This is a genomic window from Neorhizobium sp. LMR1-1-1.1 (genome assembly GCF_040675795.1).
Classification (GTDB): domain Bacteria; phylum Pseudomonadota; class Alphaproteobacteria; order Rhizobiales; family Rhizobiaceae; genus Neorhizobium; species Neorhizobium cellulosilyticum.
Genome location: NZ_JBEGHE010000025.1, coordinates 734,550 through 790,405 on the forward strand (window position 1 = coordinate 734,550; position 55,856 = coordinate 790,405).

Genomic DNA, 55,856 nt, shown 5'->3' on the forward strand with positions numbered 1-55,856 from the left:
CACCCCAAATCCCCGGCGCTAGAACCTCGGCATGATGACAAACGCCCCAAATGATGCCGCTCGCGTGGCCGATGCCCCTTCCGATAATTTTGTCTATCGCGTGCTGCCGCGATCGCTATGGGGATATTCCCAGCTTGCCCGCTGGGACCGCCCGATCGGCTGGCAGCTTCTGATGTGGCCGTGCTTCTGGTCCATCGCTCTTGCGGCGGACGCGGCACCCGATGGTCTGGAGCCATCGGCAGGCACGATCATATTCTATCTTTTCCTGATGTTCATCGGCTCGGTCGCCATGCGTGGCGCGGGCTGTGCCTATAACGATCTCGTCGACCACGATATCGACATGGAAGTGGCGCGCACCCGCTCGCGCCCGCTGCCATCTGGTCGTGTGTCCCGTTTCGGTGCCAAGGTGTTCATCGTTCTGCAGGCGCTGGTCGGACTGCTTGTCCTCATTCAGTTCAACACCTTCTCGATCGTGCTCGGCATAGCCTCGCTCGCTGTCGTCGCCATCTATCCCTTTGCCAAACGTTTTACCGATTGGCCGCAGTTCTTCCTTGGGCTCGCATTCTCCTGGGGCGCGCTGATGGGCTGGGCGGCAATCTTCGGATCGCTCTCCTGGGCGCCGGTGTTTCTCTATATCGGTGCCGTTGCCTGGACGATCGGTTACGACACGATCTATGCCTATCAGGATATCGAGGATGATGAACTGATCGGTGTTCGCTCTACTGCACGGCTGTTCGGTGACAAGGCAAAACCCTGCCTTGTCGGGCTCTACGGCGTCACCGTCCTGTTTCTTTTCTTGTCCTTTATCGCAGCCGGTGCCGGTTTCTTCGCCTATGTCGGGCTGATTGCTATGGTCATTATGCTCGGCTGGCAGATTCTCATTCTGGATATCCGCAATACCGCCCAGTGCCGGGACCTGTTCCTCTCCAACAATCGTGTCGGCGCAATCCTCTTTGCTGGCCTGCTTCTCTCGCTCATTTTCTGAGACAGCGATGATGCTGAACTGAGAAAGCCCGGCTTGTTGAAGCCGGGCTTTGCGCTGCGCCTTGCAGGTTCAGGGGACGGTCCTACCGGCGCGCGATGATTTCCCGGCCTTCGATCCTCAGCGCGACGCCGAGGCTGCCGGTCGTGCGGCGAACGAGGAAGCGGGGACGCCTTGCGGCGAAATAGGAGTGACGGCGGCGCTGCTTGGTGCCATGGTTGCGCACGTCGCCGATATGGTTTTCGAGCGGACGGGCAACGCCATCGGCTTCAACCATCAGCATCGGAATATGAAAGGCTTCAGACCACGAGCGCCAGTCGGCTGCGATATCGCAGAGATCATGCGCGACGAGAAGCGGGATGCAGAGATCAGGATCGTCGTGATGGAGTTCGAGCGTGACGGTGACTTCACCGTCGCCATGGTCGATCGCACGGGCGGCGACACCCTTGAACGCGCGCGCCGGCAGGGCGAAGGACAGCGGCAGACCGCTACCCGGAAGGATCTTGCGCAGCACGGCGCCGCGCTCGTCGATGGTGATCGTGACATCTCCTGAGGTCTCGCGCAGCGAATAGGTAATCTGCTGCGGAAAACGAGACGGATCGAGCCTCAATGTCGACCCTGCCCAATCGGGCTTCAGAACGGTTTTGCTCATCGCTTTATGCTACCCTTGTTTTACCTGAGAGCCGCTTCCGGTTTCCCGTATTCGTTTCTCTGCGGGACTTTTGTCCTCTGATGGGCTCACATTAGGCGGCGGGGTTGCGAAAACCCCTTAAAAATCGCGGTTAAGGAAAGTTTGCCTTGGTGGATGGTTACCGAATGCCGCAATTATCGCGGTTTCTGAAGGGTGAACGCGTCAGCTTGGATTGAAGGCGTATCGCCGTGAGACACGCCCTTGCGATCGCGTTTTCGGGTCTGTGGAAAACCGTCCGGATCGCCGATTATGCAGGCCGAAAGCCTGGGACAAAAATCAGCTGTCGTCTTTTTTGGAGAAGGGTGTGAAGGCCGCGTCGATATTGGACGACAGCCACGCCAGATCCTCGTCGGCGGCTTTGAGCATGGCGGCTTCCATCCGTCGATAGCGTGAAAGAAGCTCCCGGCCGAACTCGGTAAGGCCGGCCCCACCGCCGCTTTTTCCACCATGGCGGGTAAAGATCGAAGGTTCGCGGAACATCCGGTTAATCTCGTCCGAAAGCAGCCATGCGCGCCGGTAGGACATGCCGATCGAAGCTCCGGCGGCGCGGATGGAACCGTGTTCCTCGATCAGTTCTAGCAGTTGTGCCTTTCCCGGCCCGAGCCTGACGCCGATATCGAAATCGATGCGGATCGTGGTTTTCCGGATATGGCTCATGGGGCGATGATCACCTTGCCCGGGTTCATGATGCCGACCGGATCGAAGGAGTTCTTGATCCGGGCCATCAGTTCCATCTCGATCGGCGAGCGGATATGCGCAAGCTCGTCACGCTTCAACTGGCCGATGCCATGCTCGGCGGAAATCGATCCTCCCGCTTGGAGCACGATCGTATGGACGATCTCGTTGATCTCGCGCCAGCGGTCGAGAAACGCCTGCTTGTCGGCGCCAACGGGCTGGGAGATGTTGTAGTGGATATTGCCGTCGCCCATATGGCCGAAGGCGCAGACGCGGGCGCCAGGCATGGCCGCCAGAACCGCCTTTTCGGCCTCGGCCATGAACTGCGGGATCTTCGACACCGGCACCGACACGTCGTGCTTGATCGATCCGCCTTCCGGCTTCTGAGCGCCCGACATGCTTTCGCGCATCGTCCACAGTGCCTTCTGCTGCGCAACCGAGCTTGCGATCACCGCATCGCGCACCAGGCCGGCCTCGAAACCCTGCTCCAGCAGCGAATGGACCATGACTTCGGCAGTTTCGGCTGAATCCGAGGTCGAGATGTCGATCAGCACATACCACGGATGCGGTTCCGACAGCGGATCGCGCACGCCCTCGATATGGCGCGAGGTGAACTCGATGCCGATCCGCGGCATCAGCTCGAAACCGGTGAGCGCCATGCCGCACAGCGTCGAGGCCTTGTCGAACAGCGCGAGCGCGTCTTCGGTCGAGGCGACACCGGCAAGCGCCACCTGATGGCCGACCGGGCGGGGAAAGAGTTTCAGCACCGCGCCGGTAATGATGCCGAGCGTGCCTTCCGCGCCGATGAAGAGATCGCGCAGGTCGTAGCCGGTATTGTCCTTCTTCAGACGACGCAAGCCATCCCAGATCTCGCCGGTCGGAAGCACGACTTCCAGCCCGAGGCAGAGCTGGCGCATGTTGCCATAGGCAAGCACAGCCGTCCCCCCTGCATTGGTGGAAAGATTGCCGCCGATGCGGCAGGAGCCTTCCGACCCGAGCGAAAGCGGAAACAGCCGGTTCACCTCTTCCGCCGCCTTCTGCACATCGGCAAGGATCGCGCCGCCATCGGCAACCAGCACATTGGCCACCGGATCGACGTCGCGGATGCGGTTCATCCGGGCAAGCGATATGATGACGTCATTGCCGCCGGCGCGTGGTGTCTGTCCGCCGACAAGACCGGTATTGCCGGTCTGCGGCACGATGGCGGTGCCGGTTTCGCTGGCGAGTTTCAGGATCGCCGAGACCTCTTGCGTCGAGGCAGGCTTCAGAAGCAGCGGCGAGGAACCCTTGTAGAGACCACGATCCTCCACCAGATGCGGGGCAAGGCCTGCCGCATCGCGGATCACATTGGCATCTCCGACAATCGCGGCAAAACGGTCGATCAGTCCCGAAGCCATCTCTGAACCGGCCTTTGCGCTCTCGCCTGCTGCATTGTCCATTTTCATTCCTCTCCGTCGCGTGGTGCGGCTGCCCGTCCAAGCCTGTCATTGATCGCTTCGCCCAGTCCCTCGTTCGGGATCGGCGCAACCGCGATGCTTGAGGCACCGCTGGCATCCGCGCGCTTCAGGTATTCGAACAGGTTGGCCGCCGCCTGCGCAAGGTCGGCCGATGGGCTGAGGTCGAGATCGATCGCAGCCTTTTCCGCACCAGCAACCGGCTGGCCACCGAAACGGATCAGCGCTTCGCCCGGTTCGATTGCCGTCGCGTCGAGACGCACGGTAGCGCCCGGCGCATAATGCGAGGCGAGCATGCCCGGCGCCTCGATGATCGCGGCAGGGCCTGAGCGACGCTCAAGGTCACGCCCGGCAACATCGGCGATATGCATGGCCGCAAGACCACCGGGCCTCAGAAGCAGGATCGCGCCGGTTTCGGGATCGACGCGGATGATCGTCGACTCGACGCCGACTGGCGAAGAGCCGCCGTCGATGATCAGTTGAAGCTTGTCGCCGAGGTCGTCCATCACATGGCGTGCCGAGGTCGGGCTGATCTTGCCGGACGTGTTGGCGCTTGGTGCCGCAAGCGGCCGGCCGAAATCGCGGATCAGGTCGTTGGCAAAACCTTCCGGGCAGCGAAGCCCGACCGTTTCCAGCCCCGCGGTTGCCAGCGGATGGATGGTGCTGTCTTTCCTGAGCGGCAGGACAATGGTCAGCGGACCGGGCCAGAAGGTTTCGGCCAACTTTCTCGACGCCGGATCGAACACCGCGTACCGCTCGGCCATCTCGATATCGCAGACATGGCAGATGAGCGGATTGAACTGCGGACGCCCCTTGGTCTCGTAGATGTGCGAGATCGCATCGGCGCGCGTCGCATCCGCGGCAAGGCCGTAGACCGTTTCGGTCGGAATGGCGACGGGAAAACCGTCATTGAGCACGCGGCTTGCCTCGCTGATGGCGCGCTGGGGCTCATGGGTGATGTTTATGATTTCGGCTGTCATGCCGCTGTCAATACAGCGGAGTGCCCGTGCTTTAAAGCCTTTTGATGATTTCGCGCACTGCGGCACTGGGCGCGCCGAGCATCAGAACGTTGCGCATCGCCTCGCGCGGGCTGTTGGTCTGGAACAGAAGCCCGTTCTTGCGCCATGTCCGGTCGATCCGCGCCTGTTCGCCTGCTTCGCCTTCCACCGCGACGGCGAAATACATGCGGGAATTCCGTGGATTGATTCGGGCGAAAAACACCTCGTCGCCGCCGATCTCGGAAGAGAAGTTGGCGATGTAGAATGACCAGCTGACCATCGCATCCTGCGAAAAGAAGGTACGTGCTGCGGTCACATGGCAATAGCCCAGATGCGGGCTACCCTCCAACGTGCGGTGAAAGATGATCTTCGGCAGGTGGATAGACCGGTGAAAGCTGTTCAGCCGCTTATGCGTGGTTTCGCCGGCCGTTTCGAGCTTCTTGCCTGTCTTTTCAGCCACTTCGTCATGGGTGAGATAGCGACGTTCGTCGGGAACCCAGACAGGGCGGGAGCGTGGAATTCTGCCGGTTCGCAGGAATTCCGTATGGGCATTGCCGCTGCTTGGCGGCATCATCAAGGGCCTGGGCCTGTTGACTTCGTAATAACGGAGCTGTCCTGGCATGGTGGCGGCTCTTCCCAATGAATTTTCAAGAACACTATTAGCAAGACCTTAACAGTTGGTTTCTCCCGCAATCGGATGCTATTGCGCGATCGTCGCCAATGCAGTGGCCGATGTCGCAATGTCGTCTATGCGACAGGCCGGCGTCCCGCTTAAATATGACAAAGCTCAAGGTGCCGCCTCGCTAGGGGAAGCGGAAAATTGGGAAGCCGGCGGGTCGACGAGATCTATCCGGCGCTGCCCCCGCAACGGTGGTGGAGTTTAAGGCATGGTAGGGGGCGACCCCGGCCACTGGGACAGAGCCGAACGGCCGACCGGGAAGGTGCCATGCAGTCCTTTTGGGACAACTCCTCAGCCCGGAAACCAGCCTGAGCTTGATGACACCGGTCGCGGAGGGCGCACGGGACGGGAATTGGCTGCATTGATTGTTGCCGGCTTGTCCATGCCCTGAAGCTTGCTTGTATTGCGAGGAAGCATATGGACATTCACAATCAGGTTCTGCGGCAGCTGAAGAACCGCCGCGAAGGTTTCAGCCTGGAACAGCCCTTTTATATCGATCCCGATTATTACAAGCTCGATCTTGAGATGATCTGGTATCGCGACTGGTTGTTTGCCGGCCACGATTGCCAGATCAACAAGGCGGGCATGTATTTTACCCTGCAGGTTGGCGACTATCCGGTTCTCGTCATCCGCACGCGCGAGGGTGATATCCGCGCCTATCACAATACCTGCCGCCATCGTGGCCACCGCGTCTGCACCAAGGAAACGGGTTCTGCGACCCGCCTCGTCTGTCCCTATCACCAGTGGACCTACCAGCATGACGGCTCGCTGATGTCGGCCCGTCATATGGGCGATAATTTCGACAAGAAGCAGTTTGGATTGAAACCCGTCCACTGCCAGGTGGTTGCCGGCTACATCTTTATCTGCCTCGCAAAGGAAGCCCCGGATTTTGCTCCGGTTCGCGCAACGGTCGAGCCTTACATGGCGCCGCATCGCCTGCCCGAAACGAAGGTTGCCGCCCAGAACACGATCATCGAAAAGGGCAACTGGAAGCTCGTCTGGGAAAACAATCGCGAGTGTTATCACTGCGCCGGTAACCATCCGGAACTCTGCCGCACCTACCCGGAAGCGCCGACTGCGACCGGTGTGCAGGGCGCCGGCGACGATCCGTTCATTTCCGAACACTGGAGCCGCTGTGAAGCGGCCGGCCTGCCGAGCACGTTCAACATGTCGCCGGACGGCCAGTTCCGCGTGGCGCGCATGCCGCTGATCGAGGATGCCGAAAGCTACACGATGAACGGCCGGCCCGCAGTTCAACGGTCGCTCTCCGACGACGTGACGATTTCCCATATCGGCACGATGCTTCTGTTCCATTATCCCACCACCTGGAACCATATGCTGGTCGACCACGCGATCTCTTTCCGAGTCATCCCCGTCGGGCCGGAAGAGACGGCGGTCACCACCACATGGCTGGTCCACAAGGATGCGGTGGAAGGCGTCGATTACGATGTCGAGCAGCTGACCCATGTATGGAACATGACCAACCACCAGGACAGGCAGATCGTCGAGGAAAACGCCTTCGGCATCCGCTCTCCCGCCTATGAACCCGGCCCTTATTCCGAGGCGCATGAAGGCGGTGTGATGCAGTTCGTTGAGTGGTATTCGAACTTCATGATCGATCGCCTGCAGGGCAAGGACAGCACGCTTTACGCGGTGGCGTGATACTGAGCGCTCCTCCGCAATGTGCCGTCAGTTTGCGGAGGAGCCTGTTTTTACGCTGAGTGGGACGTACGATCACTCCCGATTAAGGCGTCGAAGGCTTGGTGTCCTTGGGTCGCAAGCCAGGCCCGAAAGGAAATGATCTCGGGGTTGATCTCGCGCATCGCAGCAAGGTCCACGTGATCCGCCAGCGGGCCGTTATCCAGGATCGCCGCAAGCTGACCAAGATCGCTATCGGCGGCCAGGACTTCAGCGGCAAAGCGGGAATAGATGACCGGACGACCGGCGGCCTCGCTGAAGATTTCCCCCAGCTGGCGCCCTGTAACCGTATCGCTCGCGATCTTAATCGTCCGTCCGCTGAACCGTATGCCATCGGCAAAGATCGCGGCGACGAATTTCCCGATGTCTTCCACGGCAATCAGTTGCATCGACTGGTCCGGCCTGAGGAAGAATGTATACCGGCCTTCTGAAAGGCCGAATGCCGGGTTGATCAGCATATCCATGAATATCATCGGTCTGATTATGGTTGCGGTGACCGGCAGCCGGCGGATATGCGCCTCGATCCGCGGCTTGGCGTCGAAACGGGCGATCCCGGTAGGTGTGTCGCCGGAACTGGCGCCCGAGGAATAGACGAGATGCGCGACGCCGCTTTCGGCCGCAAGATCGGCGATCCCGCACCCTATCCGTACCTCTTCGGTCTCTGACAGGTTGGCCGGCAATACGCTGAACACGCCATGGGCACTGTCCATCCCGGCGCGAAATGTATCGAGATCGGCAAATGATCCTTCAACCAGTTCGGCACCCGCCTGACGAAGGGCGACGGATTTGGGGGCCGCAATGTCTCGCACAATCGCGCGAACGGGCCATCTTGCCTTCAAAAGCGCTTCGGCGACCGCTCCGCCCTGCCGGCCGGTGGCGCCGAATACCAGGATTGGACGTTTGTCTTCTTTCATCTCAGAACCCTCGTGGTGAACACGGGGTCTCCATATATACTGTTGAAACACAGCCGGAAGACGGCACTATTTTCAGCCTCGGGCACACGGGTGATACTCTTGGACAATTCAGGTCAGAGCAAAACCGAAAGGCAGGTGACGCGCGATCAGGCTTTCCTGCCGCAACCTGCAAACGGAGTATGCGGGCGTCTGGGTGACAAGTGGACGGTTCAGGTCATCTGGCGCCTCTCGCTTGCAGAGGGTCGAAGGCTCCGTTTTTCGCATCTGAAAAGGGAAATCGACGGCATCACGCAGCGCATGCTGACACTGACGCTACGCGGCCTGGAACGCGACGGTTTCGTCATGCGACACTATTTTCCCGAGGTGCCGCCGCGCGTCGAATACGAGCTGACCGAATTGGGGGCCGGCATACTGGCGTCTCTTCAGGCCCTGAATTTCTGGATCAGGGACAACTTCTCTCGCATCGAGGAAAACCGGCGCGTTTACGACGAAGCCGGCGAATAGGGCATCTGGCATTCCTCTGCCAGGGAATATGGCGTGGAACAAATGGGCATGTCTCGCGTTCTAAATCGCTGATTATATGTCGAGGAAACATTCCCATGAACGCATTCCGCATGCGCATTGCCACCGCCTTAACGGCGGCGGCCGTTCTTGCTACGAGTTTTGTTCCGGTTTCGGCCGCACCTGTGATGCCGGTGGCACCGATGGCGGTGCAGGCCTTCGCCAGCCAGGCGACCGAGGTCCAATACCGTCGCGACGATCGTGATCGCCGCTATTATCGCCATGATCGCGATCGCCGCCACTACCGCCATGATCGACGCGCCTATCGGGAAGGATATTACAACGGCCATCGCGGATATCGCGAGCGCCGCCAAGGCTATCGGTATCACAACGGTTACTGGTTCCCGCTAGCAGCATTCGGTGCCGCTGCGATTATCGGCGGCGCCATCGCCAACCAGCCGCGTGCTTCGGGGGGCAGCCATTATCAGTGGTGCGCCAATCGCTACCGGACCTATCGCGCTTCGGATAATACCTATGTCGCCAGCGCCGGCGTCCGCCGCTCTTGCGTTTCGCCTTACAGGTAAGCGGATATCATGACGAACAAGCCCGGACGCTCACGCGGCCGGGCTTTCACATTTCCGCGCATAGCATGCATTCAGGATAAAAATCCTAGCGTTGGAATGTTTGTTGGCTATCGTGTGAGTTGGTGGCGCGGGAGGCGTCACCTCTTCAACTAAGGGAATGGAGAGTACGAAATGACTCTGTTCAAGAAATTTGCCGTTGCAGCTGTTTCAGCCGTCGTTCTTGCTGGCTCACTCGGAACCGCGCAGGCGCTGCCGCTGCCAGCCGCACCGAATGCGCCGGTCGTATCCGACGTAAGCAACGTGCAATATAATCGCGACCGCGGCTGGCGTGGCGATGGCCCGCGCCGCGGCTGGTACGGAGGTCATCGCGGTTACCGCTATCACCGTGACGGATATCGTCGTCACAATGATGGCTACTGGTATCCGCTTGCAGCCTTCGGCGCCGGCGCGATCATCGGTGGAGCGATCGCCTCGCAGCCGCGTTATGTCGAGCCCGCACCCCGGCCTGCCTATAGCGGCGGAGGCGGCTTGAACCCGCGCCACTATGAATGGTGTGCGGGCCGCTACCGGTCCTATGATAGCTATTCGAACTCGTTCCAGCCGTATAACGGCCCACGCCAGACCTGTTATTCGCCCTACTACTGAGTGGGGTGGGAAATGGCACGATAAATCAGCCCGCGCTTCGGCGCGGGTTTTTCATTTGCGCATTACAGAATGCCGACCCGCCTTAGTAGCCACCACGCGGCGGCAACCGAAAGCCCGATCGCGCCGAAGGCGAACAGCGTGCCATGCTCCAGATGCGCAAATGGCAGGCCTTCCGTATTCATCCCGAAAAAGCCGGTGACCAGCGACGGTGGCAACAGGAAGGCGGTCATCAGCGACAGGATGTAAAGGTGGCGGTTGGTTTCCGACGAAAGCTTGGAATCGATTTCCTCATGCAGCAGCCGTGCCCGTTCCTGCAGCGCATAGACATCATGATCGACCGCTTCCAGACGGCTGATCAGTCGTGATGCCGCATCATCGAAACCATCCGGCATCTCGTCCTCGTCGGAAGCCGCGGCCCGTCGCATCAGGGTCAGCACCGTTCTTAAATGCCGGTGAAGCCGCACGACGGTGCGGCGCACCGGCGCGAGCTTGCGGCGTTCGTCACGCGGTGCGTTGTCGTAGACGAAATCCTCGATCAGGTTCAGCTCTTCCGTCAGTTCCATGACAAGTGAGATCAGCGTCCGCTGGAATTCGGCAACCAGAGTCTCGAACACATCGATCGGCCGTTTGAAGCGTGCCGCATTCTTTTCCATCTGCGCCTTGAGCCGGTCGATGGAGCGCAGCGGTTGCAGGCGCGTGGTGATGATGATGCGGTCGGAGACGAAAAAATGCAGCCAGCCGATATCGCGCGTTTCGCTGTCAAACTCCTTCTGGAAGTCGATCAGCGTGCCGTAGATCAGCTGCTCGTCGAGAATGATCGCCGCATGGGTATCACGCGTGGTGAGAGCCGCAAGCACCGGCGGCGTCACACCCGGCAGGCTTTCCAGAAAGGCCGGCACCCGGCTGTCGGCAAGGTTCAGATGCAGCCACAGAAACCCGTCCCCGCTATCCAGCTCTTTTGCCGTCGTCTCAAGCGGCAGCCGTGCGCAGGACCGCGTCGGCGCATCGAAACGGTAGGCCCAGACGAGGCCGGGAATGGCAGGCGTCATCAGCGGTGGCGTGTCCATCGGCAGAACTCCGGTATCCTGAAGACTGTCTACGACAAACTCGCGAAAGAATCTTTATCGCCGCGGCATCCTGCATTTTATCATTTCTCTTTCCCCTCATGCGCGACTGCTTCATGATGAAACAACCTGCCGATTGACAATCTCCTTTACGTTTACGTAAAAGGAAATACTTGTCCGGAGAGGCAAGGCTGCACGGCTGATGAGGAGGATCATATGTACAGCGCCCCGGTGGAGGAAATTGCCTTCACGTTGAACCATGTTGCCGGTCTTTCCGCGGCCCTGGAGGAGGGTCGCTTCGGCGACCTCAGCGGCGATCTGGTGGCGGCAATCCTTGAGGAAGCCGGACGCTTCGCCTCTAGCGAGATCGCTCCGCTCGGCGAGAGGGGCGACCGCGAAGGCGCGAAACTGGAAGACGGCGAGGTGACGACGCCGAAGGGCTGGCCTGACCTTTATCGTCGCTGGCGCGATGGCGGCTGGAATGGCCTGACCGCGCCGGAAGCCTTTGGCGGCCAGAACCTGCCGCATATGCTCAATGTCGCAGCGCTAGAAATGTGGAACTCAGCCTCAATGGCCTTCGCGCTGGCCCCGACACTGACGATGGGCGCGATCGAGGCGCTTGCTGCGCACGGTTCGGATGAGCTGAAGCAGGTCTTTCTGGAAAAGATGGTGTCCGGCGAATGGACCGGCACGATGAACCTGACGGAACCGCATGCCGGCTCCGATCTCGGCGTGCTGAAGACCCGCGCGGAGCCGCGCGACGACGGCACCTATCGCGTCTTCGGCCAGAAGATTTTCATCACCTGGGGCGAACATGACGCCGCCGACAACATCATCCATCTGGTCCTCGCCCGTTTGGCGGACGCACCGGCCGGAACGCGCGGCATTTCCCTGTTTCTGGTGCCGAAATTCCTGGTCAACGAGGATGGATCGCTCGGCGAGCGCAACGACGTTCTCTGCCACTCGATCGAGCACAAGCTCGGTATTCACGGCTCCCCCACCTGCACGATGATTTTCGGCGATGGCCGGTTCGGCGAGGAATGGGGTGCTGTCGGTTATCTCGTCGGCGAGGAAAACAAGGGGCTCGCCTGCATGTTCACGATGATGAACAACGCACGCCTCGCCGTCGGCATCCAGGGTGTCGCGATTGCCGAAGCCGCGACCCAGAAGGCCATCGCCTTCGCCAAGGAACGCACGCAGGGCAAGGCGCCCAACTGGTCGGGAAACGATAAAAGCGGCGTCCAGAACGGGGGCCAGAACGGGGGCCAGAACGGGGGAATGAGCCCGATCATCGAGCATCCGGATGTCGCCCAGATGCTTTTGACCATGAAGGCGCTGACACAAGGTGCGCGGGCGATTTGTTATGCCTGCGCCCATGCCACCGACATGTCCCATCATCATGAGGGTGAAGAGGCCAAACATTGGGCAGAGCGTGCGGCCCTGCTGACCCCGATCGCCAAATCCTTCTCCACCGATATCGGCGTCGATGTCGCCTCGCTCGGCATCCAGGTCCATGGCGGCATGGGCTTCATCGAGGAAACCGGTGCCGCCCGATACCTGCGTGATGCCCGTATCGCCCCGATCTATGAAGGCACAAACGGCATTCAGGCTATCGATCTTGTCACCCGCAAGCTGCCGCTTTCCGGCGGCGATCAGGTGAAGGGGGTGCTCGCCGAGTTGAAGCAGGTGGCGGATGAGGTCGCCTCTCGCAACGATCCCGACTTCGGCGAAACCGGTGACCGGCTGCGCGCTGCGATTGCTGCTCTCGAGGCAGCAACCGCGTGGTTGCTGTTGGCGCAGGCGGATGGCCGCACGGCCGATGCTCTGGCAGGAGCGACGCCCTATCAGCGCCTCTTCGGCCTCGTCCTGACCGGCGTCTATCTCGCCAGGGGCGGGCTGGTCGCAGCCGATAACGGCGAGGGGAGCGGCCGCGTCAGCCTCTGCCGCTTCATGGCGGAAAACCTGCTTGCAGAAACCTCGGCGCTCAAGGATCGCGTCATCGCCGGCTCCGCCAGCCTTTCCGCCGCCCGCAGCCTGCTGGATTAAAAATGCCCGCTCAACAACGTTGCGAACTATACAAAAGAAAACCCCTCCCAACCCTCCCCACAAGGGGGAGGGCTTAACCCGGCCGGTCCGTCATCGCTCGATTGAGGCGGGTGGGTGCCGCAAATTTTCTCCCCCCTTGTGGGGGAGATGGCCGGCAGGCCAGAGGGGGATCGTCACGGATAGAGGAGTTAACGTGACCGAACATATCATCGTCGAGCGTACCGACGCCTATCCCGGCGTTCTAATCATCCGCTTCAACCGGCCGGAAAAGAAGAACGCCATTACCGCCGCCATGTATCAGCGCATGACGGCGGCGCTCGAAGAGGCCAATACTGATGACGAGGTGAAGGCCGTCGTGTTTCTCGGCACCGAAGGCTGTTTTTCCGCCGGCAACGACATGGGCGATTTCGTCGGTTACGCGATGTCGGGCACCACGGAGCCGCCGGCCGGCGCCCTGTTCATCAAGGCGCTGGCGCTGGCCGAAAAGCCGCTCGTCTCCGGTGTTGATGGTCTGGCAATCGGCATCGGCACGACGCTCAATCTTCATTGCGACCTGACTGTCGCCTCCGGCCGCAGTTTGTTCAGGACGCCCTTCGTCGATTTGGCGCTTGTCCCGGAAGCTGCATCGAGCCTGCTTGCACCGAGGATCATCGGCCATCAACGGGCGTTTGCGCTTCTGGTGGCCGGCGAAGGCTTTTCCGCCGAGGCAGCACTGGAAGCCGGCATGATCTGGAAGGTCGTCGCTCCGAACGCGGTGGAAATGGAGGCGCTCGCCATCGGTTCCGAACTTGCCAAGAAACCGCCCCAGGCGCTGCAGATCGCCCGCGATCTCGTTCGCGGCCCGCGCGATGAGGTGTTGGCGCGGATCGATGACGAACTCGTCCATTTTTCCGCCCGGCTGAAAAGCGCCGAGGCGCGGGCCGCCTTCGAAGCCTTCCTTCGTCGTTAGAATAGGGGGCAGCCTGCCGATGCGACTATGACGTCGGCACCGGCAGGCCTTGCCTGCGGGCGGGAGGGCAGTCTCTGTTGTTTAGGGCTGCGGTTCCAATGCCTGTTCCAGGGCGGTGCCGACCGGGTTGATATCGCCGACGAAGCGGATCAGGTCTGCCATGGTGAAATGCCCGGCCTTGGCGCTCGGCAGTTCCGGCTTCCAGTCGGATTGCTGCCAGAGGAAGGAGTCATGATCGCCATGCACCATGCCGAGAAAGGTTTCGGCGACGATGGTCGATGCCATCGGGCCGAGGCGTTCGCCCTTGTGGTAATGCTCCGCCTCTTTCAGCGCATAATACCAGAGCGGCGTTTCCTCATGCAGCCTGTGTTTCTTGGCCGCCTTACCGTCAGGTCCGGTCGCGATCTGCGCCGGTTTGAGCGGTGTAAGGCCCATCGCCCGACAGACCGCCTGGCCGGATGGAAGCCCGATCTGCACTCCGCGGCGCAGGTTACGGAAGGCGAGGTTGAATTCCCGCACCAGCTGCGGCGGTGCCTCGGGTATCAGCCCCGGCAGCGTATGCAGCGCCGGTGTCAGCAGCGGATCGAGGCGACGGCTGTGGTTGAGCGCGAAATTGCCGCCGGCGGGCGTGCCGAGATCGAAATAACGCCGCCAGTCGATCACCCAGTTGGAGGGCAGCGTGTTCTGCGCCGCAGGAGGCGGAGCAGGCGGCACAGGCGCGAGTTCGCCGGTGATCGATCCTGACTTGCCGGTGAAGAAGAACAGAAGCCCCAGCGTGCCATTGGCGACCGAATCCGCCGTCGGGTTGAATACCTGGTTATGGCTGTAGGTCTGCCGCACCATCGAATGCCCGAGCCGGTAACAGGCAGCGGCAAATTCTGCTGGCATGTAGGGCCGCTGCTTGAACCGGTAGAAACGCCGGCCCTGATGCTTGATCTTCTGGATGAGGCCCGGCTCGGTCAGCCGTTCGACGAAATCGAACAGCACGATCCACTGGTAGTGCCAGGTGACGATCCGCCTTGTTTCCTTGAACAAAGCACCGTCGCTGAGACCGGGATTGGCCGCCACCACCTTATCGAACACCTTGTTGTGGAATTTCAGCATCAGAAGATGCATCTGCGCCACCAAAAGGTTCTCGTCATTGCGCTCGTCGAAGATCAGCGCATGGCCGACCTGATTGCGCGGCAGATCATTGGGCAAGGTGGGGATCGTACGGCCGTTCTGGTCCGGCGATTGCGCCGCATGTCCGATCAGCATCTTGCCGATGATCTTCGGCTTGGCGGGATCGCGCTGGTAGAGATAGGGATGGATGCCCGGCCCGTCGCCATAAAGCGAATCGAGGTCGAGCGCCGGTGTGCGGAAATTCACCGTCGCCAGCGGATCGGCCTTCTGCTGGTCGAGCGGCGTCGTGTCCAGCGTGATGTCGTGGTCGATGAATTGGCCGAGATAGGTATAGCCCGCCGGGATGTTCATGTTGTCGCCCGCGGGATCGGGATTGCCCGCCGCATCGAGCCTGTCCAGCATCGCTGCCGCCAGTTCCGCAAGCGCATCATCGCTGGCCGAAAGCGGCAGAAGATTTGGAAACATCACCCCGAATTTGCCGGGATCGCCTATGCCGTCGAAGGAATGCAGCGTCTCCGGTTTCATCCCGCGCACGCCATGCCCATGCATCGCTACGTCTGTCATGATTTCCCCTCCCGTCGCAGCAAAGCAAGTCATTTGCTTCCACAGGCTGCGAGGCGGCGAAATATGCTCTCGTCCTAATGTTCGGTAAATTGGAGGGAATTCAAAAGTGCCGAAAGCAATACCGGAAGGTGTATCTTCGCGGCACTTCAGAATGAGCCTGCCCCGAACTGGGGCGAGGTTTGCGTCAGATTAACGCGAAAGCAGCGCCACGGCTTCCACATGCGTCGACCAGAGGAACTGGTCGATCGGCGTCACCGACTTGATGCGATAGCCCGCATCGACGAGAATTTTGAGGTCTCGCGCAAGTGTTGCAGGGTTGCAGGAAACGGCCACGACCGTCTTGATCCCGGAGCGGACAAGCTCCTTCACCTGAACTTCGGCGCCGGCGCGCGGTGGGTCGAAGACGGCCGCATCATAGACCTTCAGTTCCTGCGCCATCATCGGACGACGGAAGAGGTCGCGCTTTTCCACCGTGACCGGTTTCAGCCCCTGCGTGTTGCGCGCCGCAAGATCGAGCGCCTTGATCGACTTGTCCTCGCCCTCGACCGCATGCACTTTCGCCTTGCGGGCTATCCTGAGCGAAAACGTACCCGAGCCGGCAAACAGGTCGATCACCCGCTTGGCCTTGCCGAGATGGTTCATCACCAGTTCCGCCATCGCCTCTTCCGCGGGCTTGGTCGCCTGGGTGAAGGCTCCGGGCGGCGGCGACACGTTGACACCGCCGAAATCGATGATCGGCTTCGTCGGTTCGAGAATGATCTCGCCATTCACCGAAACCCGCGCAATGCCTTTCAGCGAAAGCACGGCTTCGGTCACGGCACGACGCTGTTTGTCGTCGAGCTTTTTCAGTCCATCAGCCGCCAGATCAAGCCCGGATAGCGTCTCGAGCACCGTCAGGTGGAAGCTCTCGGACCCTTGAGCAAGCGCTGCTGCCACTGTGCGGATCGCGGGAAGCCTCGCCACGATACCGGGCGAGGTGATGGGACATTCTTCGATTGATACGATGTGGTTGGTCTCGGCGCGATTGAAGCCGAGAAGCAGCTCCTTCTCTGTGCGGCGCACGGAAAATACGGCGCGGCGTCGCTCGCCGGGATGGCACGCAATGGTCTCCCCGACTTCCGGTGTCAGCCCGCGCGCCTTCAGCGCATCAATGACCAATTCACGCTTGAAAGCGTTATAGGCCGGTGCCGCCAGATGCTGCAGCGAACAGCCGCCGCAATTGTCCCGGTCGGGATTGAAATGCCGACAGATCGGCTCGATCCGGTCCGGGGACGGATTGGAGGTCGACATGACGGTGCCGTAATCGCCATTGCGCGCGATTGCCAACGTTTCGCCGGGCAGCGCGTAAGGCACATAGACCGGCCCGTATTCGCTTTCGGCAACGCCATGGCCCTGAGCGCCCAGCCGCTCGATCGTGACGGTAACCGTGCTCATGATGGCTTCCTTCCGCCGAGCAGGAATTCGACATTGCCGTCGCCGCCAGCGATCGGCGAGGGGATCATCCCGAGACTTTCCCACTCCATCTCTTCGACGAGCCAGCGCTCCAGTTCCGCCGCAACATCCGGCGCAGTCTCCGGCTGTTTCAGCATGCCGCCCTTGCCGACATTTTCGCGGCCCGCTTCGAACTGCGGCTTGACCAGAAGCACGCAATGGCTGCCCGGTTCCGCCAGTTCGAGCGTCGGCGGCAGGGCAAGCTTCAGCGAGATGAACGAGACGTCGGAAACGATGAAATCGACCGGCTCGTCATCGATGTCGTCCGCCGTCATCTCGCGGGCATTCAGGCCCTCGATATTGGTGACGCGCTCATCGCTGAGCAGCCGCTCATGCATCTGGTCATGGCCGACATCCACGGCGATGACGTGGGCGGCACCGCGCTCCAGCAGAACCTGGGTAAATCCACCCGTCGACGCGCCGACATCGAGGCAGGTCAGGCCTTCCGGATCGAGGCCGAAATGGTCGAGCGCCGCAATCAGTTTCAGCGCCGCGCGCGAGACATAGGTGCTGGCCGGATCATCGACGACGATCTCGGCCTCCGACGAGACGGACTGCGCGGGCTTGGTCACGACCTTGCCATCGACCTTCACGGTGCCGCGCGCAATCGCGTCGCGCGCCCGCGAGCGGCTGTCGAAAAGGTTGAGCGAGACCAGCAACTGGTCGAGACGGACGGATGAGGAGTGTTGGTTCATGCGGCTCTCTTGGCGGTTTCCGTGTCGCAAGGCAAGCAATTCCAGCAAAAGCAGGTATCAGTTCCGCCTCCGGATTGGAGCAAAAGCGAAACAGACAGGCGATGGCGCCGTGCCCCAGCAATAGGCAGAGAATCCCGAAATCGGCCATAAGTCGGAGATCTGTAAAATGAGTATGAGTTCTTCAAGCGGCCGGTAGTGATTTTTCGCTAGGAACGAGCCAGCGGCATTGGTGATGATTGTGTCGCGGAGACACCCATGGGAATTCAACGCGAAGTCAGGATCGATCTGTTACGCGGCATAACGCTGCTGCTGATTTTTATTGGCCACGCCGAATTCACCTTTTCCGCCACGTTCCAGCATTCGCGCGGCTTTGCCGATGCGTCGGAGCTATTCGTGCTGCTCGCCGGCATGTCTTCGGCGCTTGCCTATTATCGCCCGAATGCCGGTCTCTCTCTGTCGCGCCCCTGGCGCCGTGCATGGCGCATCTATCTCGCATACCTGCTGCTTTTCCTGATCATGGCGGCATTCGCGTCGCTGCTGGCGATCGAATATGCCCATACCAGCGCGGTCAGTGATATGGCCGGCTTTCTCAACGAGCCGGTCCGGCGTGGGGTACAGGCCGCGCTACTGGCGTACATGCCCGGAGATCTGGACATTTTGCCGATGTATATCGTGCTCATGCTATGGGTTCCGGTCGTCTTCTTGCTTCACGATCGTTCCCCGACACTGCTGATAGGCCTATCGACGCTCATTTGGATCGTCGCGGGTCGTGGGCACGTCAACTTTGCGAACCCGGCGCTGGAAAGCGGGCATTGGTACTTCGATCCGCTTTCCTGGCAGCTGATCTTCACAATCGGCGTCGTGCTCGGTATCCGCATCAAGACCGGTCGTGATCCCTTGCCCTATGACCGCAAGGCGTTCTTCCTTGCGGCAGGCTTCGCCATCATCGCCATCCCGGTAAACCTTGCCTATTTCCTGGCATGGTTTCAGCCGCCTTATCCCGGTTTCTACAAGGAACTGATTTCGAAAACCAACAGTGGGCCGTTGCGCATCGCCGACGCGCTGGCCATCCTCTATCTCGCCTGGAACATGGATTTTGTGAAAAAGGCAACAGGATGGGTATGGCTGCGGCACGTTTCGATGATCGGTCGCCACAGCCTGCCGATCTTTTCGATGGGTATCGTTCTTTCTACCTCGGCAAGCGTCTATATGGACCTGCACCCGCAGGCGTCGCTTGGCGCCCAGATGATTATCCTTGTTGCGGGCTGCGCCGCACATCTGGCGCTTGGCTGGTTTCTCGAAAGGAAAAGGCTGCGCGCTTCTTCCGACCGCCTGCAGCTTGGCGGAGCTAATCCGGCTTGACCGGAATACCGGCCGATTTATCGTTATCTGCTCGGCATGATTTGAGGCGATGCAAGTGATTGTGAGTTGAAGCAACCACCGGCCAGGCGCAAAGCTGTTTGTTCAGGCATCGGGAAAGCCAGCCATGCGCCGTCATGCCAAGGGCCTTGATCGATATAACTTTGTGACGATCACGCTCCATTGGCTGGTCGCCCTGCTGATCTTCGGGTTGATCGCGCTTGGTTTCGCGATGACGCGTCGTTCCGTCGATCCGGCTCTGCAATTCTCATTGTTTCAGTGGCACAAGTCTCTCGGCATGCTGGCTCTGCTTGTGTCTCTGGTGCGGCTTGCCTACTCATTGTTTGGCCCCCGACCGAAGCCGGTCGCCGAGATGAGCGCTCTCGAACATGGGGCCGCGCGCGGAATGCATCATCTGCTGCTTTTGCTGGCGCTTGCTGTGCCGCTCGCAGGCTGGATGATAGCCTCTGTGTCTACGCTGGAGATACCGACATTTGCTTTTGATCTCGTCGTCATCCCGCATCTGCCGGTGGCAAAGTCCGATGCTGCGGAAGCCTGGTGGACGACGGCGCACGCCGTGCTCGCTTATCTCGTCCTCGCGCTGGTGGCGCTGCATGCCGGCGCTGCACTTTACCACCACTATATAAGGCGCGATGCCGTTCTGATCCGCATGCTCGGCCTTCGCAGCCATCGATAAGGCAAGGATTCGTCAGGGAGGTGACGTGTCATGATCCGAGGGACATCAATTCTAACCGCAATAGTTCTCTATTCGTCATCGGCGCAACTTGCCCCCGCGGCGCCAGGCGTCCCAAATCTCACCGAAGCGGCGGGGCGTTACACCATCACCGGCTCATCCGATATCCGCTTTCAGGTCGATCAGGTCGGCGGTGGCGGTATCAAGGGAAGCTTTCGCAGGTTCTCCGGCAATTTCAATCTGAAGGCAGGCGATTTGGGCCAGGCGGTGGTGAGTTTCGAACTGGAGCCGCAAAGTGTCAGCACCGGCCAGGCAAGGGTCGATACCTTCCTACGTTCGAGTGCCGTGTTCGATACCGACAATTACGACAGGATTACCTTTAGTTCCAATCGTGTCGAGCAAACCGGTCCGGATAGCGCCCACATCACCGGCACGCTGACTGCTAAAGGGCATAGTGCAGCGGAAAGTTTCGATGTCAGGTTGACGTCCTGGAACGGCCGCATGATCGGATTTACCGTCAGCGGCCGGATACTGCGGTCGCATTACGCCATGGATGTCGGCACACCGATCTATTCCAACGTGGTGGAATTCGACATGCTGGTAGAAGGTCAGCGAAACTGAGGCGTGGCTTATCCTGCAGCGCCCACGCCGACCACGGTCTTGCCGAGCGCGCCGAACACGGTCCTGACGATGCCAGCGCGGTCGAGACCGGCCTTGGCATACATCACATCCGGGCTCGCCTGTTCCATCCAGATATCCGGCAGAACCATCGAGCGGACCTTCAGGCCATGATCGAGCAGCCCCTCGGAGCTCATGAACTGCAGCACATGGCTGCCGAAACCGCCGACGGCGCCTTCCTCGATGGTGATCAGCACCTCGTGGTGGCGGGCAAGCTGGCGGATCAGCTCATGGTCGAGCGGCTTGGCGAAACGCGCATCCGCAACCGTCGTCGAAAGTCCGGCGGCCTCAAGATCTTCGGCAGCAAGCAGACAGTCCTTCAACCGCGTGCCGAAGGATAAAAGCGCAACCTTGGAGCCTTCCTTGACGATGCGGCCCTTGCCGATCTCAAGGATCTCACCGCGCTCCGGCAGTTCGACGCCGACGCCTTCGCCGCGCGGATAACGGAACGAGATCGGGCCATCGTCATAGGCGACGGCGGTGCGCACCATGTGTTTCAGTTCCGCCTCGTCGGCGGCGGCCATGACGACCATGTTCGGCAGCGTGGCGAGGAATGTCGTGTCGAAGGAACCGGCATGGGTCGGCCCGTCGGCCCCGACGAAACCGGCGCGGTCGATCGGAAAGCGCACCGGCAGCCCCTGGATCGCCACGTCATGCACGACCTGATCGTAACCACGCTGCAGGAAGGTGGAATAGATGGCGCAGAACGGCTTGAAGCCCTCGGTCGCCAGACCGGCGGCAAAGGTCACCGCATGCTGCTCGGCAATACCGACATCGAAGGTGCGCGACGGATAGGCCTGTTGCAGCTTGCTGAGACCCGTACCGTCCGGCATCGCCGCGGTAATACCAACGATCTTGTCGTCGAAGCCTGCCTCCTGTACCAGAGCGTCACCGAAGACGCTCGTATAGGAGGGGGCATTCGGCTTGGCTTTCGCCTGCGCACCGGTGATGACGTCGAACTTGTTGACGCCGTGATATTTGTCGGCCGCAGCTTCCGCCGGCGGATAACCCTTGCCCTTCTGGGTGACGACATGGATCAGCACCGGGCCATGCGCATTGTCGCGCACATTGCGCAGGACCGGCAGGAGATGGTCGAAGGAATGACCGTCGATCGGGCCGATATGGTAGAAGCCGAGTTCCTCGAACATCGTGCCGCCGGTCACGTAACCGCGTGCATGTTCGACGGCACGGGTGATCGCGCGGTCGACGGAACGGCCGAGATAGCCGGTCAGCTTCTTGCCCATTTCGCGCACGCCCATATAGGCGCGGCCGGAGGCAAGGCGCGCCAGATAGGCGCTCATCGCGCCGGTCGGCGGGGCAATCGACATGTCGTTGTCGTTGAGAATGACGATCAGCCTTGCGTCCAGCGCGCCGGCATTGTTGAGCGCTTCAAACGCCATGCCGGCAGACATGGAACCGTCGCCGATGATCGAGATGACGTTGCGCTTCTTGCCCGCAAGCTCTGAGCCGACCGCCATGCCGAGACCGGCCGAAATCGAGGTGGAGGAATGCGCGGCGCCAAAGGGATCGTATTCGCTTTCCGCCCGGCGGGTGAAGCCGGAAAGACCGTCTTCCTGGCGCAGCGTGCGGATCCGGTCGCGGCGGCCGGTCAGGATCTTGTGCGGATAGCACTGGTGGCCGACATCGAAGATCAGCCGGTCGTCGGGCGTGTTGAAAACCTTGTGGATGGCGATCGTCAGTTCGACGACACCAAGTCCGGCACCCAGGTGACCACCCGTTTTCGAGACCGCATCGATCATTTCGTCGCGCACTTCACGGGCAAGCTTTGGCAGGTCGCGGTCATCGACTTTCTTCAGATCTGCGGGGAGCTTGACGGTGTCGAGCAGCGGCGTCGCGGGCAGGGAAGTCACGGAAGCTGGCTTTCTCTTCTTGTTTTCTTGGAAGGCGTTTCGTCTCAGAAGATGAGCAGAAAACGGCATTTTTCAAGTTTTACGAACATCCGGTTCTAATCGATTTTAGCTGCCGGGCAAGCGGAAAGCCTATGGCGAGGGCAAAGGAACGAACTCTTCCTCGTCGCCCGGAACGATGTCGAAACGGCCCGTTCGCCACTCTTCCTTGGCTTTTTCGATCCGTTCCTTCGAGGACGACACGAAGTTCCACCAGATATAACGTTTCGAATTGAGTGCCGCACCTCCGAACAGCATGACATGACAGCCGAGCGGCCCGGCCCGAAGCGTGATCTCGTCACCGGCACGAAACACCAGCAGCTGATCGGCTGCGAACCGGTCACCGGCGATCTCCAGCTCGCCTGCAAGGATGTAAAGCGCGCGCTCCTCATGGCCCGCGCCGAAAGGAAAGCTCTTGCCAGTCTCGAGCCGTAGGTCGACATAAAGCGTGTCGGTAAAGGTCGAAACCGGCGAGGAAAGTCCCTCGAATGCACCGATCACCACGCGCCCATGCGCGCCGTCCCATTCGATTTCGGGCATCACCTCCCGGCCGGTATGGGCAAAGGCGGGGTCGATCTCTTCCTTGTTGTCCGGCAAAGCGAGCCATGTCTGCAGCCCGGACATCGACAGCGGGTGTCCGCGCAGGTTCTCCGGCGTCCGCTCCGAATGCGTAATGCCGCGCCCCGCCGTCATCAGGTTGATGTCGCCCGGCTTGATGACGAGTTCGGTGCCCAGACTGTCGCGATGCTTGATCTCGCCGTCGAACAGATAAGTCACGGTCGACAGCCCGATATGCGGATGCGGCTTCACATCCAGCGCTTCGTCGGGCTTGAGGATGGCCGGTCCCATGCGGTCGAAGAAGATGAACGGCCCGACCAGCCGCCGCTGCCGGCTCGGCAATGCGCGCCTCACCGAAAATCCGCCGATATCGGAAGACCGCGGGATGATCAGGTTCTCTATCGCATCACAGGCAAAGGCATCGCCGGGGGCGGGGTCTGTTCCGGGGAAAAAGGACATCCAGCAATCTCCGTCTTTCGGTTCATCCTAGCGCGTTCGCCCCCGGGTGGACAACCAAGAGGCAACAGGGGCGGGCAGCTGTTCCGCCAAACTCAATATGGGGGTGGGTCTTGCGAATAAAGGTCCATCTGCTCATCGCTTTCGGATGGCGGAAATATTTCGGCGACGAAAGTTTCCGGATCGGAGGTGAACTCCTTCATCAGCGCAAAATGGTCGGTTTCGCGGAAATCGGTTTCCGACAGCCCGTCCTTCGTCATGCGCAAAAGCCGCGCGCCGGGATAGGCCATGATCAGTGGCGAATGGGTGGCGATGATGAACTGCGCTTCACCGGCATGTTCCGCTTCGCGCAATATTCTCATCAGCTCGATCTGACGTCTGGGAGAAAGTGCCGATTCCGGTTCGTCGAGGATGAAGATGCCGCGTCGCCGGCAGCGTTCATGGAAGAAACGCAGAAACCCCTCGCCGTGGGAATAGGATAGAAAATCCGGCCCCATCTCATTGCTTTCCCTGGCGGCCTGATCGAGATAACGGGCGACGGAGAAGAACGTCTCTGCCTTGAAGAACCACCCTGCAGAAACTTTCGGCAACCACCCGCCGACAAGGCATTTGGATAGGATGCCGCCGGGTGTTTCCATCGCCATCGAGTGGTCGACGGGACGATAACCGCTTCCGCCGCCCGCGTCATCGAAACCTGCCAGCACGGCAATGCCCTCCAGAAGGGTGGATTTGCCGATGCCGTTTTCGCCCACGATGATCGTAATCGGGTGGTCGAACCGAAGGGAGAAATCCCCGCCCTGCAAAAGCGGCAGGGAATAGGGATAGGCTTCGAAGTCCGTCCAAGTGCCTTTTATGGAAATGCTGCGCAGGTAAGGCGGTTTGGCCCGGATTTTTGGTTTCTTGCTCATGGCATCCTGTATTGCGGCATCTACTATCGGAGGCACGCATGCAGTCATACGGCGGAGCGTCTCCCGACGTACCCGCCTGAGCGCGGAGCCTTATTCCCCGTCGAGCGGCTCGACGCCCTGCACCTTTCCGGCGCGGTCGAGGCGGATCTTCTCGATCCGGTTTTCGGCCGCGTTGAGCAGCTTCTCGCAATGTTTCTTCAGCGCTTCGCCGCGCTCATAAATGGCGATGGACTCGTCCAGCGCCACGTCGCCGCGTTCCAGCCGCGCAACGATGCTTTCGAGTTCGGCAACAGCCTTTTCGAAGGAATAGCCGCTTACATCGATCGTATCGGTGGTTTCGGTCATGTCCTTCATCCTCTCATCAGTCTTACGATATGCATGCCGGCGGATTCTGCCAGCCCTTCCAGATCATAACCACCCTCAAGCAGGCTGACGACCCGGTTGTTGGCGTATTTCCCAGCAATTTCCATTAGCCGTCCGGTCGCCCAGTCGAAATCGTCGCCAACAAGGTTGATCTGCGCCAGCGGATCGCGGTGATGCGCGTCGAAACCGGCCGAGATGATGATGAAATCGGGACGAAAATCATCGAGCCGCGGAAGCACGCGGTCCTTGAACGCATCGCGAAAATGATCGCTGCCGTCATTGGGCGAAAGCGGCGCGTTGACGACCGTGTTCTTCGCGCCCGTCTCGTTCTTGGCGCCTGTGCCGGGGTAGAGCGGCATCTGGTGGGTGGAGCAGAACAGGACCGACGGGTCATCCCAGAATATGTCCTGCGTGCCGTTGCCGTGATGCACGTCCCAGTCGATGATCGCTACGCGCTCGACGCCATAGGTCTGCTGGGCATGGCGCGCTGCAATTGCTGCGTTGTTGAACAGACAGAAGCCCATGGCCTTCGTTTTTTCGGCATGGTGGCCGGGAGGCCGGGCCGCGACAAAGGCATTGTCGACCTTGCCCGTCATCACATCGTCGACAGCCGCCATCGCGCCGCCGATACCGGTCAGCGCCGCCTGCAGGCTTTTCGGCCCGACATAGGTATCCGCCTCGATCTGACGGATCGTGTCCTCTTCCGGGATTTCGCGCATCACGGCGCGAAGATGCTCTTCCGGATGCGCAAGCAGGACCGCATCCTCGTTGGCCTGGGGGGCTTCCTTGCGTGCCAGATCGGAAAAATTCGGATGCTGGAGCGCAATCGCCAGCGAACGCAGCCGGTCGGGTCGCTCCGGGTGGCCTTCGGGTGCAGGATGTTCGAGAAAGATCTGGTGTTCGTAAAGGCGGGTGGTCATGAAACGTGTCCCCGACGGTCTGTTGCCCACGACATGGCGCATTCGCCGCATTTTTTCAAGCAGCAGCCCTTGCCCTCGGGCCGGTTTGGCCGGAAAGAATAGTGTTGGGGAAATGGCTGTTCAGAGGTGTGCGTGGCCAAGGATACGATCAAGGCGTCGGATTTTCGCGTTGCCTTCCGCGACGTCGACATGAATGGCCAGATGTTCCGTTCGGTCTATATCGACCGCGCCGAGGAAGCGGTTGCCGCCTTCTGGCGTCGCCGCAAGGCTAAGGACGATGACCCGTTCTTCATCACCGGCAAGGTTGCCGGGACATTCCATGTGCCGCTTGCCGTCGGAGATATCGTCCACACCCATGTCGGTGTCAGCAAGATCGGCGGAAAATCGGCCGGTTTCCTTGTGCGCATGACCCGTGGCGAAGAGGCCGTCGCCGAAGTCGAGATTGTCTGGGTCGCAACAGACGGGAAGGGCGGCAGCCCGGTCGCGCTTCCGGAAGACCTGCGCGACTGGCTTTATTCGTTTCTCGATTGAGCCTTATGCTCAGGCTCAGGCCCTCTGGGGCAGGAGCGGGTAGCCAACCATGACGGCGCGGCCGGCAAGGGCTGCGATCACGGCTTTCAGCACGTCGCCCGGAATGAAGGCGAGCGAACCCATGAATGCCTTGGAGAAGCCGAGGCCGGTGACCAAAGCCAGATAGCTGATGCCGCAGATATAAAGAACGATCACACCGCCGAACAGCGCCGCGACGAAGAAATTGACCGTTTGCACGAAGCCGGCCTGGCTGTGGCTGACGAGAAGCTGCGACAGGTAGCCGGTGGTGAGGGCGGCGAACACCCAGCCAATCAGATAACCGGTGGTCGGCGCCATGAATACGGCAAGGCCGCCACGGCCGCCGGAGAGAACCGGAAGCCCGATCGCTGCAAGCACCAGCACAAGCAGCACCGAAATCGTGCCGCGCTTGGCGCCGAGCACGACGCCTGCCAGCATCACGCCGAGCGACTGGGCGGTGATCGGAACCGGAATGAAGCCGAGCATGATCGGCGGAACGAGGCCGAGAGCCACGATGATGGCGGCAAAGAGCGCTGAAAGAACGAGGTCGCGGGTTGCCATGGTTTGGGGTTCCTTGAGACTGACAATCCGTCACTTCTGACTGCGGATGCCGCGGGCGTCAATGGCGGCTGCAATCTCGTCCGCGCTTTGGAGCGTTGTAATGATCAGCGGAACGATGAGCGACACCGGGCGCGGCTTCAATCCACGGGCGTAATGTGCGTCCCGGATGACCTCGTAGCGGCTGAGGATTTCCGGCACGAAACGGATGACTAGCCCGATCGAAAGCCCGACATCCCGCGCTTTCAGAATGCCCAGCCGCTCCAGCGGCATCGCAGCCCTGGTAATCACGTCGATGAAATCGCCGGTCGTCGTCGTTGCGGTGACAAGGCTGGCGAAAAGCGCCAGCGCCGCCAGCCGGAAAAACGCGGTCAGTCCTTCGGCCGTGCCATTGAAAGTCACCGTAAACAGCGCAACGGCGACAACGATCAGTGCAAACGGGCGCATCCGGCGCCAGATTTCCGCAGCGCTGATCCGCAGCAGCGCGTGGCCGGCAAGGCCTGCAAGCGCTGCACTGGCAAGAAATCCTGCATTGTCGATCATGAAGAGAACGAGGCTGATGACGGCCAGCGCCGCCAGCTTCACAGCCGCCGGAAGCCGGTGCAGAACGCTGTCGCCATTGATATGCAGCGAGCGCATCAGGCTGTCGCTCCGTGCATCGCCCTGTACTGGCCGATGACCTCGCCCGGCTTGCCATCGGTAGCGATGCGTCCTTCATGAACCAGCAGCACGCGGTCCAGACCGGCCACCAGATCGAGATCATGGCTGATGACGATCACGTCTTCCGGCAGTGTGTGGATCGTCTTTTCCACCAGATTGCGGTTCTTCAGGTCGAGCTGGTTGGTGGGCTCGTCCATCACCAGAATTTTTGGCTCGGTAACCAGCACCGAGGCCAGCGCTGCAAGCTGCAACTCTCCGCCGGAAAGCTCGTGCGCGCGCCGGTCTCCGAGATGTCTTATACCGAAACGGTCGAGTATGGCATCGACCGCCGCCGTCACCTCCGGCTTCGGCAGTTTGCGTGACTTGAGGCCGAGCGCGATATCTTCGCGGAGCAGCGGCAGGATGATCTGGTTCTGCGGGTTCTGGAAAATGAATCCGCTTTGTCCGCGCGCTTCGTCTTCGTTTGTCACCGTATCGAAACCGTTGACCGTGACCTGGCCGGACGATGGCTTGACCAGCCCGTTGATCATTCGCGCAAGCGTGGTCTTGCCGGAGCCGTTCAGCCCGATAATGCCGACCCGCCGCCCGCTTATCGTCAGGTCGAGCGGATGGATGACGGTGCGGCCGTCGAAGCGAACCTCGACCTTTTCAAAGTGGATATCCAAACCTGATCCTCAAAATCCTCTCGCGTCTATAAACCGCCATCGGCAACAAAGGAATTCGGAACAAAAAAAGAACATTGCAAAGGTTGCATGAAGCCCATAGTCTCCCGCCATGGCTATTTTGATCGACAACGAGCAGGCACGACGGATCTTCCTGGAACGGCAGCAGCTTTGCGCTCCGCCCGGTCGCGCGCTGGCCAAGGCCGGGCTCTTGCAACTGATCGACGATCTCGGCTTCGTCCAGGTGGATAGTATCGCCACCGTCGAACGCGCGCATCACATGATCCTGTTTTCCCGTAACCAGACCTATCGACGGGAGCATCTGACCGCGCTTCTCGAAAAGGATGGCGAGCTTTTCGAGCACTGGACCCACGACGCCTCGATCATCCCGTCGAGGCTTTTCCGCTATTGGAAACACCGCTTTCGTCGCCGTGAACCTATCCTCGCGGAGCGCTGGCGCAAATGGCATGGCGAGGGCTTCGATTCCGCTTTCGACGACACATTCCGGCATATCGCCGAAAACGGGGCCATCATGTCCCGCGATATGAAGGTGGAGGACCACAAGTCCGGCGGCTGGTGGAATTGGCATCCGAACAAGACGGCGCTCGAATATTACTGGCACACCGGCAAGCTGGCGATCGCAGGGCGGGTCAACTTTCAAAAGGTCTATGATCTCACCGAACGCGTCATTGCCACCCATCATCACGAACCTGAAGTCGATCATGATGAATTCGTCGACTGGGCCTGCCGCAGCGCGATGAAAAAGCTCGGTTTTGCCACATCCGGTGAACTCGCCGCCTTCTGGGATATCGTCACGCCGGAGGAGGCGAAGGCCTGGGTGGCAAGCCACCGCGACGAACTGACCGAAGTGGTGATCGAAGCCGCTGACGGCAGCCGTCCGCGCGCTTCCTACGCACTTCTCGGGTTTCCCGATCACCTCGGCGACATTCCCGATCCACCGGCTCGCATCCGGGTGCTGAGCCCGTTCGATCCGCTGCTGCGCAACCGTGACCGCGCCGAGCGCCTGTTCAATTTCTTCTACCGTATCGAGGTTTTCGTGCCCGAGCCGAAACGGCAATACGGTTATTATGTTTTCCCGCTTCTGGAAGGCGACCGGATGATCGGCCGCATCGATATGAAGGCCGACCGCAAGGCGGGCGTGCTCGACGTCAAGCGCCTTTGGCTCGAAAAGGGCGTGCGGGCATCGGCCGGACGACTGGAAAAGCTTGATGCGGAGCTGCAGCGGGTGGGCAGGTTTGCCGGTGTCGAAAAGGTTATTTATCAGCCCGTTTGGCGAGAATAGTGATTACCTCCGCCACCTCAGAAACACCGTCGAAAGTGGCGGGAGGTCAAGCGCGATCGAGTATGGCTTGTCGTGCTGCGGTGAGCGTTGTCCCCAGGCATCCATCTGGCCGAAATTCGAGCCGCCATAGATTGCTGCATCGGTGTTGAGGACCACCTCCCAGCGGCCGTCTTCCGGCACCCCCACACGGTAGCCGTAGCGCGGCACTGGCGTCATGTTCGACATGACCAGCATATGTGATGAACGGTCCTGTGATGAGCGAAGCATGCCATAGACGGAGTTTTCCGCGTCATCCGCCACGGCCCATTCAAATCCCTCTGGATGCAGGTCGCTGAACTGCAGCGCCGTCTCGGTCGCATAAAGCCGGTTGAGGTCGCGAATGAGGAACTGGATACCGGCATGCTCCGGCCGGTCGAGGAGATCCCAGACGACCGAAGCGTCATGGTCCCATTCGCTTTCCTGACCTATCTCGCTGCCCATGAAAAGCAGCTTCTTGCCCGGATGTCCCCACATGAAGCCGTAATAGGCGCGCAGGTTGGCAATCTTCTGCCACCGGTCGCCCGGCATCTTGCCAAGCATCGAGCCTTTGCCATGTACCACTTCGTCATGGGAAATCGGCAGCATGAAACGCTCGGAATAGGCATAGATCATCCCGAAGGTCATGCCGCCATGTTCATACTTGCGATAGACCGGGTCGTCCGAGACATAATGCAGAGTGTCGTGCATCCACCCCATATTCCACTTGAAATCGAAGCCCAGCCCGCCGTCTTCCGGTTTCTTGGTCACGCCAGGCCATGCGGTGGATTCTTCCGCAACGGTAAAGGCGTGTGGGCAGCGCTCGTGGATGATGCTGTTCAGATGTTTGAAGAACTCGACGGATTCAAGGTTCTCTCGCCCGCCATACTGGTTCGGGATCCATTCACCCTCGTTGCGGCTATAGTCGCGGTAAAGCATCGAGGCGACTGCATCGACGCGCAATGCATCGACATGGAAGTGCTCAAGCCATTCGAGCGCCGAGGCGATCAGGAACCCTTTCACTTCGTTGCGGCCAAGATTGTAGATCAGCGTGTTCCAGTCTTTGTGAAAGCCCTCGCGAGGATCGGAATGTTCATAAAGTGCGGTCCCGTCGAAACGGGCAAGACCCCAGACATCGGTCGGGAAATGCGCCGGCACCCAGTCGAGAATGACGCCGATGCCTGACTGATGGCAGCGGTCGACGAAATAGGCGAAGTCCTCGGGCGTGCCATGACGCCCGGTCGGTGCGAACAGGCCAAGCGGCTGGTAACCCCATGAACCGCCGAACGGATGCTCCATGATCGGCAGCATCTCGATATGGGTGAACCCAAGCGATTGCGCATAGGGGATAAGTCGCTGGCTGAGCTCTACCCAGTCCAGCGAGCGGTTGCCCTCTTCGGAAATCCGCACCCAGGAACCGAGATGCACTTCATAGACTGACATCGCGCCATCGCGGCTGCGATCCTGTGCCTGCCGTTCCATCCAGTCCGCATCATGCCAGCGAAACGGTCGCGACGAGGCGACGATAGATGCGGTTGATGGGGCCGCTTCCGCTGACCGCGCCACCGGGTCGGCGCGTTGCGGCGAGAGGTGGCCGTGGCTGTCGAGCAGCTCGAACTTGTAGCGCTCGCCATGCGTCAGCCGCGGAATGAACAGTTCCCATATCCCCGCCTGTGGGCGAAGCCGCATCGGGTTGCGCCGCCCGTCCCAGGCGTTGAAATCACCGACCACGGAAACCCGCTGCGCATTCGGCGCCCAGACGGAAAAGCGCACGCCTGAAACGCCGTCGATCTCCATCGGGATGGCCCCGAGCGTGCGGCCGAGTTCGTAATGGGTGCCCTGGCTGATCAGATGCAGATCCAGTTCGCCGAGCAGCGGTGAAAATGAATAAGGGTCTTCGGTCTCCTGAACCGCGTCCGGCCATTCAATCCGCAGACGGTAAGGTGCCGGGCCGCCGACAAGACCGGCGAAAATGCCGACGTCATGGATCGGTTCGAGCTCTGCCATCACCCGTCCGGTATCGCTTTCGATCACCGACACAGACAGAGCGCCGGGCAAGAGTGTCCTGACGACGGTGAGGTCACCATATTGATGCTGCCCGAGCATGGAGAACGGATCTCCGTGACGCCCTTCGGCAAGTGCCTGTAGGCCTTCCTGCACCATGCCGGTCATCAGCTCTGCGCGTTCATATCTCATCGGTCAGTCTCCAGTAGTCGTGAGGCGATCGCCGAAAAACCGGCAAGCGGAAGGGGCAGCCAGTGCGGTCGGCTGCGAACCTCATAGGCGACTTCGTAAGCGGCCTTTTCCAAAAGGAAGAGGTCGAGCACCCGGTCTCGATTTTCGTTGGATTGAACAAGCGCATCGGATTTCTCGACTGCGGTGAAATAGGCGCTCAGGAATGCCGGTTCGGCCAGTTCGATGAAGCGGGTGATCAGCTGGCGGTGGCGGATATCGTCGACCTCGCTCACCACTTCGCGATCCATGTCGGCCGCAGCGGCGAGATAGCTGAGTGAACGCAAAAGGCCTGCCACGTCGCGCAGCGGATTGGTCTTTGCCCTGCGTTCGCCAAGCGTCTTGGTCGGCTCGCCCTCGAAGTCGATGATATAGGCATCGCTTTCGGCAACCAGGATCTGGCCGAGATGGAAATCGCCGTGGTGGCGGGTCTTCAAGGTGCCGCCGGTCGCTTCCGTCAGGCGGCCGGCCAGTGCAGTCAGTTCGTCGCGCCGCGCGATCAGCGACCGCGCGATCTCGGCCATCTCGCCCTCCAATCCCGGCAGGGTGCCCTCCAGAATGGCAAGGCTCTGGCCGATCTGTTCGGCCACTGCACGGCGGGCTGCGGCGACGTCGTCCTTCGTGCCCCATTCCGGCTTGAAGGCTTCGTCATCGGTATTTTCCGCCAGCGCCACATGCAGCTCGCCAAGCCGTGTTCCTATTGTGGCGGCGAAATCCACCAGCGGTTTGAAATGCTCGTCGGCGGTTTCGTTCTCCAGTCCGGTGACGACGATCTCGTCGATCGAGCGGCGCAGATTTCCGAGCATCCAGTTCCACGCATCACCCTGGTTGCGGATTGCCTTCTGTACAATGATCAGCGTGTGGCGCGTGCCGTCCGGCCCGGTGCGGGCGACTTCGCCGAGAAGCTGTGCCGTGTTCCGGTACCCCACCTTGGTGAGGTGCCGCGTCATCTCCACCTCCGGATGGATCCCCGGAAAGATATGGCGGATCAGCTTGACCATCGCCAGATCGCCGACGATCAGTGAACTATTGGACTGTTCGGCGGAAAGCCAATGCACCGGCAGTTCGTCGCTGATCTCCAGTTTATCAAGATGATCGGTGCCGATGAATTCGAGAGCCCCGGTGCGACCGGTAATCACGGCGCGCTCCGACAGGCCGCGCAGGATGGCGCGTGCAAAACTTTCATTTGCAAAGCCATCGGTCAGGAAGCCGACGCGACGCCCTTGTCTCAACCGCGCCATGGCAAGCTGCTGGGCAAGCGCGGTCGGAAAACTGTCGTCCCAGGATACTGCCAGCGGCAGGAGATAGCTGTCCATGCGGCCGGCGATATCGGCTTCCAGTTCGCCGAGAAGGATGTTGTTGGCAAAGGGCAGGGGCGTTGCCGAGATGAGCGCCGCGTGGTTCAGGATCTCGCCCTTCGCGCCGAACCAGCGCCGCATGGTGAGATAACCCGGCAGCACCTCGTTTGACATCGTGTCTACCAGCTTTGGCTGGTCGACCAGTTCCTGCAGGTCGCGGCGCACCACCATGGTCACCATATCCTGCACCTGTTCCGGCGGCGCCTTGCGCCAGCTCGGCCCATCGGATTCGGGCGACAGCTGGAACCAGAAAAAACCATAGGGCGGAAGCGTCAGCAGATAGGTCAATTGCCCGATCGGCGGGAAGGGTGACATGCCGGTGAGCTCGATCGGCACCGAGCCCTCGAACTGCGCTAGATCCAGCTCCACGGCCTGGGGCAGTCGCGAAAGATTGGCGACGCAGAGGATCGTCTCGCCGGCATGCTCACGCAGATAGGCCATGATCTTGCGGTTGCCCGGCGTCAGGAACCGAAGCGAACCACGGCCGAAAGCCGGGTGCCGGTTGCGCAGCGCCAGCATGCGCCGGGTCCAGTTGAGCAGCGAATGGGCGTCAGCCCCTTGCGCCTCGACATTCACCGCCTCATAGCCGTAGAGCGGGTCCATGACCGGTGGCAGCACGAGACGGGCAGGATCGCCCTTGGAAAACCCGCCATTGCGGTCCGGCGACCATTGCATCGGGGTGCGCACGCCGTCGCGATCGCCGAGATAAATATTGTCGCCCATGCCGATTTCGTCACCATAATAGATGACCGGCGTACCGGGCATGGACAGGAGCAGCGCATTCATCAGTTCGATCCGCCGCCGGTCACGTTCCATCAGCGGTGCGAGGCGCCGGCGGATACCGAGATTGATGCGGGCGCGACGGTCTGCGGCATAGGTGTTCCAGAGGTAATCGCGCTCCTCGTCGGTCACCATTTCCAGCGTCAATTCATCATGGTTCCTGAGGAAAATCGCCCATTGGCAGTTTTCCGGAATTTCCGGCGTCTGGCGCATGATGTCGGTAATCGGGAACCGATCTTCCTTGGCAATGGCCATGTACATGCGCGGCATCAGCGGAAAATGAAACGCCATGTTGCATTCGTCGCCGTCACCGAAATATTCGCGCGTATCCTCTGGCCACTGGTTGGCTTCGGCGAGCAGCATTTTCCCGGGATGGCTCTCATCGAGTGCCGCACGAATGCGCTTCAGGATGTCATGCGTTTCGGGCAGGTTCTCGTTATTCGTGCCCTCGCGCTCGATCAGATAGGGGATCGCGTCCAGCCGAAATCCGTCGATCCCGGTATCGGCCCAATAACGCATCACCTGCAGAAGCTCTTCCAGCACGGCCGGATTGTCGAAGTTGAGATCCGGCTGATGCGAATAAAACCGATGCCAGTAATACGCGCCGGCTACCGGATCCCAGGTCCAGTTCGACTTTTCCGTATCGAGAAAGATGATCCGGGTTTCGGGGAATTTCTGGTCAGTATCGGACCAGACATAGAAATCCCGTTCCGGCGAACCCGCCGGCGAATGTCGCGCCCGCTGGAACCAGGGATGCTGATCCGACGTGTGGTTGATGACGAGCTCGATGATGACCCGGATTCCACGCTCGTGTGCGGCTTCGACAAACGCACGAAAATCCTCCATCGTGCCATAGTCGGGGCTGACATTGCCGTAGTCTGCGATGTCATAACCATCGTCGCGGCGCGGCGAGGGAAAGAAGGGCAGGAGCCAGATCGCATTTGCGCCGAGCGAGGCGATGTGATCGAGCTTTTCGGTCAGCCCCTTGAAGTCGCCTATTCCGTCGCCGTTCGTGTCGTGAAACGACTTCACATGCAGCTGGTAGATGATCGCGTCCTTGTACCATAGCGGATCGTCATTCTGCTGCTGGTTCTGGCTGGTCGCCTCTGAAAGGCTGTTGGTCATGAAATCCACGGCGCATTCCTCCCTTATCTGACACGCCAGATGGCGAACGGCAGTCCTGCCTGCGGGTCGAGCCGCAGGCGCTGGATCTTTCCAGTCCAGGTGAACCGGTTGCCGGCGATCAGGTCTTCCAGTTGAAGCGAAGCGTGGTCGGGCTTGTTCCACGACCAGAGCGGAATTTCGACATCCGCCTCATGCGCATTGTAGGGGTCGAGATTGACGGCGATGAGCAGCACGTTCTCGCGTCCTGCACTGGCCTTTTCGAAGAACATGATATGGTCGTTCCACGCGGTCAGAAGCTGCAGGCCGAGATGCGAATGCAGCGCCGGGTTTTCGCGGCGGATGCGGTTCAGGAGCGCGATCTCGCCCTTGATATTGCCGGGCCTGTCGTAATCCCAGGCGCGGATTTCGTATTTTTCCGAATCCGCATATTCCTTGCGTTTGGCATCCGGCCGGCCTTCGCAAAGCTCGAAGCCGTTATAGACGCCCCACAGACCGGACAGCGTGGCGGCAAGGGCAGCCCGGATCAGATAGGCAGGGCGCGGCGCGTTCTGCAGGAAATCCGGATTGATGTCGTGGGTGTTGACGAAGAAATGCGGCCGGAAGAACTCTTTCGGCTCTTGAGTGGTGATCTCGCGCATGTATTCTTCAAGTTCCCACTTGGCGTTACGCCAGGTGAAATAGGTATAGGACTGCGAGAACCCGACCTTGGCGAGCCGGTACATCACCTTCGGCTTGGTAAACGCTTCCGACAGGAACACGACTTCCGGATGCCGCGAGCGGATATCGGCGATCATCCATTCCCAGAAGGGAAACGGTTTGGTGTGCGGGTTGTCGACGCGGAACAGCTTGACGCCGTTGTCGACCCATTTCTGCACCACGTCGCGCAGTTCGATCCAGAGCGAGGGAACTGCCTCTTTCGCGTAGAAATCGACATTGACGATGTCTTCGTATCGCTTCGGCGGATTTTCCGCATAGCGGATCGTCCCGTCCGGCCGCCAGTCGAACCAGCCCGGATGTGATTTCAGCCACGGGTGATCCGGCGAGGCCTGGATGGCGAGGTCGAGGGCAATCTCAAGCCCATGATCGGCGGCTGCATCCACCAGTCGACGGAAGTCGTCGAACGTGCCGAGTTCGGGATGGATCTCGTCATGCCCGCCATCCGGCGAGCCGATTGCGTAAGGACTTCCCGGATCGTCCGGTGCGGGCGTGAGCGTATTGTTCTTGCCCTTGCGGTTGGTTTTGCCGATCGGGTGGATAGGTGGAAAATAGAGCACGTCGAAGCCCATCTCGCGAATGGCGGGCAGCCGGGCGATCACGTCATCGAATGTGCCATGGCGGCCCGGATCGCCGCTCTGCGAGCGCGGAAAGATCTGGTACCAGCTGGCAAAGCTTGCCGCGGTCCGTTCCGCATCGACGGGTATCGCTTGCGAGCGAACCCGGTGTGGTCGACGGTCGGCTTTTGCCATCAGCTCGGCGGTTTCCGGCAGAAGCAGGGTCTGCGTTCGCTGCTTGTCCTGTTCTGCCGTCAGCCGGTCGAACAGCTTTTGCAGTTGGGGTTTCAAATTGCCGGCGGCATGATCCAGCGCATCGAGTACCAGATTGATACCCTCCTGAATTTCTAGCCGCAGATCCAGGCCGGCCTCATGTTTCTTGGTGAACTCGTAGCGAAAGATCTGGAACGGGTTCTTCCAGCCTTCCACGGCAAACTCGTGCCGCCCCATGCGTTTCAGCGGAAATTCCGCCTGCCAGCGGTCGTTGAGAACGAGCTGCATAGGCACTTCCTGCCAATCCTCGTCATCGGCGCAGCGATAAAGCAGGGCGGCCGACAGCGGATCATGCCCATCGCCAAAAATGTCGGCCTCGACCTTCAGGACCTCGCCCACCACGCGCTTGACGACAAAGCGGCCCTCATCGACCGCAGGTGTGATCTTCTCGATCGCCAGCCGTGGGGAGGCTGCAGCCGCTTCGGCTCTGGGAACCGGTACGGCATCGACGATCGGTTCGGAAACATAACCCTCGAAGATGCGGATTTCTCCGGGCCTGAGCTTCAGTTTCGCATCAAAAACCTCTGTCCCGTCCTCCGGTGCTACCAGGGGCAGGAAGGGTGAGGCGGCCTCGCGCAACACGTTGAACGGTGCGGGAGCAGTTTTGCGCAGGTCGCGATTCAGAAGCACCACGCGCATCTTTTCTGACGCGCGGCTGTCCTCTTCATCCGTCTGGAACAGTCCGACAACGGGACCCTGGCTAGCGGAAACGAGCGTCAGCGGGCGCCGGGCAAAACCGGCGGTCGTTTTGTTGGTCGCACCGTTGATGTCGCGGATCTCGGCGGAAAGATCGTAGGAACCCTGGTCTTTCAAACCCCGCAGCCCTGATCCGTCGCCATGGAGCGGATCAAGCGGCAGGGAAACGCCATATTCGAACCCCATCGGGATCATCAGCCCGCTGGTGAAGGTCGAAGCGAGCTTCAGCGCCCGCACGGCCTTGCGCTTCAGTACCTCGCAACCATCCGTGCCATGGGCGATGCGTCTTCCGAAAGGCGCTTCGGGAAAAGCGATCTGGTAACCGAGATCACGCTGGATCTGGTATTCGTCCATGATCCATCGCTCTTCCATGTCCCACCATGCGAGCGATGAAAAGCTGCCGTCGAATCCGCTGCCCTTCAGTGCCTTGCGGTCGGCAAACGAGCTTCCCGGCGTCCAGGCAATGAAGATCGTCTCGGGCCTGGACCGGCGAGTATGAGCGACCAGATCATGCCATACTTTCGGGGCAACGCTACCGACGCCGATACAGCGGAAACCCGCGACACCGGCCTCGGTCAGAGACACCAGCCGTTCCTTCCATTCTTCGACATGTCGGGGCTGCGCGGTAAAATCGATCCTATGCGCGCCCATCTGATGCGGCTTCAGGCGTGGATCGGAGGCAGCCGATGGAGAGGCGTAGCGGTCTGCCGCGACCTGATCGATAACCAGATCGAGCATGAATTTCAGCTCGCATTCGTGCGCGGAATGCGTAAGTGCGGTAATCGCCTCCAACGAATTCGAGCCAAGCCCGAGAGAGGGGGCCAGACGATCGAAGTCAGATGTCGTAAAGATGCTTGCACCACTTGCGCTATGAAACAGTGGGCCTGACAGGATCGTGTCGAAGCCCAGGGCGCGGGCATGAGCAAAAACCTCTTCCCACGCATCCATCCCATTGAGCGCAAGCGGATGCACATAATAGATTTGTGGTGGCAGAGCGGTCAGCGGAATACGGGATGCAAATTGAGGGCGCGTGTTCATCGGTCCTGCCTTGCATTTGATGGTTGGGGGCACGTGATCGGATCCACGAAGTCCTCGACTAACTGCAAGCCCGCATGGCTGGTTCCGATAAAATTGCAGCAATCATCTCCGCCCGCGCGGCCTTGCCATTTCCTTCGGTGCCGAAGATGTTGAAGATAAACAGCAATCAGGGATTGATCCGAGAGCGCTTTCCTGCTCGGTTTCGCAGCAGTTTATGAAAGGCGTCCATTCGTCACGCCAGGACGATGTCACTGACGGATCTTCCGGCATCGCAAAGCAGCGACGATCCGGTTAAGTCTTGGACGCTGCATATCGGGAGGAATACGACATGGCAAAACTACAGGTGGCGATGATTGGTCTTGGCATGGCGGCAGGCCACCACGCCCGAGCCTTGATCGATCTCGCCGATCAGGTCGAATGCGTTGCAGCCTACAGCCCGACAGCGGCACGTCGCGAGGCTTTCGCCGCACAATACCCGATCCCGGTTATCGACAGTCTCGACGCTATTTTCGACGATCCGGATATCGATGCCGTGCTGATCCTCACACCTCCAAGCAGCCATTTGGAGCTTGTCGAGCGTGCCGCAGCGGCAGGAAAACACATTCTCCTGGAAAAGCCATTGGATATCAGCCTTCAACGGGCCGAGGCTATTGTGGCTGCGGCTGAGAAGGCGAATGTGAAATTGGGCGTCGTGCTGCAGAACCGGTTTCGCCCGGCCGCACTCGCGCTCGATCTTCTGGTCGTCACCGGCCGCCTCGGTTCGCTGGTCGGCGCATCCGCTGCCATTCGCAACTGGCGGCCGCAAAGCTATTACGATGTCGAGGGCAGGGGAACGAGGGCGCGTGACGGCGGCGGCGTCCTGCTCACCCAGGCGATCCACACGATCGACCTTCTCCTGAGTTATGCCGGCGCGCCCAAGGATGTTTCCTCCTTCGTTCGCACCACGCCCATCCACCAGATGGAGACAGAGGATCTGGTCGCGGCCTGCCTCTCCTTCGAAAGCGGCGCGATCGGCACGCTGAACGCCACGACCTCGGCCTATCCCGGCCTGCCAGACCGGATCGAACTGATCGGCACGCACGGCACGGCCACCCTTTCCGGCGACACGCTGGAAGCAGCGTTCATGGACGGCACGGTGGCAAAGGTGGGGGGCGAGCAGTCGATCGGCACGGGCGTCGATCCGATGGCCTTCGGGCATGAGATGCACCGCGCCCTGATCGGCAATTTTATCGGTTCGATCACCGGTGAAGAGACATTGCGCGTCTCCGGTCACGATGCGCTGCAGGCGCACCGTTTTATCGAGAAGATACTGGCGGCCAGCCGCTGAAGGTTTAAAATCCGGCGGCCTTGCGCAACTCTTCCGCCATACGGCTGCGCCAGTCCTTGCCGGATGCCTTGAACCTGTTGAGCACGTCGGGATCGAGCCGCAACGTCACGGCAACCTTCGGCGCCTCGACCTTGGGGCGGCCGCGGGCAGCAATTGCCTTTTCCATCTTCTCGGCAATCTCCGGAAAGACTTCGCGGAAGGGACGCATGCTGGCTAGTTCTTTCTTGGTGAGAGGAGGGCTATCCACGGCGTCCCAGTCTTCCTTTGTATACCCGCGTCCGGGCCGGAATTCTGTCTGCAACTCTGGCTTTATTTTCATTCTAGCATCCTCCGTTCGTCATGGCGGGCGGTGCGCATGGAGATTACCGAAATCGCTTCCGAGCCGAGGGTTAGATATATCACAACGATGGTACCGTCGTTTAACCGACCGACAGCCTTCGACCTCCTGCCTCTGGCAGGCAAGGTCACCGCAGCCAGAAAGAACTCAACTGAAAGCTCGGCAAAATCGAAGCCGTGCTTATCCAGATTGACCCGTCGCTTCCGCTCGTCCCAGATGATCCGCATTATTCGTACACGAAAAATCGCCGCCCGACAATGAGCGACGATCCGACGAAACGAAAGACGTTACAATCCCGGAATTGTAGGGGTCAGCAGATCACCGTCTCGGCGATCCGGATGCCGAACCCTTCCAGCCCCACATAGTGGCGTTCGCTTCGGGTGAGGAGCTTGATCGAGGTGACGCCGAGATCTTTCAGGATCTGCGCGCCAAGCCCGATCTCCAGCCATTCGCTTTCGCGCGCCTGGGCCTCGGCATGGGCTTCCTGATCCTGGCGCATCTTGCGTCCATGTTCTGTCTGGCCGACGCCGACGGAACCTTCGCGCAGGTAGATGATCACGCCGCGGCCTTCGTTCTCGATCATCTTCATGTAGCGCTCGACCGACCGCTCGACGCCGAAGACGTCCTGCGCCACGTTTTCGAGGTGAAGGCGAACTGGAATGTCGACGCCGTCACGGATGTCGCCGAAGATCACGGCGACATGCTGCATCGGGTCCCAGGGCAGCGAATAGGCATGCGCCTTGGCGCGGCCGACCGGGGTTGTCACGTCGAAGGACGAGATCAATTGGATCAGGGTTTCCTTGCGCTGCCGATAGGCGATCAGGTCGGCAACGGAAATCTGCTTCAGCCCGTGTTCGACGGCGAATGCCGCCACCTGCTGGCCGCGCATCACGGTGCCGTTGTCGTTGACGAGTTCGGAAATCACGCCAATCGGCGGCAGGTTGGCGAGCTTGCAGAGGTCGGTCGCCGCTTCCGTATGGCCGGAGCGCATCAGAACGCCGCCTTCGCGCGAAATCAGCGGAAAGATATGGCCGGGACGGACGAAATCGGCAGCCCCGACATTCGGGTTTGCAAGGTTGCGCACGGTCAGCGTCCGGTCGTCGGCGGAAATGCCGGTCGTCGTGCCATGCTTGAAATCGACGCTGACTGTAAAGGCCGTCGTGTGCGCGCTGTCGTTTTCGGCTACCATGGCGTTGAGGTTCAGCCGCTTGGCTTCCTCGCGCGGCATCGGCGCGCAGACGATGCCGGATGTGTGGCGCACGATGAAAGCCATCTTTTCGGGCGTGCAATGCACGGCGGCGACGATCAGATCGCCCTCGTTCTCGCGGTCGTCGTCATCGGTAACAACGACGATCTCTCCGGCCTCGAAGGCGCGGATGGCTTCAACGACGGACTTCTGATCGTAAACCATTGGAAAATTCCTATTTCAGGCGGCCGGTCTGGCCGCGATCCCTAAGATAATGATCTGCAATCGCGCAGGCGACCATGGCTTCGCCGATCGGCACGGCGCGGATCCCGACACAGGGGTCGTGGCGGCCCTTGGTGCGCACATCGACATTATGGCCATCGGCATCGATCGACTGGCGCTCGGTGAGGATCGACGAGGTCGGCTTGATCGCAAAGCGGGCGACGATGGCTTCTCCGGTAGAAATACCACCGAGAATGCCGCCGGCATGGTTGGACAGGAAGATCGGCTTGCCGTCATTGCCCATCCGCATCTCGTCGGCATTTTCCTCGCCGGTCAGTTCCGCCGAGGCAAAGCCTTCGCCGATCTCGACGCCCTTCACAGCGTTGATCGACATCAGCAGCGAGGCGATGTCCTGATCGAGCTTGCCGTAGATCGGCGCGCCGAGACCTGCCGGAACACCTTCGGCGATAACTTCGACAACCGCGCCGATCGAGGAACCGGATTTGCGGATGCCGTCGAGATACTCTTCCCAAACCGGAACCATCTCCGGGTCGGGGCAGAAGAACGGGTTCTGGTCGACTTGGCGCCAGTCCCAGTTATTCCGGTTGATCTTGTGCTTGCCGATCTGGACGAGCGCACCGCGCACGGTCACACTCGGCACAACAAGCCGTGCAATGCCGCCGGCGGCGACACGGGCCGCGGTTTCGCGGGCAGACGAGCGTCCGCCGCCGCGATAATCGCGAATGCCGTATTTGACGTCATAGGTATAGTCGGCATGGCCGGGACGATAGCGGCGGGCGATCTCGCCATAATCCTTGGAACGCTGATCGGTATTCTCGATAAGCATCGAGATCGGCGTGCCGGTCGAGATCATCGTCTCGCCGTCCTCGTCGAACATCACGCCCGAGAGAACCTTGACGACGTCATCTTCGCGCCGCTGGGTGACGAAACGCGACTGGCCGGGCTTGCGCTTGTCCATCCAGGCCTGAATGTCGGCATGGGTGAAGCGCAGTCCGGGAGGGCAGCCATCGACCACGCAACCGAGTGCGGGACCATGGCTTTCGCCCCAGGTCGTAACGCGGAAAAGATGGCCGAACGAATTGTGGGACATGAAGACTGCCTGGCTGCAAGGGCGCTTGAACCGCCGGTTTTATCGAGGCTTTATTAGGCAAAAGCATGGGCGCGGACAAGCCTTTCTTGCTTGCTGCCGGTACCCGCCGGGTGAACAGTCCGGTCGACAGGCGCAAGGTTCGGCGGCTCATGCTACCGATCTTTGCCAGCCTTCCTGTGCTCTTAACGTGAAATCGTCGAAGGGCAGGGCGCGCGCGAAGGCATAACCCTGCAGAAGATCGCAGCCGAGGTCCTCGAGCAGACTTGCGTGTTCGAAGGTCTCGACACCTTCCGCAACCGTTTCGACGCCGAGTGAACGGGCTATATCGATGATCGATCGAACCAGCGCGCGCTCTTGCGGCGAATGAAGGATTGGCAGAACCAGTTGCTTGTCTATCTTCAGTCGCTTCGGTTTCAGCCGCAAAAGGCTGACGATCGAGGTGTGCCCGGTGCCGAAATCATCGATCTCCACATCGATGCCGAGTTCCTTGATCCGGTCCAGATTGGCGACGACGGCGCTGTCGCTGTCATCGAGGAAGATCGATTCCACCAGTTCGAAGGCGATCTCGCCGGGTGCGATCTGCAGGCCACGCAGCATGTCGATCAGGTGTTCGTCATGCAGCCGTCGCGACGACACGTTGACAGAAACCCTGGGCACGGCGACTCCCATGGCTGCCCAGCGCATCTTGTCTTTCAGCACCGTTTCCAGCATCAGCTGATCGAGCGTCGCCGTCACGTTAAGGTCGTCTGCGATCTTCAGGAACTGGTCGGGAGCAAGCAGGCCCCGGCGGGGATGCCGCCAGCGGATAAGCGCCTCGACGCCCGTCAGCTTATGTGTGCCCGCGCTGATCTGTGGCTGGTACCAGGCGGAAAACTCATGGTTCTCGATTGCCGCCAGCAGCTCGTCCGCCGTCCGCTTATGATCGATAATCTCCGCATGCAGGTTCTGTGTAAAGAATTCGAACCGGTTGCGCCCCATGCCCTTGGCCCGGTAAAGCGCCAGATCGGCATTGACGAGAATGCGCCGCGCATCGACATGCGTGCCATTGGCTTCGGCAATCCCGATCGACACACCGCAGCGGCAGGAAAACCCGTCGAAATCGAGCGGCTGGCGAAACTCGGAAATGATCCGGGCCGCAAGCTGCGCAAGCTCCTTCGAGCTTGCCTGATCGTGCACCAGAATGACGAATTCGTCGCCGCCGATGCGAGCGACCGTATCTTTTTCGTTGATATTGCGGGTCAGGATTTTGGAGGCGTGCACGAGCATCGCGTCGCCTGCGGCATGTCCCAGCGTATCGTTGATCTGCTTGAAACGGTCGAGATCGAGGTGAAGCAGGGCGAATTTTCGCCTGCCCGAAGCGCGAGACAGGGCGTCGAGCTCCATGTCGAGCTTGCGCCGATTAGCCAGCAGCGTCAGCGGGTCATGCAGCGCATTGTGTTCGATCCTGCTCTTGGCAATTTCGAGTTCGCTGTTCTTGGCGTCCGCTTCTGTCTTGGCCTTCTGCAGTTCCACCGTGAGTGCCGTATCCTTCGTCACATCAAAGGCCAGCCCGATGAGTTTCTTCGAGCCGTCCTTACCCTGATGCAGCTGGCCGACGGAGCGCACGTAGCGGATCGTACCGTCCGCCTGTGCTACGCGAACCACCAATGCCTCCTTCGTTTGGCCGCTGAGATACGCTCTCGATGCGTTGATCGCGATCGGTCGGTCTTCGGGCAAGAGCAGATTGAGCCAGCGTTCCTGGGTTATGATGCCGTTGGTGAAAGGGATGCCATACAGCTGGCACATGCGCGCATCCCACGTTTCGGTGCCCTGCCCGGGCGTATATTCCCATATGCCGCAGCCGTAGGAGGCAAGTGCGAGGTCGAGCTTGCCGGATAGTTCCTCAAGCTCCCGCTCGCGGCTCGACAATTCGTCCAGCGCAAGCTCCAGCTCGGCATTCTTGACCTCGGTATTGGCCTTGGCGTCGCGCAGCGTCTGCGCCATCAGCATGTCGGCGCTCACATCCCACACGATACCGGTCATGCGGTGGCTGCCGTCGATGTTTTCGTAACGTGCGCCGGCTGATCTCAAGTGCCGGACCTCGCCGTCAGCCGAGGTTATGCGATAGGTTTCGGTGCAGGATTCGTAGAGCCGCGCCCATTTAAGGAAATGAGCTTCCGCTTTCGCTCTATCTTCAGTGGCCACGTGCTGCAGCAATCCCTTCAGCCGCTGCACATCCTGTGGCGAGTTTACGCCGTGAAGCAGTCTGGCGCGCCGATCCAGGAAGAGCTGCAACCCGTCGCCGCTGACCTCCCATATGCCGATGTTGGAAGCCTCCATCGCGAGATTGAAGCGCTGTGAAAGATCAAGAAGGCTGGATTCACGCGTTTTCAGTTCGGCAATATTCCGGTTGCGCTCGGAAAGCAGCCCGGTCGCCACCACGATTGGTACGATGAGCGCAACCGCACCGAATGCGAGAAATAGCCGGAAGTGGTACTGGTTTTCCGGGGGGGTAGCCCAGCCGTTCTTCGGGGCAAGTGAAAGATCCCAGCGCGAGCCGGCAATCTCCAGCGTCTTGGTCAGCGGCGATTGGTCGTCGACCGCGTCATCGCCAAAAAACGCCAGATAGTCAGGTTTCGCCCTGTCTCGCAGCGAGAAGTTTAAGTTCGTAAGATCGACCGGGCTGGGCCGGCCCGCGTCATCGTCGACGATCATTCCCGCTTCCTTCAGAAGCTCCGCTTTGTCGATGACGATGGCAAGCGCGCCCCAGGGCTGGCGAAGCGTCTTATCGTCCAGCACAATCGGTACGACCAGCGTCAGGTGGTTCTCCTGCGAACCTGTGACGATACTCGGCGACATCTTGTCCCTGGTATTCATCAGATCCGCGTCTAACCTTTTGACGTCGAATGGCAGCGAAGCGTCCGCGCTCGAAATACCCTCGGGTGTGTGGATCTGCGATATGGAAAGATCTGGCGCCAAGGCTACCGCGGCAAAATGCCGATGATTGTCGAATGTTGCCTCGACGAGATGTCGCAGGTGGTCTGAGGTTGCATTCTGTTCGCGCAGAAGACGCTGTGCAAGCGCCTGCGCATCCTTGATATCTGTCTCGATGCGCCCAGTCAGGTTACGTGACACAGCAGAGGCTGTGTTTTCCACATCGGCACGCAAGGCGGCACGCCCGAATTCGGTATTGCGCCGATCAAGACCTAGTGCAATCGCAAATATGCAAAGCGAAATTGTTAGTGCCGCAAGCAGGGAAATTGGATTCGAGGCAATGATATTGTGCCAGTTTAAATAGTGTGGCGGCCTGAATTTCACCTGCTGAATGCCCTTCTCTAACCCGGGATGACCGAGAAATAGTGTATTGGCGGGGTGTTAATTTATCATTTCGCGATACAGGGTGCTGTGAACGAGGAATTATGTTTAATTAATACTTGATTTTGATGTTTTGAAGTTCCTGGGGAAAGTCGAAAAAAGGTATTTGTTATATTTTTGTTAATAATAATGCCTCGTTTCACGCGCGAAATGAGTCATGATCAAGAGCAACTTTTGCCACATTCTGAGGGCTATCTTTGCTTCGAAACGAAACACACGGACCTCATCAAAGGCCTCCAAGATGCGCATGCTCATCGCCACCCTGCTCGCCACCGCAAGTATCTTCTCGCCGCTCAACAGCTTTGCTCAGAGCGCGGATATCGAGGCGACAATCAGGAAGGTGGACGTCAATGCGCTGAGCCTGACGCTTGACGACGGCAAGACCTACAAGGTTCCGGAAGAGTTCAACTTCGAAGGATTGAAGGCAGGCGTCAAGGTTCTGGTCTTCTATACCATGGTAGACGGCAGCCGTATCGTCGACGATCTGGAAATCGTTTGATATCAGAGTGAGAGAATGCGGGTGCTTTCGACGTGTTTGACGCCCGTTCAGCTTAAATCCAGGCGATCGAACCTTTGGCAACCGTTCCGTCACCCGCGTCGCCCTCACTCAACTCGATCCTGACGATACGGTCCTGATGGATCGGCATGTTGGCGGCTTCATCTTCATCGACATTGCCGATAATGCGGAAAAGCGAGCGAAGCACTCCGCCGTGGCTGACGGAAATCGTCGGTCCCTTCAGCGACGCGAGCCATGCGCCTATACGCCAGGAAAGGATTTCATAGCTCTCGGCATCTTCGCCCGGTGGAATGAAGCTCCACTTGTTTTTTGAACGTTCCCGCAGTCGCTCCGGAGCAGTCTTCTTTATCTCGGCGGTGGTAAACCCTTCCCAGTCACCGAACGAAAGCTCTTTAAGGAGTTCATCTGTACGGTAGCCCGCCGGGTCCAATCCCATGGCTGTCCGTATGCGCTCCATTGTCTCCCTTGTACGCCAAAGGGGGCTTGCAACGAAATCGAACCCGTCGGCTGAGCCGACGAGTTCGCGCAGCGTTTCACCGTTACGGGTAGCCTGTCCACGCCCGATCGCATTGATCGGGATATCCTTTTGTCCCTGAAGACGACCTTCGGCATTCCAGTCCGTCTGGCCGTGGCGGATCACATAGACAAGCACGGGATCGTTCCTCGTTAGTCCTTGATGACCGAAATGTCCGGAGCGTCGACCGCCTTCATGCCGATAGCGTGATAACCGCTGTCGGCGTGATGCACCTCGCCGGTCACCGAACGGGAGAGGTCGGAAAGCATGTAAAGGCCGACATCGCCGACATCTTCGATGGTGACGGTACGGCGCAGCGGCGCATTGTACTCGTTCCATTTCAAGATGTAGCGGAAGTCACCGATGCCGGATGCGGCAAGTGTCTTGATCGGACCGGCCGAGATCGCGTTGACGCGGATGTTCTTCGGGCCTAGGTCGACCGCCAGATATTTGACGCTGGCCTCGAGAGCCGCCTTTGCAACGCCCATGACGTTGTAGTTCGGCATGACCTTTTCCGCCCCGTAATAGGTCAGCGTCAGCATCGAGCCGCCATCGGTCATCAGCTTTTCGGCCCGGCGTGCGACGGACGTGAAAGAATAGACCGAGATCTGCATCGTCTTGGCAAAATTGTCGGCAGAGGTGTCGACATAACGGCCGGTCAGCTCGTCCTTGTCGGAAAAGCCGATGGCGTGCACGATGAAGTCGATCTTGCCCCAGTGATTTTCGAGATTGGCGAAGACCTCGTCGATCGTCGCTTCGTCACTGACATCACAGTGGCCGGCCATGAAGGCGCCGAGTTCGGCCGCCAGCGGTTCGACCCGCTTCTTCAGCGCATCGCCCTGATAGGTGAAGGCCACTTCGCCGCCATTGTCGACGACGGCCTTGGCAATGCCCCATGCAATCGAGCGATTGTTCGCAACGCCCATGATGAGCCCGCGCTTGCCTGCCATAAGGCCGGATGCCTGAACCATTGTGTAATCCCTGACACGAAAAAATGAATGTTGCCTATGGCATAGGCCGCATCAGGGTTCAAGCATGCGTCAAATCATCAACCGTAAAGATGGCCTGAAATAGATGCGTGCCTGGGGATGATGTCATCCCTTTGTCACGCTTTCCGTCTCACAGATACAGCCCATCGCGCATCAGTCGCATGAGGTCGGTGACCTTGGCATCCGGCGTTTCCAGAAGCACGATCCTCAGTTCGACCACCAGATCGCCGCGTCCGGCAGCGTCATGAAGGCCGAGCCCTTCGATCGTGATCGTGCGGTCGGATCCGGACCAGCTGGGAATTTCCACCGTCCGCCGGCCCGCCGGTGTCTCCACCTGCGCCTCGCCGCCAAGGACGGCATCCTGCAGCGAGATGGGCAGCACGATATGAAGGTTGAAATCCCTGACGATATAGATGTCGTCGCGGGCCGCATTCAGCGTCACGACAAGATCGCCCTGTTTCATGTTGGGCAGTTTCAGGCCCTGGCCCGTAAGCCTTACCTGATGTCCGTCGGTGGTGCCCCGCTCGATCGGAACGCGAACTTCCCGGTCGTCCGAGAGCTTGATCGTAACCGGTTTCAGCGCCAGCAGTTCGGCCACCGTCACCTTTGCCTCGACCAGCAGATCCGGCGCCTTTTCCGGTGTTGGCGCTGTGCCGCGGATACGTTTGACCAGATTGGCGATGAGGTCGACGGCCATCATCGGCAGCGGGGAGCGGACTTCCGGCCCCGGCGCATCCTTCGGGCTCGTTTCTTCGACCTTGGTCTCCGACGTGTCGGCATGTTCCTTGGCGCGCTCGCGTGCCTCGGGGCTGCCGCCGAAAATGCGTTCGATGGTTTCTTCCGGGCTTTCGCTCGGCTTCTTGCCCGCCTGCTGCTTGGCTTGTCCGCTTGCAGAACCCTGGGCTTTCGCCTTTGCCGCATCGGCCTTCGGTTCGGCCTTGGTAGCATCGGACTGGGCGCGGGCAGCCTGGGCCTTTGCCAGCTCCTCCATCACCTTTTCCGCATTGGCGCGCGCAGCCTTGGCGCGCTCTGCCGCATCGCGCTGCTGCATGATCGTCTGGTGCATGTCGGCTGCACGATCATAACGCCGGCGCCGCTCCGGATCCTTGAGTAATTCATAGGCCTGCCCGATCTCCGCGAACCGGTCCGTTGCACTCGGATCGTCGCGATTGTGGTCGGGATGAATCGTCTTGGCCTTCGTCCGCCAGGCCGCCTTGATTTCGTCTGCATCGGCGTTCCGTCTGACGCCGAGGATGGAATAGGGATCACGCATCGTGAGACCACCGGTTACGCTTTTGGCGGCAGATCCGGCATAATCGCGAACCTGCCGATAATAAACTTAAACACGGGCAACACAGGGCCATCATGCACTGCTCGCTGCTCCGATTTTCTCGGATTGAGAGAGTAGAGGCGCAGTCCTGAATCAGTGGTTACAGCGCGGCTTCACAGCTGAGGCATGGTGAAGGATCAGTTAACGCAGTGTGTGGTTTGGAAACAATTAGGCCAAGGGTGGCAATTTGGCTCAGCCTTGCCTGTCGAAGGCCGTCAGCATCCAGTCGCCGCTTCCGGTCATGCATGTCTGGCCAGCAAAAACGGCGATGCCTTCATAGGAATGACGCGTTGTCTTGAAGGCGCGGCAGACGCGACCCTGGGCGTTGTCTTCCTGAATGACGGAAACCACGCCGGCACTGCCGGTCGCGGCATTGGCCCAGGGAAGGGGAGTGTTGCCCATTTTCACGAGATCGGCCGAAGTGACGGCATTGCGCACGGTCGCTTCGTCGGAAAGGCTTGTCTCGGATTGGGGCTTGCCGGCAACGGTTCCCGTCGCAAGCGACCGATCGACCTTGCTCGATCCGCCAAACAGATCCAGACTACTCGTACATCCCGCAAGCGACAGTGTCAGCGTGGCGAGGCAAATTGCAGCGCCGCTCTTGCGGCCCAGGCACTTTGTCATTTCGATCCACTTTGCTATCACTGACACCTAATATCCTGTCCGGCGCTTCGTCTCGGGCATGTTCGAGCAGATTGGGAGTATTTAAGTCAATATGTCTGGAAGTGAGTTAACAACCGGTGACTTCACCGAAGAATCTGAACCATTTACCCTTTTTGCCCGCTGGTTGAAAGATGCGGAAGCTTCTGAGCCTAACGATCCAAACGCCGTTGCGGTTGCAACAGTAGATGAACATGGCCTTCCGAATGTGCGCATGGTGCTGCTCAAAGGTTTCGACGAGCACGGGTTCGTTTTCTATACCAATTTCGAGAGCCAGAAGGGCCAGGAAATCCTCGGTCAGAAGAAGGCGGCCATGTGTTTCCACTGGAAATCGCTGCGCCGGCAGGTGCGCATCCGTGGCCCGGTAGAAGTCGTGACCGATGCTGAGGCCGACGCCTATTATGCATCCCGCCCGCGCGGCAGCCGCATCGGCGCCTGGGCATCGAAACAGTCGCGTCCGCTCGAAGGACGTTTTGCCCTGGAGAAGTCAGTCGCGGAATATGCGGCGCGTTACGCAATCGGTGAAATCCCGCGGCCGTCCTACTGGTCCGGCTTCCGTATCCGGCCGACATCGATCGAATTCTGGCACGACCGCCAGTTCCGCCTGCATGACCGTGTCGAGTTCCGTCGCGACGATCCGTCCGGCAACTGGAACAAGGTGCGGATGTACCCGTGAGCAATTCCAGCAAAAGCGCGGACCGGTTTTGCGTCCGGAATTGCGAAGAACAAAACCTCTAGCGCTTCAGCGCGAAGGGAATGCCGGAGGCGAGTGCGGAAACGTAACGCGCCTTCTGATAATAGCCATTCAGTGAGACGCGCGGCAGGGCGGTCGGCCGGGCCAGGTCGGCGGCGGTGAGCATTCCAGGTTGTGTGGTAAGGCCGATCACAAAACCGAGATCGCGGGCGGATTGGAATTCCCTCGGTCCGATCGCGTCCTGGCTTCCATAGGGATATGCAATTGCTGTTGGTCGCTCGCCTGTGAGTTCCGTCAGCCATTCTGCCGATTTGCGCATCTCTCTCAGGGCTTCTTCCGCGCCAAGTCGGCTGAGTTTGCGATGCGTCACGGTGTGAGCGCCCAGCGAAACGAGCGGATGCGCCGCGAAGTCTCGCAGTTCCTGTGGTCCCATGATGAGTTCGCGGGTAGTGGCAAGGGGATCGATGCCGTATCGTTCCGCCAGGAGACAGAGGTCTGCGACGGCTTCTGCCTCTTTGCGAGCCCACACATAGCTGGCAAAGCGGAAAGACGTGTCGAGTTGCTGCACCGGCGTCTTCAAGTCCACCGTTTCAACGCCACGCCCGAAATCGAAGCTGATGCGATCCTGTTCACGCAGAAGGCGGCCCATGATCTCCCACCAGAGCGGTTGCCTGTGTTCGGCAAGCCCTTGTGCGATGAAGACGGTGAAGGGCACGCCATGCCGGGCGAAAACGGGCAGCGCGTGTTCCGCATTATTGCGGTACCCGTCATCAAGCGTGAAGGCCGCAAACGGCTTGGTTGAAGGGGCAGCCAGCCGTTCCGGTAAATCCGAAAGTGCTATGAAATCGTAGCCGAGTGATTTCAGCCGAACGATCGCGGCATCGAGGAATTCCGGCGTGATTTCCAGATGCCGGTTAGGCCCGATGACCGATGCGGATTCCGGCCTTACATGATGAAGCGTGAAGATGACGCCCGAGCCGCGAGCCGACGTCAACAGGCCGGCCCCTGCCATCAGCGCCGAAGCTTCCAGCCCGGCACCGATCAGCCAGCGCTTGACGTTGCGACGCCAGATCGCTTTTGCCTTGTCCTTCATCGTGTCCGCAATTAGCCCCCGGGGCAGCCATGCCCGATACGGGACAGGCTAGTGCCGACCCATTAAGCCTTGCTGAACGATAGCACGCTTACGGCCGTAATCCGTCGAGAAGCGGAAGCCCGATGACGGCGGCGGCTCCGATAAGTGTGAAGCAGATCCGCCGGAACGTGGTCTCACTGGCGATACCAAACATCCGTGAACCGAAAAAAAGCCCGATGCCGTAAGCCGGCCCTGCAGCAAGCGCGATCAGCAGGACTTGCAGCGTCAGGATGCCACCGATGATATAGGATGTGGCCGAAAGCACGCTCGCCAGCGCGAAGTAGAGAATGAGGTTGGCGCGCACCACATTGCGTTCGATCGCTCCGCCGAGCCAATAGGCGACGATCGGGGGGCCGGACATCTGGGCCGCGCCGCCGAAAAGGCCGGCAATCGCGCCGACGCCGACCGTCAGCCAGGTTTTCGGCCGGCCATGATAGCGCCAGCCCGAGATCAGGAAAACCAGCAGACAGACGACGACAGCGGAAATGATCCAGCGCAGTGTCACCGACGGCATGAGCGAAAGCATTGCCGCGCCAGCCGGAACGCCGATGATGGCGCCGGCCAGCATGGTGAAGACATCGCGGCGGTTCGCCCTGCGCCATCCTTCCGGCAGCATGCCGAGCGTCATTACCCAATCGATGACAAGGAGCAGTCCCGACGCGATCTGCGGGCTCGTCGCCGCACCGGCGAGCGGTATGAATATCAGCGCCCCGCCAAAGCCGGAAAAGCCGCGCGCAAGGCCTGCAATAACGGCGGCAAGGAGCACGAAGGCAAGTTCGCCGATCGAGTGGCCCGGAAGCCATGTCGCGAGAAAAGCGGAGATAGGATTGAGGGAAGTCATGACATGCGGTGTTTGTGAGGTGAAGAAAGCCGATCACCTGCTGCGGTTTCGTACGATCTGTCAATAAGGGGTAGTCGGGGAGGGGTGACGAAAATCGTTTGCGATCCACCAGTCGCATTCCTCTTGTGTATAGCCGAGCAGATACCCCTGTCGCCGTTCCATCTCTTCCGTCCACGGCCTCGGGCCGTTCATCAGGTCGTCATAGGCCTTGAAGCGCCATTCTTCACCGGGCAGGGCGTAATAGACGGTCAGAAATGTTTGGCCGCCACCCCGCACAGCCTTGACGCTCTCGACGAACGCGCCGCTTTCGACATGCGGCCGAAAAAGGTTGCGAACGTTTTCGAACCATTCAACCCCTTCTTCGCCATCAAGAATGGCAAACGGCTTACGTCCCTCCAGCATCAGCGGCAGTTCGAAATTCGTATGGACCAGATAGCTAGCCTCGTCGATCCGATGCGGCCGTGTCAGCATGATCTCGCCGTCCCATTCGGGCAGCAGGAGATCGGCTGCCGAGGCAAGCGCGAACAATTCCTCCTTGTCGGGATAGAAGGAGTGTGTTGCCAGATCTGCGAATTCCGTAACCAGAATGGATGCAACGATCGCCGGGTTGGCTTCAAAGCGCATTTCGTGGATCGAGCATCCCGTTTGCGGCGACAGGAATTTTAACACGAATGTCTCAGCACGCATCACTTTCTGATCTGGGGATGTGTGCCTGATTTTGCTGGGTCGTCTGTCTGCTGCGTGCCACATGATCTGTCGCGCATCGGGCGCTTCTTGGCAGATTGAAATCGGCATGTTGCGGCGCAGGTCGCTGCGAAAGCGCGATGCATAGCGCCTTCCCCAAACGCCTAGGAAATGGCACCCCGTTTCGTCATTTCGGAAGACGACGGCTCCACCGAAGGCCGAGGAAAGACCCTCCGTGCCGAATGGTCCTTCACCACCATAAACAGCGATGACGCATTCAGCGGGCGCGACACACACTACGGTATCCCCGGCGGGTGCGAACCCTTGGCTTCTGAAAAGATAGACTGGACAAGGTTGTGTAGTCATGTCGCGACCATACTGCACAGGTCTACTTCAGCAACTCGGAAGTTTGACGCCGTCAAACCGTCCGTCGATAGAACTTCGTATCCACCGCCATCCGCGGAAAGCTTGCCGGCAGCTCGTCGGCGACGATCTCGGAGAAGCCGTTCTTCTCGTAGAAACGGTGGGCAGCGAGAAACTTGTCGGTGGTGCCGAGCAGGATCGTCTTCAGCCCGACAGCCGCTGCATGCGCCATAAGCGCGTCGAGCAATCTCGCAGCCACGCCGAATTCCTTGCCGCGAACTTCGGCGGCGACGAACATCTTGCGCAACGCGGCCTCGTCATTGCCGATATCCTTCAGGGAAATCGTGCCGACGATCTTTCCGTCCTTTTCGGCGACCCAGAACCCGCCCTTGGCCGTCTGATAGAAATCCGCAATGGCGGCGAGATCCGGCTGATCCGCCGCGGTGATCGCGACACCGAACTCCTTGCGCTGGATCGGCAGGATGACACCGATCACGCCCTGTTCGTCGCCTGCCCGGAAGGCGCGGATCACGATGTCGCTCATCTTTTTTACGCCTTCGTGCCGCCGACGGTGACCTGATCCATGCGCAGATGCGGCTGGCCGACGCCGACCGGAACCCATTGGCCGGCCTTTCCGCAATTGCCGATGCCGGTATCGAGCTTCATGTCGTTACCGACCATCGACACGCGCTTCATCGCATCCGGGCCGTTGCCGATCAGCATCGCGCCCTTGATCGCCGGGCCGACCTTGCCGTTTTCAATGAGATAGGCCTCGGTGCAGCCGAACACGAATTTGCCCGAGGTGATATCCACCTGACCACCGCCAAAGGAAACGGCATAGACGCCCTTCTTGACGGAAGCGATGATTTCTTCCGGCGTCTTGTCGCCGCCAAGCATGTAGGTGTTGGTCATCCGCGGCATCGGTACTGAAGAATAGCCCTGTCGGCGGCCGTTGCCGGTTGGCTTCATGCCCATCAGCCGGGCATTCTGCCGGTCCTGCATATAACCGACGAGCTTGCCGTTCTCGATCAGCACGTTATAGGCCGATGGCGTGCCTTCGTCGTCGATGGTGATCGAGCCGCGGCGATTGTCGATCGTGCCGTCGTCGACGACGGTGACGCCCGGAGCTGCAACCATCTCGCCCAGAAGCCCGGCAAAGGCAGAGGTTTTCTTGCGGTTGAAATCGCCTTCCAGCCCGTGACCGACCGCCTCGTGCAGCATCACGCCCGGCCAGCCGGAGGAAAGCACCACATCCATCGTCCCGGCCGGCGCCTCGATCGCCTCGAGATTGACCAGCGCCTGGCGCAGCGCCTCATCAGCGCCAACCTGCCAGTTGCCTTCGGCGACGAAATCGCCGAAGCCGATGCGGCCACCGGTGCCAAACGAACCGCTCTCCTGCCGGTCGCCATTACCCACGACGACGGAAATATTGATGCGGGTCATCGGGCGGATGTCCTGCACCCGGTGCCCGTCGGCACGCAGGATGTCGACCACCTGCCAGCTGGCGGAAATCGTTGCGGTGACCTGACGAACCTTGTCGTCCTTGTTGCGCAGATAGGCGTCGATATCGGTCAAAAGCTTGGCCTTCGCCTCGAAGCTCGGGGAGCCGATCGGGTTCTCGTCGCCGTAATATTTCTTGTTGGTCCGCTGCGGGGCGCTCGCATAGGAACCGGAATAACCGGCGGTTACCGCGCGAACGGCATCCGAGGCGCGTTCCAGCGCTGCGGCGCTCAGGTCGCCCGCATGGGCGTAACCGACCGCCTCACCCGCAACCGAACGCAGGCCAAAACCCTGGTCGGTATTGAATGAGCCACCCTTCAGCCGTCCGTTGTCGAAGGTCAGCGATTCCGCCTGGGCGTGTTCGACGAAAAGCTCGCCGTCATCCGCGCCGGAAAGCGCTTTTGCGACAATCGCCCGCAGCTTCGCTTCGTCCGTGTCGAACAGGCTCAAGAGATCGGTGTTCATGGAAATACTCCTTGGGCAGGACCCGCCTCGGCGCGGCAGGCTGTGGCGGCAAACCGCCTTTTCATCCGATGTAGGTCCGGCACGGAGCCGAAGCAAGCCTATCCTTGGGTCGGCCTCGTTCGCAGATAGGCTTGAACCGCATCAGGCATGGTTTCGCGAGGCAGCGTGTTGAACTGGCCGTCACCGCTGAAGACCATGAAGGCCCGCGGACGCTCCCAGACTTCCGTAATGCTTCGCCACGTCAACTTGCCGCTGCCGAGATCGGACACGATGTCGATTCCATCGGCATCGACGGTAATCTCGGCCTTCGGATCGCCCATGCGCTTGTAGCGACCGAAGGTGTTGACCTTGTGGGCGCGCCAGATCACGGCGACGAAGATGACCGGCGCCAAGGCGAGGACAAGCATGACGCCGGCGAAAATATTGTTGTCGCCCGAGATGATGAAATAGATGGAAAAGCTCAGCATCAGAACCGAGATGACCCACATCATCTTCTGTTCGACCACGGCACGGCG

51 protein-coding genes and 1 riboswitch (1 of these 52 only partly in view) are annotated in these 55,856 nt (G+C 60.1%); of the genes, 15 read left to right on the plus strand and 36 right to left on the minus strand.

The features are described 5' to 3' along the window. Positions 1-34 precede the first annotated feature (34 nt). Entirely contained in the window at positions 35-985 is a 951-nt protein-coding gene (gene ubiA / locus MRBLMR1_RS16650; protein WP_148142926.1) for a 4-hydroxybenzoate octaprenyltransferase, read from the plus strand. 82 nt (positions 986-1,067) lie between these two features. Here ubiA and MRBLMR1_RS16655 read toward each other — a convergent pair whose 3' ends face one another. From MRBLMR1_RS16655 to MRBLMR1_RS16675, 5 genes are all read right to left on the minus strand, one after another. After that, positions 1,068-1,634 carry a DUF6101 family protein gene (locus tag MRBLMR1_RS16655; protein ID WP_148142860.1) on the minus strand — a complete coding sequence of 189 codons (567 nt, stop codon included), beginning with the start codon at positions 1,632-1,634 and terminating at the stop codon, positions 1,068-1,070. Positions 1,635-1,949: 315 nt separating this feature from the next. Then, the gene (locus MRBLMR1_RS16660) at positions 1,950-2,330 is read right to left on the minus strand and encodes a winged helix-turn-helix domain-containing protein (RefSeq protein ID WP_148142859.1); all 381 of its coding nucleotides are present in this window, start codon (positions 2,328-2,330) and stop codon (positions 1,950-1,952) included. After that, the gene (locus MRBLMR1_RS16665; protein WP_500065311.1) at positions 2,327-3,787 is read right to left on the minus strand and encodes an FAD-binding oxidoreductase; all 1,461 of its coding nucleotides are present in this window, start codon (positions 3,785-3,787) and stop codon (positions 2,327-2,329) included. The genes MRBLMR1_RS16660 and MRBLMR1_RS16665 overlap by 4 nt, the downstream gene beginning before the upstream one ends. A gap of 2 nt (positions 3,788-3,789) precedes the next feature. Then, positions 3,790-4,782, minus strand: coding sequence for an L-threonylcarbamoyladenylate synthase (locus MRBLMR1_RS16670; protein WP_148142858.1), 993 nt, complete (start codon positions 4,780-4,782; stop codon positions 3,790-3,792). Positions 4,783-4,813: 31 nt separating this feature from the next. Then, complete coding sequence (locus tag MRBLMR1_RS16675) at positions 4,814-5,422, minus strand: DUF6656 family protein (RefSeq protein ID WP_148142857.1); 609 nt, start codon at positions 5,420-5,422, stop codon at positions 4,814-4,816. Between the two features lie 150 nt (positions 5,423-5,572). Then, a riboswitch (cobalamin riboswitch) is annotated at positions 5,573-5,805 on the plus strand. Positions 5,806-5,896: 91 nt separating this feature from the next. On the opposite strand from MRBLMR1_RS16675, the gene MRBLMR1_RS16680 reads away from it, so the two are divergent. Further along, a complete protein-coding gene (locus MRBLMR1_RS16680) occupies positions 5,897-7,141 on the plus strand; it encodes an aromatic ring-hydroxylating oxygenase subunit alpha (RefSeq protein WP_148142856.1) in 1,245 nt (414 codons plus the stop codon). A 50-nt stretch (positions 7,142-7,191) separates the two neighbouring features. On the opposite strand, the gene MRBLMR1_RS16685 is transcribed toward MRBLMR1_RS16680, so the two are convergent. Next, a complete protein-coding gene (locus MRBLMR1_RS16685) occupies positions 7,192-8,091 on the minus strand; it encodes an NmrA/HSCARG family protein (protein ID WP_148142855.1) in 900 nt (299 codons plus the stop codon). Positions 8,092-8,181: 90 nt separating this feature from the next. Here MRBLMR1_RS16685 and MRBLMR1_RS16690 point away from each other — a divergent pair, with 90 nt between their 5' ends. From MRBLMR1_RS16690 to MRBLMR1_RS16700, 3 genes are all read left to right on the plus strand, one after another. Beyond that, the gene (locus tag MRBLMR1_RS16690) at positions 8,182-8,595 is read left to right on the plus strand and encodes a winged helix-turn-helix transcriptional regulator (RefSeq protein ID WP_500065315.1); all 414 of its coding nucleotides are present in this window, start codon (positions 8,182-8,184) and stop codon (positions 8,593-8,595) included. Positions 8,596-8,690: 95 nt separating this feature from the next. Beyond that, positions 8,691-9,176: a BA14K family protein gene (locus MRBLMR1_RS16695; protein WP_500065317.1), complete on the plus strand. Its 486-nt coding sequence runs from the start codon at positions 8,691-8,693 to the stop codon at positions 9,174-9,176. A gap of 171 nt (positions 9,177-9,347) precedes the next feature. Continuing rightward, positions 9,348-9,821, plus strand: coding sequence for a BA14K family protein (locus MRBLMR1_RS16700; protein ID WP_500065319.1), 474 nt, complete (start codon positions 9,348-9,350; stop codon positions 9,819-9,821). A gap of 62 nt (positions 9,822-9,883) precedes the next feature. Here the strand turns inward: MRBLMR1_RS16700 and MRBLMR1_RS16705 are convergent, their stop codons facing one another. Further along, complete coding sequence (locus tag MRBLMR1_RS16705) at positions 9,884-10,888, minus strand: transporter (RefSeq protein WP_148142851.1); 1,005 nt, start codon at positions 10,886-10,888, stop codon at positions 9,884-9,886. A 213-nt stretch (positions 10,889-11,101) separates the two neighbouring features. On the opposite strand from MRBLMR1_RS16705, the gene MRBLMR1_RS16710 reads away from it, so the two are divergent. Beyond that, positions 11,102-12,931, plus strand: coding sequence for an acyl-CoA dehydrogenase family protein (locus tag MRBLMR1_RS16710; RefSeq protein ID WP_148142850.1), 1,830 nt, complete (start codon positions 11,102-11,104; stop codon positions 12,929-12,931). Between the two features lie 193 nt (positions 12,932-13,124). After that, positions 13,125-13,880 (plus strand): crotonase/enoyl-CoA hydratase family protein, encoded by a 756-nt coding sequence (locus MRBLMR1_RS16715; RefSeq protein WP_148142849.1) that lies wholly within the window; start codon positions 13,125-13,127, stop codon positions 13,878-13,880. An 81-nt stretch (positions 13,881-13,961) separates the two neighbouring features. On the opposite strand, the gene MRBLMR1_RS16720 is transcribed toward MRBLMR1_RS16715, so the two are convergent. The 3 genes from MRBLMR1_RS16720 to MRBLMR1_RS16730 all read right to left on the minus strand — a co-directional run bounded on the left by MRBLMR1_RS16720 (position 13,962) and on the right by MRBLMR1_RS16730 (position 17,752). Further along, positions 13,962-15,566 (minus strand): peroxidase family protein, encoded by a 1,605-nt coding sequence (locus tag MRBLMR1_RS16720; protein ID WP_500065322.1) that lies wholly within the window; start codon positions 15,564-15,566, stop codon positions 13,962-13,964. A gap of 189 nt (positions 15,567-15,755) precedes the next feature. Further along, positions 15,756-17,000 (minus strand): class I SAM-dependent RNA methyltransferase, encoded by a 1,245-nt coding sequence (locus tag MRBLMR1_RS16725; RefSeq protein WP_148142847.1) that lies wholly within the window; start codon positions 16,998-17,000, stop codon positions 15,756-15,758. Then, positions 16,997-17,752: a TlyA family RNA methyltransferase gene (locus tag MRBLMR1_RS16730; protein WP_148142846.1), complete on the minus strand. Its 756-nt coding sequence runs from the start codon at positions 17,750-17,752 to the stop codon at positions 16,997-16,999. Before MRBLMR1_RS16730 ends, MRBLMR1_RS16725 begins: the two co-directional genes overlap by 4 nt. 255 nt (positions 17,753-18,007) lie before the next feature. On the opposite strand from MRBLMR1_RS16730, the gene MRBLMR1_RS16735 reads away from it, so the two are divergent. From MRBLMR1_RS16735 to MRBLMR1_RS16745, 3 genes are all read left to right on the plus strand, one after another. Beyond that, on the plus strand, positions 18,008-19,114 hold the full coding sequence (locus MRBLMR1_RS16735; protein WP_148142845.1) for an OpgC domain-containing protein: 1,107 nt from the start codon (positions 18,008-18,010) through the stop codon (positions 19,112-19,114). Between the two features lie 124 nt (positions 19,115-19,238). Further along, a complete protein-coding gene (locus tag MRBLMR1_RS16740) occupies positions 19,239-19,808 on the plus strand; it encodes a cytochrome b (protein ID WP_148142844.1) in 570 nt (189 codons plus the stop codon). 30 nt (positions 19,809-19,838) lie between these two features. Then, positions 19,839-20,426: a YceI family protein gene (locus MRBLMR1_RS16745; protein ID WP_148142843.1), complete on the plus strand. Its 588-nt coding sequence runs from the start codon at positions 19,839-19,841 to the stop codon at positions 20,424-20,426. Positions 20,427-20,434: 8 nt separating this feature from the next. Here the strand turns inward: MRBLMR1_RS16745 and dxs are convergent, their stop codons facing one another. From dxs to MRBLMR1_RS16770, 5 genes are all read right to left on the minus strand, one after another. Next, positions 20,435-22,354, minus strand: coding sequence for a 1-deoxy-D-xylulose-5-phosphate synthase (dxs, locus tag MRBLMR1_RS16750; protein WP_500065325.1), 1,920 nt, complete (start codon positions 22,352-22,354; stop codon positions 20,435-20,437). Between the two features lie 129 nt (positions 22,355-22,483). Next, on the minus strand, positions 22,484-23,407 hold the full coding sequence (locus MRBLMR1_RS16755; protein ID WP_148142841.1) for a pirin family protein: 924 nt from the start codon (positions 23,405-23,407) through the stop codon (positions 22,484-22,486). 92 nt (positions 23,408-23,499) lie between these two features. After that, positions 23,500-24,312, minus strand: a complete 813-nt coding sequence (locus MRBLMR1_RS16760; RefSeq protein WP_148142840.1) for an AAA family ATPase — start codon at positions 24,310-24,312, stop codon at positions 23,500-23,502. A gap of 90 nt (positions 24,313-24,402) precedes the next feature. After that, on the minus strand, positions 24,403-24,657 hold the full coding sequence (locus tag MRBLMR1_RS16765) for an exodeoxyribonuclease VII small subunit (protein WP_148142839.1): 255 nt from the start codon (positions 24,655-24,657) through the stop codon (positions 24,403-24,405). Positions 24,658-24,662: 5 nt separating this feature from the next. Further along, complete coding sequence (locus tag MRBLMR1_RS16770) at positions 24,663-25,595, minus strand: histone deacetylase family protein (protein ID WP_148142838.1); 933 nt, start codon at positions 25,593-25,595, stop codon at positions 24,663-24,665. Between the two features lie 132 nt (positions 25,596-25,727). Between MRBLMR1_RS16770 and MRBLMR1_RS16775 the strand changes: the two genes are divergently transcribed. After that, positions 25,728-26,126 carry a thioesterase family protein gene (locus tag MRBLMR1_RS16775; protein ID WP_148142837.1) on the plus strand — a complete coding sequence of 133 codons (399 nt, stop codon included), beginning with the start codon at positions 25,728-25,730 and terminating at the stop codon, positions 26,124-26,126. Between the two features lie 15 nt (positions 26,127-26,141). On the opposite strand, the gene MRBLMR1_RS16780 is transcribed toward MRBLMR1_RS16775, so the two are convergent. The 3 genes from MRBLMR1_RS16780 to MRBLMR1_RS16790 are packed head-to-tail and all read right to left on the minus strand — an operon-like array spanning position 26,142 to position 28,027. Continuing rightward, positions 26,142-26,705, minus strand: coding sequence for a biotin transporter BioY (locus MRBLMR1_RS16780; protein WP_148142836.1), 564 nt, complete (start codon positions 26,703-26,705; stop codon positions 26,142-26,144). A 30-nt stretch (positions 26,706-26,735) separates the two neighbouring features. Next, a complete protein-coding gene (locus MRBLMR1_RS16785; RefSeq protein ID WP_148142835.1) occupies positions 26,736-27,341 on the minus strand; it encodes a CbiQ family ECF transporter T component in 606 nt (201 codons plus the stop codon). Further along, positions 27,341-28,027, minus strand: coding sequence for an energy-coupling factor ABC transporter ATP-binding protein (locus MRBLMR1_RS16790; RefSeq protein WP_148142834.1), 687 nt, complete (start codon positions 28,025-28,027; stop codon positions 27,341-27,343). Before MRBLMR1_RS16790 ends, MRBLMR1_RS16785 begins: the two co-directional genes overlap by 1 nt. Positions 28,028-28,136: 109 nt before the next feature. Here MRBLMR1_RS16790 and MRBLMR1_RS16795 point away from each other — a divergent pair, with 109 nt between their 5' ends. Beyond that, positions 28,137-29,327 (plus strand): winged helix-turn-helix domain-containing protein, encoded by a 1,191-nt coding sequence (locus MRBLMR1_RS16795; RefSeq protein WP_148142833.1) that lies wholly within the window; start codon positions 28,137-28,139, stop codon positions 29,325-29,327. A 3-nt stretch (positions 29,328-29,330) separates the two neighbouring features. Here the strand turns inward: MRBLMR1_RS16795 and glgB are convergent, their stop codons facing one another. The 3 genes from glgB to MRBLMR1_RS16810 are packed head-to-tail and all read right to left on the minus strand — an operon-like array spanning position 29,331 to position 38,115. After that, on the minus strand, positions 29,331-31,538 hold the full coding sequence (gene glgB, locus MRBLMR1_RS16800; protein WP_148142832.1) for a 1,4-alpha-glucan branching protein GlgB: 2,208 nt from the start codon (positions 31,536-31,538) through the stop codon (positions 29,331-29,333). Then, positions 31,535-34,837: a maltose alpha-D-glucosyltransferase gene (treS, locus tag MRBLMR1_RS16805; protein ID WP_148142924.1), complete on the minus strand. Its 3,303-nt coding sequence runs from the start codon at positions 34,835-34,837 to the stop codon at positions 31,535-31,537. Before treS ends, glgB begins: the two co-directional genes overlap by 4 nt. Positions 34,838-34,860: 23 nt before the next feature. Beyond that, the gene (locus MRBLMR1_RS16810) at positions 34,861-38,115 is read right to left on the minus strand and encodes a maltotransferase domain-containing protein (protein ID WP_148142831.1); all 3,255 of its coding nucleotides are present in this window, start codon (positions 38,113-38,115) and stop codon (positions 34,861-34,863) included. Positions 38,116-38,443: 328 nt separating this feature from the next. Here MRBLMR1_RS16810 and MRBLMR1_RS16815 point away from each other — a divergent pair, with 328 nt between their 5' ends. Beyond that, entirely contained in the window at positions 38,444-39,442 is a 999-nt protein-coding gene (locus MRBLMR1_RS16815; RefSeq protein ID WP_148142830.1) for a Gfo/Idh/MocA family protein, read from the plus strand. Between the two features lie 4 nt (positions 39,443-39,446). Here the strand turns inward: MRBLMR1_RS16815 and MRBLMR1_RS16820 are convergent, their stop codons facing one another. From MRBLMR1_RS16820 to MRBLMR1_RS16840, 5 genes are all read right to left on the minus strand, one after another. Further along, on the minus strand, positions 39,447-39,761 hold the full coding sequence (locus MRBLMR1_RS16820; protein ID WP_148142829.1) for a BrnA antitoxin family protein: 315 nt from the start codon (positions 39,759-39,761) through the stop codon (positions 39,447-39,449). Further along, complete coding sequence (locus tag MRBLMR1_RS16825) at positions 39,758-40,006, minus strand: BrnT family toxin (RefSeq protein ID WP_148142828.1); 249 nt, start codon at positions 40,004-40,006, stop codon at positions 39,758-39,760. The genes MRBLMR1_RS16820 and MRBLMR1_RS16825 overlap by 4 nt, the downstream gene beginning before the upstream one ends. An 83-nt stretch (positions 40,007-40,089) precedes the next feature. Next, positions 40,090-41,190 (minus strand): 3,4-dihydroxy-2-butanone-4-phosphate synthase, encoded by a 1,101-nt coding sequence (gene ribB, locus MRBLMR1_RS16830; protein ID WP_148142827.1) that lies wholly within the window; start codon positions 41,188-41,190, stop codon positions 40,090-40,092. A 10-nt stretch (positions 41,191-41,200) separates the two neighbouring features. Continuing rightward, on the minus strand, positions 41,201-42,298 hold the full coding sequence (aroC, locus tag MRBLMR1_RS16835; RefSeq protein ID WP_148142826.1) for a chorismate synthase: 1,098 nt from the start codon (positions 42,296-42,298) through the stop codon (positions 41,201-41,203). A gap of 147 nt (positions 42,299-42,445) precedes the next feature. Continuing rightward, the gene (locus MRBLMR1_RS16840; RefSeq protein ID WP_500065334.1) at positions 42,446-45,445 is read right to left on the minus strand and encodes a bifunctional diguanylate cyclase/phosphodiesterase; all 3,000 of its coding nucleotides are present in this window, start codon (positions 45,443-45,445) and stop codon (positions 42,446-42,448) included. 448 nt (positions 45,446-45,893) lie between these two features. Here MRBLMR1_RS16840 and MRBLMR1_RS16845 point away from each other — a divergent pair, with 448 nt between their 5' ends. Beyond that, on the plus strand, positions 45,894-46,151 hold the full coding sequence (locus MRBLMR1_RS16845) for a DUF1344 domain-containing protein (protein ID WP_148142825.1): 258 nt from the start codon (positions 45,894-45,896) through the stop codon (positions 46,149-46,151). Positions 46,152-46,203: 52 nt separating this feature from the next. On the opposite strand, the gene MRBLMR1_RS16850 is transcribed toward MRBLMR1_RS16845, so the two are convergent. From MRBLMR1_RS16850 to MRBLMR1_RS16865, 4 genes are all read right to left on the minus strand, one after another. Further along, positions 46,204-46,821 (minus strand): histidine phosphatase family protein, encoded by a 618-nt coding sequence (locus tag MRBLMR1_RS16850; protein WP_148142824.1) that lies wholly within the window; start codon positions 46,819-46,821, stop codon positions 46,204-46,206. Positions 46,822-46,835: 14 nt separating this feature from the next. After that, positions 46,836-47,654 (minus strand): enoyl-ACP reductase FabI, encoded by an 819-nt coding sequence (gene fabI / locus MRBLMR1_RS16855; protein WP_148142823.1) that lies wholly within the window; start codon positions 47,652-47,654, stop codon positions 46,836-46,838. Positions 47,655-47,802: 148 nt separating this feature from the next. Continuing rightward, positions 47,803-48,945: a DnaJ C-terminal domain-containing protein gene (locus tag MRBLMR1_RS16860; RefSeq protein WP_148142822.1), complete on the minus strand. Its 1,143-nt coding sequence runs from the start codon at positions 48,943-48,945 to the stop codon at positions 47,803-47,805. Between the two features lie 249 nt (positions 48,946-49,194). Beyond that, the gene (locus MRBLMR1_RS16865; RefSeq protein WP_500065338.1) at positions 49,195-49,653 is read right to left on the minus strand and encodes an RT0821/Lpp0805 family surface protein; all 459 of its coding nucleotides are present in this window, start codon (positions 49,651-49,653) and stop codon (positions 49,195-49,197) included. A 64-nt stretch (positions 49,654-49,717) separates the two neighbouring features. On the opposite strand from MRBLMR1_RS16865, the gene pdxH reads away from it, so the two are divergent. Then, the gene (gene pdxH / locus MRBLMR1_RS16870; protein WP_148142821.1) at positions 49,718-50,338 is read left to right on the plus strand and encodes a pyridoxamine 5'-phosphate oxidase; all 621 of its coding nucleotides are present in this window, start codon (positions 49,718-49,720) and stop codon (positions 50,336-50,338) included. A 58-nt stretch (positions 50,339-50,396) separates the two neighbouring features. Here the strand turns inward: pdxH and MRBLMR1_RS16875 are convergent, their stop codons facing one another. The 6 genes from MRBLMR1_RS16875 to MRBLMR1_RS16900 form a co-directional block, all read right to left on the minus strand. Next, the gene (locus MRBLMR1_RS16875; RefSeq protein ID WP_148142820.1) at positions 50,397-51,449 is read right to left on the minus strand and encodes a polysaccharide deacetylase family protein; all 1,053 of its coding nucleotides are present in this window, start codon (positions 51,447-51,449) and stop codon (positions 50,397-50,399) included. A gap of 88 nt (positions 51,450-51,537) precedes the next feature. After that, complete coding sequence (locus tag MRBLMR1_RS16880; protein WP_148142819.1) at positions 51,538-52,329, minus strand: sulfite exporter TauE/SafE family protein; 792 nt, start codon at positions 52,327-52,329, stop codon at positions 51,538-51,540. A 60-nt stretch (positions 52,330-52,389) separates the two neighbouring features. Beyond that, positions 52,390-53,016, minus strand: coding sequence for a hypothetical protein (locus tag MRBLMR1_RS16885; RefSeq protein ID WP_148142818.1), 627 nt, complete (start codon positions 53,014-53,016; stop codon positions 52,390-52,392). Between the two features lie 415 nt (positions 53,017-53,431). Then, entirely contained in the window at positions 53,432-53,920 is a 489-nt protein-coding gene (locus MRBLMR1_RS16890) for a GNAT family N-acetyltransferase (RefSeq protein ID WP_148142817.1), read from the minus strand. A gap of 5 nt (positions 53,921-53,925) precedes the next feature. Beyond that, complete coding sequence (gene tldD, locus MRBLMR1_RS16895; RefSeq protein WP_148142816.1) at positions 53,926-55,341, minus strand: metalloprotease TldD; 1,416 nt, start codon at positions 55,339-55,341, stop codon at positions 53,926-53,928. A gap of 98 nt (positions 55,342-55,439) precedes the next feature. After that, positions 55,440-55,856, minus strand: the 3' portion of a protein-coding gene (locus MRBLMR1_RS16900; RefSeq protein WP_148142815.1) for a YcxB family protein. Its footprint extends 81 nt past the window's final position; only the last 417 of its 498 coding nucleotides appear in the window; its start codon lies beyond the right edge, outside the window; its stop codon occupies positions 55,440-55,442.

Bases quoted from the DNA above. Each gene is read 5' to 3' on its own strand.
- ubiA (WP_148142926.1), top strand. From the start codon at position 35: ATGACAAACGCCCCAAATGATGCCGCTCGCGTGGCCGATGCCCCTTCC.
- MRBLMR1_RS16655 (WP_148142860.1), bottom strand. From the start codon at position 1,634: ATGAGCAAAACCGTTCTGAAGCCCGATTGGGCAGGGTCGACATTGAGG.
- MRBLMR1_RS16660 (WP_148142859.1), bottom strand. From the start codon at position 2,330: ATGAGCCATATCCGGAAAACCACGATCCGCATCGATTTCGATATCGGC.
- MRBLMR1_RS16665 (WP_500065311.1), bottom strand. From the start codon at position 3,787: ATGGACAATGCAGCAGGCGAGAGCGCAAAGGCCGGTTCAGAGATGGCT.
- MRBLMR1_RS16670 (WP_148142858.1), bottom strand. From the start codon at position 4,782: ATGACAGCCGAAATCATAAACATCACCCATGAGCCCCAGCGCGCCATC.
- MRBLMR1_RS16675 (WP_148142857.1), bottom strand. From the start codon at position 5,422: ATGCCAGGACAGCTCCGTTATTACGAAGTCAACAGGCCCAGGCCCTTG.
- MRBLMR1_RS16680 (WP_148142856.1), top strand. From the start codon at position 5,897: ATGGACATTCACAATCAGGTTCTGCGGCAGCTGAAGAACCGCCGCGAA.
- MRBLMR1_RS16685 (WP_148142855.1), bottom strand. From the start codon at position 8,091: ATGAAAGAAGACAAACGTCCAATCCTGGTATTCGGCGCCACCGGCCGG.
- MRBLMR1_RS16695 (WP_500065317.1), top strand. From the start codon at position 8,691: ATGAACGCATTCCGCATGCGCATTGCCACCGCCTTAACGGCGGCGGCC.
- MRBLMR1_RS16700 (WP_500065319.1), top strand. From the start codon at position 9,348: ATGACTCTGTTCAAGAAATTTGCCGTTGCAGCTGTTTCAGCCGTCGTT.
- MRBLMR1_RS16705 (WP_148142851.1), bottom strand. From the start codon at position 10,888: ATGGACACGCCACCGCTGATGACGCCTGCCATTCCCGGCCTCGTCTGG.
- MRBLMR1_RS16710 (WP_148142850.1), top strand. From the start codon at position 11,102: ATGTACAGCGCCCCGGTGGAGGAAATTGCCTTCACGTTGAACCATGTT.
- MRBLMR1_RS16720 (WP_500065322.1), bottom strand. From the start codon at position 15,566: ATGACAGACGTAGCGATGCATGGGCATGGCGTGCGCGGGATGAAACCG.
- MRBLMR1_RS16725 (WP_148142847.1), bottom strand. From the start codon at position 17,000: ATGAGCACGGTTACCGTCACGATCGAGCGGCTGGGCGCTCAGGGCCAT.
- MRBLMR1_RS16730 (WP_148142846.1), bottom strand. From the start codon at position 17,752: ATGAACCAACACTCCTCATCCGTCCGTCTCGACCAGTTGCTGGTCTCG.
- MRBLMR1_RS16735 (WP_148142845.1), top strand. From the start codon at position 18,008: ATGGGAATTCAACGCGAAGTCAGGATCGATCTGTTACGCGGCATAACG.
- MRBLMR1_RS16740 (WP_148142844.1), top strand. From the start codon at position 19,239: ATGCGCCGTCATGCCAAGGGCCTTGATCGATATAACTTTGTGACGATC.
- MRBLMR1_RS16745 (WP_148142843.1), top strand. From the start codon at position 19,839: ATGATCCGAGGGACATCAATTCTAACCGCAATAGTTCTCTATTCGTCA.
- MRBLMR1_RS16755 (WP_148142841.1), bottom strand. From the start codon at position 23,407: ATGTCCTTTTTCCCCGGAACAGACCCCGCCCCCGGCGATGCCTTTGCC.
- MRBLMR1_RS16760 (WP_148142840.1), bottom strand. From the start codon at position 24,312: ATGAGCAAGAAACCAAAAATCCGGGCCAAACCGCCTTACCTGCGCAGC.
- MRBLMR1_RS16765 (WP_148142839.1), bottom strand. From the start codon at position 24,657: ATGACCGAAACCACCGATACGATCGATGTAAGCGGCTATTCCTTCGAA.
- MRBLMR1_RS16770 (WP_148142838.1), bottom strand. From the start codon at position 25,595: ATGACCACCCGCCTTTACGAACACCAGATCTTTCTCGAACATCCTGCA.
- MRBLMR1_RS16780 (WP_148142836.1), bottom strand. From the start codon at position 26,705: ATGGCAACCCGCGACCTCGTTCTTTCAGCGCTCTTTGCCGCCATCATC.
- MRBLMR1_RS16785 (WP_148142835.1), bottom strand. From the start codon at position 27,341: ATGCGCTCGCTGCATATCAATGGCGACAGCGTTCTGCACCGGCTTCCG.
- MRBLMR1_RS16795 (WP_148142833.1), top strand. From the start codon at position 28,137: ATGGCTATTTTGATCGACAACGAGCAGGCACGACGGATCTTCCTGGAA.
- glgB (WP_148142832.1), bottom strand. From the start codon at position 31,538: ATGAGATATGAACGCGCAGAGCTGATGACCGGCATGGTGCAGGAAGGC.
- treS (WP_148142924.1), bottom strand. From the start codon at position 34,837: ATGACCAACAGCCTTTCAGAGGCGACCAGCCAGAACCAGCAGCAGAAT.
- MRBLMR1_RS16810 (WP_148142831.1), bottom strand. From the start codon at position 38,115: ATGAACACGCGCCCTCAATTTGCATCCCGTATTCCGCTGACCGCTCTG.
- MRBLMR1_RS16815 (WP_148142830.1), top strand. From the start codon at position 38,444: ATGGCAAAACTACAGGTGGCGATGATTGGTCTTGGCATGGCGGCAGGC.
- MRBLMR1_RS16820 (WP_148142829.1), bottom strand. From the start codon at position 39,761: ATGAAAATAAAGCCAGAGTTGCAGACAGAATTCCGGCCCGGACGCGGG.
- MRBLMR1_RS16825 (WP_148142828.1), bottom strand. From the start codon at position 40,006: ATGCGGATCATCTGGGACGAGCGGAAGCGACGGGTCAATCTGGATAAG.
- ribB (WP_148142827.1), bottom strand. From the start codon at position 41,190: ATGGTTTACGATCAGAAGTCCGTCGTTGAAGCCATCCGCGCCTTCGAG.
- aroC (WP_148142826.1), bottom strand. From the start codon at position 42,298: ATGTCCCACAATTCGTTCGGCCATCTTTTCCGCGTTACGACCTGGGGC.
- MRBLMR1_RS16845 (WP_148142825.1), top strand. From the start codon at position 45,894: ATGCGCATGCTCATCGCCACCCTGCTCGCCACCGCAAGTATCTTCTCG.
- fabI (WP_148142823.1), bottom strand. From the start codon at position 47,654: ATGGTTCAGGCATCCGGCCTTATGGCAGGCAAGCGCGGGCTCATCATG.
- MRBLMR1_RS16860 (WP_148142822.1), bottom strand. From the start codon at position 48,945: ATGCGTGATCCCTATTCCATCCTCGGCGTCAGACGGAACGCCGATGCA.
- pdxH (WP_148142821.1), top strand. From the start codon at position 49,718: ATGTCTGGAAGTGAGTTAACAACCGGTGACTTCACCGAAGAATCTGAA.
- MRBLMR1_RS16875 (WP_148142820.1), bottom strand. From the start codon at position 51,449: ATGAAGGACAAGGCAAAAGCGATCTGGCGTCGCAACGTCAAGCGCTGG.
- MRBLMR1_RS16880 (WP_148142819.1), bottom strand. From the start codon at position 52,329: ATGACTTCCCTCAATCCTATCTCCGCTTTTCTCGCGACATGGCTTCCG.
- MRBLMR1_RS16885 (WP_148142818.1), bottom strand. From the start codon at position 53,016: ATGCGTGCTGAGACATTCGTGTTAAAATTCCTGTCGCCGCAAACGGGA.
- MRBLMR1_RS16890 (WP_148142817.1), bottom strand. From the start codon at position 53,920: ATGAGCGACATCGTGATCCGCGCCTTCCGGGCAGGCGACGAACAGGGC.
- tldD (WP_148142816.1), bottom strand. From the start codon at position 55,341: ATGAACACCGATCTCTTGAGCCTGTTCGACACGGACGAAGCGAAGCTG.